This window comes from Streptomyces sp. NPDC001348, assembly GCF_053597535.1.
In genome coordinates, this window is record NZ_JBSFIK010000027.1 from 1 (window position 1) to 57,671 (window position 57,671).

The 57,671-nt window shown below is 71.3% G+C and carries 48 protein-coding genes, 1 tRNA gene and 1 rRNA gene (1 of these 50 running past the window's edge); 28 read left to right on the top strand and 22 right to left on the bottom strand.

Features of this window, described 5'->3' with window-relative positions:
- The 3 genes from rrf to ACWC21_RS25880 form a co-directional block, all read left to right on the top strand.
- Window positions 1–93: ribosomal RNA gene (gene rrf, locus ACWC21_RS25870) — 5S ribosomal RNA — on the top strand; the annotation flags it as partial.
- A gap of 114 nt (window positions 94–207) precedes the next feature.
- Window positions 208–870, top strand: a complete 663-nt coding sequence (locus tag ACWC21_RS25875; protein ID WP_450885304.1) for a DegT/DnrJ/EryC1/StrS family aminotransferase — start codon at window positions 208–210, stop codon at window positions 868–870.
- Window positions 871–966: 96 nt separating this feature from the next.
- Window positions 967–1,042 (top strand) — tRNA-Thr (locus ACWC21_RS25880).
- Window positions 1,043–1,096: 54 nt separating this feature from the next.
- On the opposite strand, the gene ACWC21_RS25885 is transcribed toward ACWC21_RS25880, so the two are convergent.
- Window positions 1,097–3,853 carry a SpoIIE family protein phosphatase gene (locus ACWC21_RS25885; protein ID WP_450885212.1) on the bottom strand — a complete coding sequence of 919 codons (2,757 nt, stop codon included), beginning with the start codon at window positions 3,851–3,853 and terminating at the stop codon, window positions 1,097–1,099.
- Window positions 3,854–4,232: 379 nt separating this feature from the next.
- Between ACWC21_RS25885 and ACWC21_RS25890 the strand changes: the two genes are divergently transcribed.
- From ACWC21_RS25890 to ACWC21_RS25935, 10 genes are all read left to right on the top strand, one after another.
- The gene (locus ACWC21_RS25890; protein WP_450885213.1) at window positions 4,233–9,692 is read left to right on the top strand and encodes a HAMP domain-containing protein; all 5,460 of its coding nucleotides are present in this window, start codon (window positions 4,233–4,235) and stop codon (window positions 9,690–9,692) included.
- A 305-nt stretch (window positions 9,693–9,997) separates the two neighbouring features.
- Window positions 9,998–10,684 (top strand): response regulator, encoded by a 687-nt coding sequence (locus ACWC21_RS25895; protein ID WP_450885214.1) that lies wholly within the window; start codon window positions 9,998–10,000, stop codon window positions 10,682–10,684.
- 122 nt (window positions 10,685–10,806) lie between these two features.
- Complete coding sequence (locus tag ACWC21_RS25900) at window positions 10,807–13,584, top strand: DNA translocase FtsK (RefSeq protein ID WP_450885215.1); 2,778 nt, start codon at window positions 10,807–10,809, stop codon at window positions 13,582–13,584.
- Between the two features lie 294 nt (window positions 13,585–13,878).
- Window positions 13,879–14,721 carry a helix-turn-helix domain-containing protein gene (locus ACWC21_RS25905; RefSeq protein WP_450885216.1) on the top strand — a complete coding sequence of 281 codons (843 nt, stop codon included), beginning with the start codon at window positions 13,879–13,881 and terminating at the stop codon, window positions 14,719–14,721.
- Between the two features lie 105 nt (window positions 14,722–14,826).
- Window positions 14,827–16,299 carry a 30S ribosomal protein S12 methylthiotransferase RimO gene (gene rimO, locus ACWC21_RS25910; protein WP_450885217.1) on the top strand — a complete coding sequence of 491 codons (1,473 nt, stop codon included), beginning with the start codon at window positions 14,827–14,829 and terminating at the stop codon, window positions 16,297–16,299.
- Window positions 16,296–17,069 (top strand): CDP-diacylglycerol--glycerol-3-phosphate 3-phosphatidyltransferase, encoded by a 774-nt coding sequence (gene pgsA, locus ACWC21_RS25915; protein ID WP_450885218.1) that lies wholly within the window; start codon window positions 16,296–16,298, stop codon window positions 17,067–17,069. Before rimO ends, pgsA begins: the two co-directional genes overlap by 4 nt.
- Window positions 17,066–17,611 (top strand): CinA family protein, encoded by a 546-nt coding sequence (locus ACWC21_RS25920; protein ID WP_450885219.1) that lies wholly within the window; start codon window positions 17,066–17,068, stop codon window positions 17,609–17,611. The genes pgsA and ACWC21_RS25920 overlap by 4 nt, the downstream gene beginning before the upstream one ends.
- 109 nt (window positions 17,612–17,720) lie before the next feature.
- On the top strand, window positions 17,721–18,095 hold the full coding sequence (locus ACWC21_RS25925) for a helix-turn-helix domain-containing protein (RefSeq protein WP_030178264.1): 375 nt from the start codon (window positions 17,721–17,723) through the stop codon (window positions 18,093–18,095).
- A 163-nt stretch (window positions 18,096–18,258) separates the two neighbouring features.
- Entirely contained in the window at window positions 18,259–18,729 is a 471-nt protein-coding gene (locus tag ACWC21_RS25930) for a Dps family protein (RefSeq protein ID WP_450885220.1), read from the top strand.
- A 24-nt stretch (window positions 18,730–18,753) separates the two neighbouring features.
- Complete coding sequence (locus tag ACWC21_RS25935) at window positions 18,754–19,029, top strand: hypothetical protein (protein ID WP_450885221.1); 276 nt, start codon at window positions 18,754–18,756, stop codon at window positions 19,027–19,029.
- On the opposite strand, the gene ACWC21_RS25940 is transcribed toward ACWC21_RS25935, so the two are convergent.
- The 4 genes from ACWC21_RS25940 to ACWC21_RS25955 form a co-directional block, all read right to left on the bottom strand.
- Window positions 18,977–19,741, bottom strand: coding sequence for an SDR family NAD(P)-dependent oxidoreductase (locus ACWC21_RS25940; RefSeq protein ID WP_450885222.1), 765 nt, complete (start codon window positions 19,739–19,741; stop codon window positions 18,977–18,979). The genes ACWC21_RS25935 and ACWC21_RS25940 overlap by 53 nt on opposite strands.
- A 32-nt stretch (window positions 19,742–19,773) precedes the next feature.
- Window positions 19,774–20,619: a DNA-formamidopyrimidine glycosylase family protein gene (locus ACWC21_RS25945; protein WP_450885223.1), complete on the bottom strand. Its 846-nt coding sequence runs from the start codon at window positions 20,617–20,619 to the stop codon at window positions 19,774–19,776.
- A 57-nt stretch (window positions 20,620–20,676) separates the two neighbouring features.
- Window positions 20,677–25,644, bottom strand: coding sequence for an ATP-dependent helicase (locus ACWC21_RS25950; protein ID WP_450885224.1), 4,968 nt, complete (start codon window positions 25,642–25,644; stop codon window positions 20,677–20,679).
- An 89-nt stretch (window positions 25,645–25,733) separates the two neighbouring features.
- Window positions 25,734–26,678 (bottom strand): hypothetical protein, encoded by a 945-nt coding sequence (locus tag ACWC21_RS25955; protein WP_450885225.1) that lies wholly within the window; start codon window positions 26,676–26,678, stop codon window positions 25,734–25,736.
- A 79-nt stretch (window positions 26,679–26,757) separates the two neighbouring features.
- Here ACWC21_RS25955 and ACWC21_RS25960 point away from each other — a divergent pair, with 79 nt between their 5' ends.
- Window positions 26,758–26,952, top strand: coding sequence for a DUF3046 domain-containing protein (locus tag ACWC21_RS25960; protein ID WP_450885226.1), 195 nt, complete (start codon window positions 26,758–26,760; stop codon window positions 26,950–26,952).
- 61 nt (window positions 26,953–27,013) lie between these two features.
- Window positions 27,014–28,333, top strand: a complete 1,320-nt coding sequence (locus ACWC21_RS25965) for an AI-2E family transporter (protein ID WP_450885227.1) — start codon at window positions 27,014–27,016, stop codon at window positions 28,331–28,333.
- On the opposite strand, the gene ACWC21_RS25970 is transcribed toward ACWC21_RS25965, so the two are convergent.
- Window positions 28,323–29,066, bottom strand: a complete 744-nt coding sequence (locus ACWC21_RS25970) for a hypothetical protein (protein WP_450885228.1) — start codon at window positions 29,064–29,066, stop codon at window positions 28,323–28,325. The two genes, ACWC21_RS25965 and ACWC21_RS25970, sit on opposite strands and share 11 nt — an antisense overlap.
- A gap of 94 nt (window positions 29,067–29,160) precedes the next feature.
- Window positions 29,161–29,361, bottom strand: coding sequence for a type II toxin-antitoxin system VapB family antitoxin (locus ACWC21_RS25975; RefSeq protein WP_450885229.1), 201 nt, complete (start codon window positions 29,359–29,361; stop codon window positions 29,161–29,163).
- A gap of 252 nt (window positions 29,362–29,613) precedes the next feature.
- Between ACWC21_RS25975 and recA the strand changes: the two genes are divergently transcribed.
- Both recA and recX read left to right on the top strand, forming a co-directional pair.
- Window positions 29,614–30,741, top strand: coding sequence for a recombinase RecA (gene recA, locus ACWC21_RS25980; RefSeq protein ID WP_450885230.1), 1,128 nt, complete (start codon window positions 29,614–29,616; stop codon window positions 30,739–30,741).
- A gap of 3 nt (window positions 30,742–30,744) precedes the next feature.
- Complete coding sequence (gene recX / locus ACWC21_RS25985; protein ID WP_450885231.1) at window positions 30,745–31,509, top strand: recombination regulator RecX; 765 nt, start codon at window positions 30,745–30,747, stop codon at window positions 31,507–31,509.
- Window positions 31,510–31,875: 366 nt separating this feature from the next.
- Here recX and ACWC21_RS25990 read toward each other — a convergent pair whose 3' ends face one another.
- The 8 genes from ACWC21_RS25990 to ACWC21_RS26025 all read right to left on the bottom strand — a co-directional run bounded on the left by ACWC21_RS25990 (window position 31,876) and on the right by ACWC21_RS26025 (window position 38,279).
- The gene (locus ACWC21_RS25990; protein ID WP_450885232.1) at window positions 31,876–32,286 is read right to left on the bottom strand and encodes a rhodanese-like domain-containing protein; all 411 of its coding nucleotides are present in this window, start codon (window positions 32,284–32,286) and stop codon (window positions 31,876–31,878) included.
- On the bottom strand, window positions 32,283–32,816 hold the full coding sequence (locus ACWC21_RS25995) for a cysteine dioxygenase (RefSeq protein WP_450885233.1): 534 nt from the start codon (window positions 32,814–32,816) through the stop codon (window positions 32,283–32,285). Before ACWC21_RS25995 ends, ACWC21_RS25990 begins: the two co-directional genes overlap by 4 nt.
- A 64-nt stretch (window positions 32,817–32,880) precedes the next feature.
- The gene (locus tag ACWC21_RS26000; RefSeq protein WP_311605579.1) at window positions 32,881–32,967 is read right to left on the bottom strand and encodes a putative leader peptide; all 87 of its coding nucleotides are present in this window, start codon (window positions 32,965–32,967) and stop codon (window positions 32,881–32,883) included.
- A 79-nt stretch (window positions 32,968–33,046) separates the two neighbouring features.
- Window positions 33,047–34,753, bottom strand: coding sequence for an FAD-dependent monooxygenase (locus tag ACWC21_RS26005; protein ID WP_450885234.1), 1,707 nt, complete (start codon window positions 34,751–34,753; stop codon window positions 33,047–33,049).
- Window positions 34,754–34,931: 178 nt separating this feature from the next.
- Complete coding sequence (locus ACWC21_RS26010; RefSeq protein ID WP_450885235.1) at window positions 34,932–35,843, bottom strand: amino acid ABC transporter permease; 912 nt, start codon at window positions 35,841–35,843, stop codon at window positions 34,932–34,934.
- Window positions 35,840–36,508 (bottom strand): amino acid ABC transporter permease, encoded by a 669-nt coding sequence (locus tag ACWC21_RS26015; RefSeq protein WP_450885236.1) that lies wholly within the window; start codon window positions 36,506–36,508, stop codon window positions 35,840–35,842. The genes ACWC21_RS26010 and ACWC21_RS26015 overlap by 4 nt, the downstream gene beginning before the upstream one ends.
- 73 nt (window positions 36,509–36,581) lie before the next feature.
- Window positions 36,582–37,424, bottom strand: coding sequence for a glutamate ABC transporter substrate-binding protein (locus tag ACWC21_RS26020; RefSeq protein ID WP_450885237.1), 843 nt, complete (start codon window positions 37,422–37,424; stop codon window positions 36,582–36,584).
- Between the two features lie 78 nt (window positions 37,425–37,502).
- Complete coding sequence (locus tag ACWC21_RS26025; protein ID WP_450885238.1) at window positions 37,503–38,279, bottom strand: amino acid ABC transporter ATP-binding protein; 777 nt, start codon at window positions 38,277–38,279, stop codon at window positions 37,503–37,505.
- Window positions 38,280–38,563: 284 nt separating this feature from the next.
- On the opposite strand from ACWC21_RS26025, the gene ACWC21_RS26030 reads away from it, so the two are divergent.
- A complete protein-coding gene (locus ACWC21_RS26030; RefSeq protein ID WP_450885239.1) occupies window positions 38,564–39,250 on the top strand; it encodes a response regulator transcription factor in 687 nt (228 codons plus the stop codon).
- A gap of 10 nt (window positions 39,251–39,260) precedes the next feature.
- Window positions 39,261–40,667: an ATP-binding protein gene (locus ACWC21_RS26035; protein ID WP_450885240.1), complete on the top strand. Its 1,407-nt coding sequence runs from the start codon at window positions 39,261–39,263 to the stop codon at window positions 40,665–40,667.
- A gap of 10 nt (window positions 40,668–40,677) precedes the next feature.
- On the opposite strand, the gene ACWC21_RS26040 is transcribed toward ACWC21_RS26035, so the two are convergent.
- Complete coding sequence (locus ACWC21_RS26040; protein WP_450885241.1) at window positions 40,678–41,676, bottom strand: TAXI family TRAP transporter solute-binding subunit; 999 nt, start codon at window positions 41,674–41,676, stop codon at window positions 40,678–40,680.
- 87 nt (window positions 41,677–41,763) lie between these two features.
- Between ACWC21_RS26040 and ACWC21_RS26045 the strand changes: the two genes are divergently transcribed.
- The gene (locus ACWC21_RS26045) at window positions 41,764–42,168 is read left to right on the top strand and encodes a pyrophosphohydrolase domain-containing protein (protein WP_450885242.1); all 405 of its coding nucleotides are present in this window, start codon (window positions 41,764–41,766) and stop codon (window positions 42,166–42,168) included.
- A 183-nt stretch (window positions 42,169–42,351) separates the two neighbouring features.
- Here ACWC21_RS26045 and ACWC21_RS26050 read toward each other — a convergent pair whose 3' ends face one another.
- The 4 genes from ACWC21_RS26050 to ACWC21_RS26065 are packed head-to-tail and all read right to left on the bottom strand — an operon-like array spanning window position 42,352 to window position 46,259.
- Window positions 42,352–43,254: a hypothetical protein gene (locus tag ACWC21_RS26050; protein WP_450885243.1), complete on the bottom strand. Its 903-nt coding sequence runs from the start codon at window positions 43,252–43,254 to the stop codon at window positions 42,352–42,354.
- A complete protein-coding gene (locus ACWC21_RS26055; RefSeq protein ID WP_450885244.1) occupies window positions 43,247–44,461 on the bottom strand; it encodes a TRAFAC clade GTPase domain-containing protein in 1,215 nt (404 codons plus the stop codon). The genes ACWC21_RS26050 and ACWC21_RS26055 overlap by 8 nt, the downstream gene beginning before the upstream one ends.
- A 43-nt stretch (window positions 44,462–44,504) precedes the next feature.
- On the bottom strand, window positions 44,505–45,971 hold the full coding sequence (locus tag ACWC21_RS26060) for a hypothetical protein (protein WP_450885245.1): 1,467 nt from the start codon (window positions 45,969–45,971) through the stop codon (window positions 44,505–44,507).
- Window positions 45,972–46,007: 36 nt separating this feature from the next.
- Window positions 46,008–46,259, bottom strand: coding sequence for a hypothetical protein (locus ACWC21_RS26065; protein WP_450885246.1), 252 nt, complete (start codon window positions 46,257–46,259; stop codon window positions 46,008–46,010).
- A gap of 568 nt (window positions 46,260–46,827) precedes the next feature.
- Here ACWC21_RS26065 and miaB point away from each other — a divergent pair.
- Window positions 46,828–48,354, top strand: coding sequence for a tRNA (N6-isopentenyl adenosine(37)-C2)-methylthiotransferase MiaB (gene miaB, locus ACWC21_RS26070; RefSeq protein ID WP_450885247.1), 1,527 nt, complete (start codon window positions 46,828–46,830; stop codon window positions 48,352–48,354).
- 28 nt (window positions 48,355–48,382) lie between these two features.
- A complete protein-coding gene (locus ACWC21_RS26075) occupies window positions 48,383–49,096 on the top strand; it encodes a class III extradiol dioxygenase subunit B-like domain-containing protein (protein WP_450885248.1) in 714 nt (237 codons plus the stop codon).
- A 146-nt stretch (window positions 49,097–49,242) separates the two neighbouring features.
- Here the strand turns inward: ACWC21_RS26075 and ACWC21_RS26080 are convergent, their stop codons facing one another.
- Both ACWC21_RS26080 and ACWC21_RS26085 read right to left on the bottom strand, forming a co-directional pair.
- The gene (locus tag ACWC21_RS26080) at window positions 49,243–49,536 is read right to left on the bottom strand and encodes an antitoxin (RefSeq protein ID WP_450885249.1); all 294 of its coding nucleotides are present in this window, start codon (window positions 49,534–49,536) and stop codon (window positions 49,243–49,245) included.
- A 26-nt stretch (window positions 49,537–49,562) separates the two neighbouring features.
- The gene (locus ACWC21_RS26085) at window positions 49,563–49,721 is read right to left on the bottom strand and encodes a gliding motility protein (RefSeq protein WP_450885250.1); all 159 of its coding nucleotides are present in this window, start codon (window positions 49,719–49,721) and stop codon (window positions 49,563–49,565) included.
- Window positions 49,722–50,022: 301 nt separating this feature from the next.
- On the opposite strand from ACWC21_RS26085, the gene miaA reads away from it, so the two are divergent.
- The 6 genes from miaA to hflX form a co-directional block, all read left to right on the top strand.
- On the top strand, window positions 50,023–50,961 hold the full coding sequence (gene miaA / locus ACWC21_RS26090) for a tRNA (adenosine(37)-N6)-dimethylallyltransferase MiaA (protein WP_450885251.1): 939 nt from the start codon (window positions 50,023–50,025) through the stop codon (window positions 50,959–50,961).
- Window positions 50,962–51,069: 108 nt separating this feature from the next.
- Window positions 51,070–51,573: a hypothetical protein gene (locus ACWC21_RS26095; protein WP_450885305.1), complete on the top strand. Its 504-nt coding sequence runs from the start codon at window positions 51,070–51,072 to the stop codon at window positions 51,571–51,573.
- 140 nt (window positions 51,574–51,713) lie between these two features.
- On the top strand, window positions 51,714–52,583 hold the full coding sequence (gene dapF, locus ACWC21_RS26100; RefSeq protein ID WP_450885252.1) for a diaminopimelate epimerase: 870 nt from the start codon (window positions 51,714–51,716) through the stop codon (window positions 52,581–52,583).
- 283 nt (window positions 52,584–52,866) lie between these two features.
- Window positions 52,867–55,068 carry a RelA/SpoT family protein gene (locus tag ACWC21_RS26105; protein WP_450885253.1) on the top strand — a complete coding sequence of 734 codons (2,202 nt, stop codon included), beginning with the start codon at window positions 52,867–52,869 and terminating at the stop codon, window positions 55,066–55,068.
- A gap of 84 nt (window positions 55,069–55,152) precedes the next feature.
- Window positions 55,153–56,646, top strand: a complete 1,494-nt coding sequence (locus ACWC21_RS26110) for a M1 family metallopeptidase (RefSeq protein ID WP_450885254.1) — start codon at window positions 55,153–55,155, stop codon at window positions 56,644–56,646.
- A gap of 260 nt (window positions 56,647–56,906) precedes the next feature.
- Window positions 56,907–57,671, top strand: the 5' portion of a protein-coding gene (gene hflX / locus ACWC21_RS26115; protein WP_450885255.1) for a GTPase HflX. Its footprint extends 729 nt past the window's final position; 765 of the gene's 1,494 nt are visible here — the first part of the coding sequence; it begins with the start codon at window positions 56,907–56,909; its stop codon lies beyond the right edge, outside the window.

Consider the following 57,671-nt stretch of genomic DNA (forward strand, 5'->3'; position numbering starts at 1 on the left):
ACGCCCGGTTACATTCCGAACCCGGAAGCTAAGCCTCACAGCGCCGATGGTACTGCAGGGGGGACCCTGTGGGAGAGTAGGACACCGCCGAACAAATTTTGAAAGGGTTGGTCCCTGAACTTCGGTTCGGGGACCAACCCTTTTTTGGTGTGCGTCACTTGAAGTTAACGTTCCGCAACCAGCATCCATGTCATGGGTACTGCTGCAATGCTCAGGGCCGCCGGCGTCGGAGTCGGTGACGAGGTCGTCGTGCCGGCCTTCGGGAACGTCGAGGTCGCCGAAGCCGTGACCCTGGCCGGCGCGCTTCCGGTGTTCGCCGACATAGATCCGGCGACATACTGCCTCGACCCCTCGGCCGTCGAGGCGTCCACAACTCCCCGCACCGCGGCGATCGTTGTCGTCCATCGCTTCGGACGACGGGCGGACATCGCAAGGTTGCACACGATCGGTCAGCAGCACGGGCTGCTGGTACTGGAGCAGGCCGAGTCCGAGGCTCCGTACGACGAAGTGGCCCAGCGCCGGGAACGGGCCGCCTACCTCGACGCCAAGCTCAGGGGCGTACGCACGCCCGACGGTGGTGACGGGCACACCTACCAGCAGTACGTGGTCCGCGTCCCCGGCAACGGCCGGCCGGACCGGGACGCCTTCGCCCGTGCCATACGCGCCAAGGGCGTTGACTGCCGACTGCCCGTGAAGACGCCCGTGCACCGGCTGCCGGAATTCCGGCGGTGCGTGGCGCTGCCGGAGACCGAGCGGGCCGCCGACGAGACGCTGGCGCTGCCCGTGGACGCCTCGTTGACCAAGCGGGACATGCAGCGGATCGTGTCCGCCTGCAACGCTCTCGGCGGACTGCTTCAGCCTGCCTTCTGAGCAGGACGTGAGCAGGCGATGAGCGAGTTTGGGAACTCGGGTCCGCCCGGGGTATGATCTATTCCGTCGCCGCGAGGGAAACCTCAAAAGCGACAGGCCCCTATAGCTCAGTCGGCAGAGCGTCTCCATGGTAAGGAGAAGGTCAACGGTTCGATTCCGTTTGGGGGCTCCACCAAAACCATTCGAAAAGACCCCCCGCCCTCTCGGGCGGGGGGTCTTTTCACGTCTACTCCGGGTGAACCTCCGGCACCCGCATCGCCAGGATCGCCATGTCGTCCGACGGGGCGTCGGACGCGAAGCGCTCCACCGCGCGCATGATCCGTGCGGCCACCGCTCCCGCCGTGAGGCCCGTGCACGTGGTGAGGACCTCGGCGAGGCCGTCGTCCCCCAGCATGCGGGTGCCCTCACGGCGTTCCGTCACGCCGTCCGTCACGCACAGCAACACATCACCCGGATCCAGAGTGAACGTCTGCTCGTACAGCTCCAGGTCCTCGATGACGCCGAGGAGCGGCTGGGGCTCGGCCGCCGCCTCCACCGTGCCGTCCTGGCGCAGGCGCAACGGCAGCGGATGGCCGGCGCACACCACCTTCAGCTCCGCGCTGCCGTCCTCCCGCGGCCGCAACTCGCCGTACAGCAGCGTCAGGAAGCGGCTGCGGTCGCCCTCGTCGAGGATCGCCGAGTTCAGGCGTTCCAGAACCGCAGGGCCGCTCAGCCCCTCCCGGGCCAGCAGACGCAGTGCGTGCCGGGCCAGGCCCGTGACCGCCGCCGCGTTCGGGCCCGTACCGCAGACGTCGCCGATGGCGAAGCCGTACGTCTCGTCGTCGATCGGGAAGACGTCGTAGAAGTCACCGCCGACCTCGTTGCCCTCGCCGGCCGCGCGGTAGATGACCTCGACCTCGACACCTTCGATGTGCGGCTGCCCGGGCGGCAGGAGGCTGCGCTGGAGGGCCTGGCTGATGGCCGTGCGCTCCGAGTACAGACGGGCGTTGTCCAGCGCCAGGGCGGCACGGCGGGACAGGTCCTCGGCGAGTTCCAGGATCTCCTGGCGGAAGTGCTCGTCGGTGGGTTTGCCCAGCGTCAGCATGCCGATGACGCGGTTGCGGGCGACCAGCGGCAGGACGACCGTCTCGCCGCCGACCGCGGCGGCCGTGGCGAGCGTCGGGCCGATGCCCGAGGACATGCGGTACGCGGGACCGCCGGTCAGGCCGAGGCTGCGCATGGAGCTGCGCAGCGCCGCCTGGTGGGCCACCTCGCCGGGGGCCGACCAGACACGGGCGCCCGGCGTCGGTACCGGGTCGGGGGGAGAGATCTTCGACAGCAGGGACTTGATGCCGTCGATGAGTTCCTCGTCCTCGTGCAGCACGTACGACAGATACGGTTCCGAGGCCTGGTCGGCGATGGTGTACACGGCACACCAGGTGGCCAGGGTGGGCACCGTCATCTGCGCCATCAGTGCCAGTGTCTGGTCGCGGTCGAGAGTGCCGGCGAGCAGGTCGGAGGCCTCCACCAGGAAGCTCAGGGAACCGCGGCGCAGCCGCTCCAGCTCGCCCAGGCGGGCCGACTCGACGGCCAGGGCGATCCGGTCGGCGGCGAACTGCAGGCGCAGGGCCTCCTCGTTGGAGTATCTGCTCGGAGCCTCCGCCGCGACGCCCAGGGAGCCGGTGAGACGGCCCTCGACCTTCAGCGGGACGGTGACGACCGAACGCATGCCCGTGTGGTTCAGCAGGGGCACGGCGCCGGGGACCGCGGTGAGATCGTCGTGGACGGCCGGCATGCGGGCCGAGCCGTAGCGGCCGGGGCCCGCCTCCACGGGGACGCGGGCGAAGCGCTGGCGGGCGGAGGGCAGGCCGGTGGAGGCACGGACCTCCAGCTCAGTCTCGTCGTCGGTGGCGAGCAGCAGGAAGGCCGCGTCGCCGTCGAGCATGTCGCGGGCGCGTTCCACGGTGCGCTGCAGGAGGCCGTCCAGGTCGTCCGGCGCGGGGGAGCCGATGAACACCTCGAAGGGGTCGGTGCTCTGGCCGTCGGCGGTCGGGGCGGCATCGGAGGACGGGAGGCGCAGCGGCGTCTGCAGGACGGCGCGCTCGTGGTCCCGTACCAGCAGGCAGACCGTGGAGGGTTCGCCGCCGGTGTCGCGGACCCGGAGATGGGAGGCGTACACCGGGGTGACCCGGCCGTCGGCGCAGCGGATGCCGTAACTGCCCTCCCAGCGGGAGAGCCGGAGGGCCTCGGCGATGCCGGTGCCGGTGCCCGGGGTGTGCGGCCAGGCGGCGAAGTCCGTCAGCGGCCTGCCGGTGACCTGGTCGGCGGGGTGCCCGAAGAGCTCCTCGGCGTCCTCGTTCCAGGCCGCGATGGAGCCCTTGCGGTCGATCTGGACGACCGCCACGCGGACCCGGCCGTCGGCCAGCGGCAGCAGGTCCGCGGGCAGGGGAGGGCCGGCGGCACGGGTGCCGACCGGGCGTTCGGGCAGGTCCAGCTGGAACCAGACGTTCTTGTGCGTGGGCGTGTACTCCACGCCCCAGCGGGCGGCCAGGGCCGCGCACAGCTGGAGTCCGCGGCCGCCCTCCCGGTCCGGATTGCCCATGGTGGCGGCCGGTCCCTGGAGGGGTACCTCGCGCTCCGGATACCGGTCTGCGACCTCGATGCGCACCCCGTCCTCGGTGCGCAGGCACAGCACGTCCGCGGCGGTCCCCGCGTGCACCACCGCGTTGGTCACCAGTTCACTGGTGAGCACGACCGCGTCGTCGACGATGTCGGCGAAGCCCCACCCCTGGAGGGTGTCGCGGACGAAGGACCGGGCGGTCGCGACCGATCGGCCGACGGGCTCGAAACTGGCGGCCGCGCGCGCGGTGATCACAGAACTCCTCGACCGGTTGTCGACGTGCAGGGGTCCGGCAGCGTCCGGCTCGCGCCGCTGATGCGGCATCCGCGTGCCCGTCGGCCGGGGGTCCGGGGGATGTCCCCCGGGGATCAGTCCGGTGGTCATGGTCTGCGGCCGCCCCTCCGATGCCCGCTCGTGCTCGTGCCACCGCCCAGGCCGGACGGACCGGCGCGGCTGGACAGCCGCATGCAAGGTTACTTACCTTCGCGGTCCGTGCGGATGCCGGTCGGCGGTGATTACGCCCCCAGAGTGTGCGGACGATGTGCGAAGCTGCCGAACTGTTATGGCCTGGTTCGGCCGGGGTGAAACACTGGGCAAGCTTCTGGTGAAGGTCCGGTCAGTCTGAGTGCGTTCCGTGCACGGAGGGCAGCAGCCCCTGGTGCGGGCGGATCTCGTCTGGCAGAAATACGCATCAGTAACCGGCATGCGGTACAGAAGCAACCCGAGCACAGCAGTAACGGTCGATCCCTGCGGGAGGGACACAGTGGAGTCTGGCGCAGCGACGCGGAGCACGAACACGCGCGCGAAAGGCGGACCGTCCCAGGGCAGGCGGCGGAGCGGCACCACCCAGGTGGACACCGCCGCCCTGGACCGGCTGCTGGTGGCTCTGGTGGCCATGCGGGACGGGAATTTCCGCAAGCGGCTCACGGTGTCCGGGGACGGCGTGATGTCCGAGATCGCGGCCGTGTTCAACGAGGTGGCCGACCGGAACATGCACCTGACGGGGGAGCTGTCCCGGGTGCGGCGCGTGGTGGGCCGTGAGGGGAAGCTCACCGAGCGGCTGGAGACGGGGGCCTGCGAAGGTTCCTGGGCGGTCGCCATCGACGCTTCGAACGCGCTGGTGGACGACCTCGTACGGCCCGTCTCCGAGGTGAGCCGGGTGCTGACCGCGGTGGCCGAGGGCGATCTGTCGCCGCGGATGGAACTCAGGACGCAGGCGCCGGAGGGCACCGGGCATCCCCTGCGGGGCGAGTTCCTGAAGGTCGGGCGGACGGTCAACAACCTGGTCGACCAGCTGTCGACGTTCACCGACGAGGTCACCCGGGTCGCCAGTGAGGTCGGTACCGAGGGCAAGCTGGGCGGGCAGGCCCGGGTGCGCGGTATGTCGGGTTCGTGGAAGGACCTGACGGAGTCCGTCAACACGATGGCGAACCGGCTCACCGCCCAGGTGCGCGACATCGCGCTGGTGACCACGGCGGTCGCGCGCGGTGACCTGTCCCGCAAGGTCACGGTGCATGTGGCCGGCGAGATGCTGGAGCTGAAGAACACCGTCAACACGATGGTGGAGCAGCTGTCCTCCTTCTCCTCCGAGGTGACCAGGGTCGCCCGTGAGGTGGGTACCGAGGGCATCCTGGGCGGTCAGGCACAGGTGCCCGGGGTCGCCGGCGTGTGGAAGGAACTCACCGACTCCGTCAACACCATGGCGGGCAACCTCACCGCCCAGGTGCGGGGGATCTCCCAGGTCACCACGGCCGTGGCCAACGGTGACCTGTCGCAGAAGGTGACCGTTCCGGCGCGCGGCGAGGTCGCACAGCTGGCCGAGACGATCAACCAGATGACCGAGACGCTGCGGATCTTCGCCGACGAGGTCACCCGCGTGGCGAACGAGGTCGGGGCCGAGGGGCAGCTCGGCGGGCAGGCGAACGTGCCGGGCGCGGCGGGCACCTGGAAGGACCTCACGGACTCCGTCAACACCGTGTTCCGGAATCTCACCACGCAGGTGAGGGACATCGCCGCCGTGACGACGGCCGTGGCCAACGGCGACCTGTCGCAGAAGGTCACCGTCGACGTGGCCGGCGAAATGCTGGAACTGAAGAACACCGTCAACGGGATGGTCGACCAGCTTTCGGCCTTCGGTGCCGAGGTCACGCGGGTGGCCCGGGAGATCGGCGTCGAGGGTGAACTGGGCGGCCAGGCGCAGGTGCCGGGCGCGGCGGGTACGTGGAAGGACCTGACGGACTCCGTCAACACGGCGTTCCGCAACCTCACCGGTCAGGTCCGCAACATCGCCCAGGTGACGACGGCGGTGGCCAACGGAGACCTGTCGCAGAAGGTCACCGTGGACGTCTCCGGCGAGATGCTCAAGCTGAAGAACACCGTGAACACGATGGTGGACCAGCTCTCCAGCTTCGCCGACCAGGTGACGCGGATGGCGCGGGACGTGGGTACGGAGGGCCGTCTGGGCGGTCAGGCCCGGGTGGACGGCGTCTCGGGCACATGGAAGGAGCTCACCGACTCCGTCAACTCGATGGCCGGGAACCTCACCTCGCAGGTGCGCAATATCGCCCAGGTGACGACCGCGGTGGCCCGGGGCGACCTGTCGCAGAAGATCGACGTCGACGCGCGCGGGGAGATCCTGGAGCTGAAGAACACCATCAACACGATGGTGGACCAGCTCTCCGCCTTCGCCGACCAGGTCACCAAGGTGGCGCGCGAGGTGGGTACCGACGGGCGTCTCGGCGGCCAGGCGCAGGTGCCCGGTGTGGCGGGCGTGTGGCGTGACCTGACGGACTCGGTGAACGGCATGGCCGGCAACCTCACGGCCCAGGTGCGCAACATCGCGCAGGTCGCGACCGCGGTGGCCCGGGGCGACCTGTCGCAGAAGATCACCGTGGACGCGCGCGGGGAGATCCTGGAGCTGAAGAACACGCTGAACACGATGGTGGACCAGCTGTCGTCGTTCGCCCAGGAGGTCACGCGCGTCGCCCGTGAGGTGGGCACCGAGGGCATGCTCGGAGGCCAGGCCGAGGTGCAGGGGGTCGCGGGCACCTGGAAGGACCTCACGCAGTCCGTGAACTTCATGGCGAACAACCTGACCATCCAGGTCCGCAACATCGCCGAGGTCACGACGGCGGTCGCCAAGGGCGACCTGTCGAAGAAGATCACGGTTGACGCCAAGGGGGAGATCCTCGAGCTGGTCACGACCGTCAACACCATGGTCGACCAGCTGTCCAGCTTCGCCGAGCAGGTGACCCGGGTGGCCCGTGAGGTGGGCACCGAGGGCATCCTCGGCGGTCAGGCGCACGTGCCGGGCGTCACGGGCATCTGGAAGGACCTCAGCGACAACGTCAACCTGATGGCCAACAACCTGACCATGCAGGTGCGGAACATCTCCCAGGTGTCGGCGGCGGTCGCCAACGGCGATCTGACCCGGCAGGTCACGATCGAGGCGCGCGGCGAGGTGGCGCAGCTCGCCGACACCATCAACACGATGGTCAAGACGCTGAGCTCGTTCGCCGACCAGGTCACCAAGGTGGCCCGCGAGGTGGGCACGGACGGCATCCTCGGCGGTCAGGCGCGGGTGCCGGGTGTGGCCGGCACATGGAAGGACCTGACCGAGTCGGTGAACGGGATGGCGTCGAACCTGACCGGCCAGGTCCGCAACATCGCCATGGTCACCACCGCCATCGCCAAGGGTGATCTGACGAAGAAGATCGACATCGACGCCCGCGGCGAGATCCTGGAGCTGAAGACGACGATCAACACGATGGTCGACCAGCTGTCCAGCTTCGCCGAGGAGGTCACCCGGGTGGCCCGCGAGGTGGGTACGGAGGGCCAGCTCGGCGGTCAGGCACGCGTGCGTGACGTCGACGGCACCTGGCGGGACCTGACGGAGTCCGTGAACGAGATGGCCGGGAACCTGACCCGGCAGGTGCGCGCCATCGCGCGCGTGGCGACGGCGGTGACCCGGGGCGACCTGAACCTGAAGATCGACGTCGACGCCTCCGGCGAGATCCAGGAGCTGCAGGACTACATCAACAAGATGATCGCCAACCTGCGCGACACCACGATCGCGAACAAGGAGCAGGACTGGCTCAAGGGCAACCTGGCCCGTATCTCCGCGCTGATGCAGGGCCGCCGGGACCTCGAGGACGTGGCCTCGCTGATCATGAGCGAGCTGACGCCGGTGGTCTCCGCGCAGCACGGGGCGTTCTTCCTGGCGATGCCGCTGGTCGACGGCAAGGACATGAGTGCCGAGAGCGAAGAGGCGTACGAGCTGCGGATGCTCGGGTCGTACGGCTATTCGATGGGCTCCATGCCGACGTCGTTCCGGCCGGGCGAGGCGCTCATCGGTACGGCGGCGGAGGAGAAGCGCACGATCCTCGTGGAGAACGCGCCCAGCGGCTACCTGAAGATCTCCTCCGGGCTCGGCGAGGCGCCGCCCGCGCAGGTGATCGTGCTTCCGGTGCTCTTCGAGGGCAAGGTGCTCGGCATCATCGAGCTGGCGTCCTTCACGCCGTTCACGCAGATCCAGAAGGACTTCCTCAACCAGATCGCCGAGATGATCGCGACCAGCGTCAACACCATCTCCGTCAACACCAAGACGGAGGTGCTGCTGAGGCAGTCGCAGGAGCTGACCGAGCAACTCCGGCTGCGGTCGGAGGAGCTGGAACAGCGTCAGAAGGCGCTGCAGGCCTCCAACGCCGAACTCGAGGAGAAGGCCGAACTGCTGGCCCAGCAGAACCGCGACATCGAGGTGAAGAACACCGAGATCGAGGAGGCGCGGCAGGTCCTGGAGGAGCGTGCCGAGCAGCTCGCGGTGTCCATGCGCTACAAGAGCGAGTTCCTGGCCAACATGTCGCACGAGCTGCGTACGCCGCTGAACTCGCTGCTGATCCTGGCCAAGCTGCTCGCCGACAACGCCGAGGGCAATCTCTCCCCGAAGCAGGTGGAGTTCGCCGAGACCATCCACGGGGCCGGTTCCGACCTGCTGCAGCTGATCAACGACATCCTCGACCTGTCGAAGGTGGAGGCGGGCAAGATGGACGTCTCCCCGACGCGCATCGCCCTGGTGCAGCTGGTGGACTACGTGGAGGCCACCTTCCGGCCGCTGACCGCCGAGAAGGGCCTCGACCTGTCCGTGCGGGTCTCGCCGGAGCTGCCCGCCACCCTGCACACCGACGAGCAGCGGCTGCTCCAGGTGCTGCGGAACCTGCTGTCCAACGCGGTGAAGTTCACCGACTCCGGCTCGGTCGAGCTGGTGATCCGGCCGGCCGGCACGGACGTACCGCTGGGCATCCGGGAGCAGCTGCTGGAGGCCGGGTCGCTGACCGACCCGGCCGGGCCGCTGATCGCGTTCTCGGTGACCGACACCGGCATCGGCATCGCGGCCAGCAAGATGCGGGTGATCTTCGAGGCGTTCAAGCAGGCGGACGGCACGACCAGCCGCAAGTACGGTGGCACGGGCCTCGGGCTGTCGATCTCGCGGGAGATCGCGCAGCTGCTCGGCGGTGAGATCCACGCACAGAGCGAACCGGGACGCGGCTCGACGTTCACGCTGTATCTGCCGCTGCACCCCAGCGAACTGCCGCCGCAGGGCTACCAGCAGTCCCTGCCCGCGCTGGAGGCCGGCGACCTGGTCGCCTCCCAGGCACACTCCCTGGAGCTGTCCGCGGTGGAGATCGAGACGCCGGCCGAGGTGAAGTCGTACCAGGAGACCCAGAACGGCGCCGCCGCGCTCTTCCGGCGCCGGCGCCGGGGCACCCCGGCGACCGAGCAGCACACCGAGCACTGGCCGGTCGCCGAACAGCAGGAGGCGCCGCAGGCGGGGGCCAGGCCGGTACGGTTCGGCGGGGAGAAGGTCCTGATCGTCGACGACGACATCCGGAACGTCTTCGCGCTCACCAGCGTCCTGGAGCAGCACGGCCTGTCCGTGCTGTACGCCGAGAACGGCCGCGAGGGCATCGAGGTCCTGGAGCAGCACGACGACGTGGCCGTGGTGCTGATGGACATCATGATGCCCGAGATGGACGGGTACGCGACCACCACGGCGATCCGGCGGATGCCCCAGTTCGCCGGGCTGCCGATCGTGGCGCTGACCGCGAAGGCGATGAAGGGCGACCGGGAGAAGGCGATCGAGTCGGGCGCGTCCGACTACGTGACGAAGCCGGTCGACCCCGATCACCTGCTGGCGGTGATGGAGCAGTGGATGCGCGCGGAATGAGCGGGGGCCGTCCCCGGACGGCCGGGACGGCCCGGTTCGGGTGAAAGTCGGGTGAAGGTGCCGGGAACCTTCGCCGTAGATCGGCGGTTGTTGCCGCAGGGTGGCCACAGGGGTGTGGAAGTGCGGGAATCGGGGAACCTTCTGGTCTCCCGCCGCGTTTCCGCTACGTGCACAGTGACATCGCGGTGACAGGGTGTGGCGACAGGCGGGGTGCGGCTACCATGACCGGCACAAGGACGGGCGGCGAAAGGGAGTCGTCCCCTGGGGCGGCGCCCGGTGTACCGCCGGGGCGAGGAGGGCGGGCCATGGTGCAGAAGGCCAAGATCCTCCTGGTCGATGACCGGCCGGAGAATCTGCTGGCGCTGGAGGCCATCCTCTCTGCGCTCGATCAGACGCTGGTGCGGGCATCGTCCGGGGAGGAAGCGCTCAAGGCACTGCTCACGGACGATTTCGCGGTCATTCTGCTGGACGTCCAGATGCCAGGAATGGACGGTTTCGAAACCGCGGCGCACATCAAACGGCGAGAACGGACCCGGGACATCCCGATCATCTTCCTCACCGCCATCAACCACGGCCCGCACCACACCTTCCGGGGTTACGCGGCCGGCGCGGTGGACTACATCTCCAAGCCGTTCGACCCCTGGGTGCTGCGCGCGAAGGTCTCCGTTTTCGTCGAGCTGTACATGAAGAACTGCCAGCTGCGGGAACAGGCGGCGCTGCTGCGGCTCCAGTTGGAGGGCGGCAACGGCAAGGGCGCCGTCGGCGGCGGCAAGGAGTCGGCCGGACTCCTCGCCGAACTGTCCGCCCGGCTGGCGGCCGTCGAGGAGCAGGCCGAGGCCCTGTCCAAGCAACTCGACGACGAGTCGGCGGACGCGGCCGCGGTGGCCACCGCGGCCCATCTCGAACGGAAACTGACGGGGTTGCGCCGGGCCCTCGACGCCCTGGAGCCGGGCACGGGCGGCGGAAGTGCCTCCATGCCGTCGCAGAACTGACGCCGCGGCGGCCGCGCTCAACGGTGAGCGAGCGTCAGCTCCAGGTTGACCCAAGGGCGACACGAACGGGTGAAGCTGTGGGCACACGTGTCCGCTGTCGTCTCCCCCGGTAATCTCACACCATGGCCTCACGTCCCTCCGCAGCCAAGAAGCAGCCCGCCAGGAAGGCGGCTGCTCCGGCGAAGGCACCGGCGAAGAAGGCCGCCGCGAAGAAAGCCCCGGCGAAGAAGGCGCCCGCCAGGAAGGCCGCGGCGAAGAAGGCCGTGCCCGCTCCGAAGCCGGCCCCCAGTCCCACCGGGGGCGTCTACCGGCTGGTGCGCGCCCTCTGGCTCGGCCTGGCGCACGCCGTCGGCGCCGTCTTCCGCGGCATAGGGCAGGGCGCCAGGAACCTCGACCCGGCCCACCGCAAGGACGGCGTCGCGCTGCTGCTGCTCGCCCTCGCGCTGATCGTCGCCGCCGGCACCTGGGCCGATCTGCGCGGCCCGGTCGGGGACCTCGTGGAGATCCTGGTGACCGGCGCCTTCGGCCGCCTCGACCTGCTGGTGCCGATACTGCTGGCGGTCATCGCCGTGCGGTTCATCCGGCACCCGGAGCAGCCGGAGGCCAACGGACGGATCGTCATCGGCCTGTCCGCGCTCGTCATCGGCGTGCTGGGCCAGGTCCACATCGCCTGCGGCTCGCCCGCGCGCAGCGCCGGCATGCAGGCCATAAGGGACGCCGGGGGGCTCATCGGCTGGGGCGCGGCGACGCCGCTGACGTACGCCATGACCGATGTCCTGGCCGTTCCCCTGCTCGTGCTGCTCACGGTCTTCGGGCTGCTCGTCGTCACCGCCACCCCGGTCAACGCCATCCCCCAGCGGCTGCGCGCGCTCGGCGTACGCCTGGGTCTGCTGTCCGATCCGGCCGGCGGCGAGTTCGACGAGTTCGGCGAGTTCACCGACGACGACGAGCGCTACGACGACCAGTGGCGCGAGGCGTTGCCCGCGCGCCCCCGCGGGCGCCGGAGCGCTCCTCAGGCGTACGACCCCGACAGCGCCGAGCAGGAGGCCATCGCCAAGCGCCGGAGCCGCCCCAGGCGCTCGGCCGTGCCGCAGCCCGCCATGGACCGGCAGCCGGACGCCGTGGACATCGCGGCCGCCGCCGCGGCCGACCTCGACGGCGCCGTCCTGCACGGCATGCCGCCCTCCAGGATCGTCGCCGACCTCACCCAGGGCGTCAGCGTGGGCGACCGTGAGGACACGACGCCCACACCCGTACCGTCCCCCACGCCGCCCCCGGAACCGGCCACCAAGCCCGTCCGGGCCCCCGCCGCACGCACCGAGCAGGGCAAGCGCACCGACGGCGCGGTCCCCGACCTCACCAAAGCGGCCCCCGAACCGCCCCGCGACCTGCCGGCGCGCGCCGAGCAGCTCCAGCTCTCCGGCGACATCACCTACGCGCTGCCCTCCCTGGACCTGCTCACCCGCGGTGGCCCCGGCAAGGCGCGCAGCGCCGCCAACGACGCGATCGTCGCCTCACTCACCACCGTCTTCACCGAGTTCAAGGTCGACGCGGCCGTCACCGGCTTCACCCGCGGCCCGACGGTCACCCGCTACGAGGTCGAGCTCGGCCCCGCCGTGAAGGTCGAGCGGATCACCGCACTGACCAAGAACATCGCGTACGCCGTCGCCAGCCCCGACGTGCGGATCATCAGCCCCATCCCCGGCAAGTCCGCGGTCGGCATCGAGATCCCCAACACCGACCGCGAGATGGTCAACCTCGGCGACGTGCTGCGCCTGGCGGAGTCCGCGGAGGACGACGACCCGATGCTGGTCGCCTTCGGCAAGGACGTCGAGGGCGGCTATGTGATGCACTCGCTGGCGAAGATGCCGCACATGCTGGTCGCCGGCGCCACCGGCTCCGGCAAGTCGTCCTGCATCAACTGCCTGATCACCTCGATCATGATGCGTGCGACCCCGGAGGACGTCCGCATGATCCTCGTCGACCCCAAGCGCGTCGAGCTGACCGCCTACGAGGGCATCCCGCACCTGATCACCCCGATCATCACCAACCCCAAGCGGGCCGCCGAGGCGCTGCAGTGGGTCGTACGCGAGATGGACCTGCGCTACGACGACCTGGCGGCGTACGGCTACCGGCACATCGACGACTTCAACCGCGCCGTGCGGGAGGGGAAGGCCAAGCCGCCGGAGGGCAGCGAGCGGGAGCTCCAGCCGTACCCGTACCTGCTGGTGATCGTCGACGAGCTGGCCGACCTGATGATGGTCGCGCCGCGTGACGTCGAGGACGCGATCGTGCGGATCACACAGCTCGCGCGCGCCGCCGGCATCCATCTCGTACTCGCCACACAGCGCCCGTCCGTGGACGTCGTCACCGGCCTCATCAAGGCGAACGTGCCTTCGCGGCTCGCCTTCGCCACCTCCTCGCTCGCCGACTCCCGGGTCATCCTCGACCAGCCGGGTGCCGAGAAGCTGATCGGCAAGGGTGACGGCCTCTTCCTCCCCATGGGGGCGAACAAGCCGACCCGCATGCAGGGCGCCTTCGTCACCGAGGAAGAGATCGCGGGCATCGTCCAGCACTGCAAGGACCAGATGGCGCCCGTCTTCCGGGACGACGTCACGGTGGGCACCAAACAGAAGAAGGAGATCGACGAGGACATCGGCGACGACCTCGACCTGTTGTGCCAGGCGGCCGAACTGGTCGTCTCCACGCAGTTCGGCTCGACCTCCATGCTCCAGCGCAAGCTGCGCGTCGGCTTCGCCAAGGCCGGCCGGCTGATGGACCTCATGGAGTCCAGGAACATCGTCGGGCCGAGCGAGGGTTCCAAGGCGCGTGACGTTCTGGTGAAACCCGATGAGCTGGACGGTGTGCTCGCGGTGATACGCGGCGAGTCTGAGGGGTAGGGATTCTTCCTACAAAGGAACGCGGGCCGTCCGGTGGCAGGAAGTGACCGGACGGTGGCACCGCCGTGATCCAGCCGTTAGGGACCGGCGGGCAACCGTTTCCCTTGGTCGCACGTCAAGTTGAGCGAGAGGGACAGGTGGGGGCTCCAGACTGGGGTCCGCGTCTGGCCCGCCATCGGTATGTCGGGCCATACCGATGGCGTAAAAGGCCCCACCGCCCGGTTGCCCCACCCTTTCTGACCCGCCCTAGACTGAACTCCAGCACAGGTGGCTAAACGCTCGAAAGGCGCCCCCGTGTCCATCGGCAACTCCCCTGAAGACGAGCGTCCGTTCTCCGACGTCTCCGAGGAAGCCCACACCTCCGTCGGCCGCGCACTGCGGCAGGCGCGTATCGCCGCCGGGCTCACCGTCGACGACGTCAGCAGCGCCACCAGGGTCCGCGTCGCCATCGTGCACGCCATCGAGGCGGACGACTTCGCCCCCTGCGGCGGCGACGTGTACGCCCGCGGGCACATCCGTACCCTGGCCAGGGCCGTCCGCCTCGATCCCGCCCCGCTGCTGGCCCGGTTCGACGCCGAGCACGGCGGACGCCCCGCCCCGACCCCGGCCGCCCCGCTGTTCGAGGCGGAACGTATCCGCCCGGAGCGGCGCGGACCGAACTGGACCGCGGCCATGGTCGCCGCGATCGTCGTGGTGATCGGCTTCGTCGCGTTCACGGCGGTCAGGGGCAGCGACTCCGGCAACGACGCCAAGGCCCAGGTCGCCGACGGGGCCACACCCGCCGCCAGCAAGGCCGAGTCGCCCACGCCCAAGAAGGACACGCACACCGGACAGAAGGCCGAGCCGTCCGACAGCGCGATCGCGGCCGCCCCCCAGGACAAGGTGACCGTCCAGGTCAGCGCCGTGGACGGACGCAGCTGGATCTCCGCCAAGGACCACAACGGCCGCATGCTCTTCGACGGACTCCTGAAGAAGGGCGAGTCCAAGACCTTCCAGGACAGCTCCAAGGTCAACCTCATCCTGGGTGACGCCGGCGCCATCCAGCTCTACGTCAACGGCAAGAAGATCGAGGACGACTTCCAGCCCGGCGCGGTGGAGCGGCTGACGTACACCAAGGGCGACCCCGAGGTCGGCTAGCCGGCAGGGCGCGAGCGGCCCGACAGGAGTCTCCGTACGGGGTTGGCCAAGATCGGCCAACCCCGTCGACGTGGGGTGTCAGCGGGACGAAGTAGTCTTGAGCCCATGCCTGAACGCCGTACCGTCGCACTAGTCACTCTCGGCTGCGCCCGTAACGAGGTGGACTCGGAGGAGCTCGCAGGCCGTTTGGAGGCGGACGGCTGGCAGCTCGTCGAGGACGCCGCGGACGCCGACGTCGCCGTGGTCAACACCTGTGGCTTCGTCGAGGCCGCCAAGAAGGACTCCGTCGACGCCCTCCTGGAGGCCAACGACCTCAAGGACCACGGCAGAACCCAGGCCGTCGTGGCGGTGGGCTGCATGGCCGAGCGGTACGGCAAGGAGCTCGCCGAGGCGCTCCCCGAGGCCGACGGCGTGCTCGGCTTCGACGACTACGCGGACATCTCCGGCCGCCTGCAGACCATCCTTTCCGGTGGCATCCACGCCGCCCACACCCCGCGCGACCGTCGCAAGCTGCTGCCGATCAGTCCGGCCGAGCGGCAGTCGGCGACCGACGTGGCCCTGCCCGGGCACGGCGCCCCCGCCGACCTGCCGGAGGGCCTGGCCCCGCAGTCGGGGCCCCGCGCGCCCCTGCGCCGCCGTCTGGACGGCTCCCCGGTCGCCTCGGTGAAGCTCGCCTCCGGCTGCGACCGGCGCTGCTCCTTCTGCGCCATCCCCTCCTTCCGCGGCTCCTTCGTCTCCCGGCGCCCGAGCGACGTGCTGAACGAGACACGGTGGCTGGCCGAGCAGGGCGTCAAGGAGATCATGCTGGTCTCCGAGAACAACACCTCCTACGGCAAGGACCTGGGCGACATCCGCCTGCTGGAGTCCCTCCTGCCCGAGCTGGCGGACGTCGACGGCATCGAGCGGGTGCGCGTCAGCTACCTGCAGCCGGCCGAGATGCGCCCGGGCCTGATCGACGTGCTGACCTCCACACCCAAGGTCGCCCCCTACTTCGACCTGTCCTTCCAGCACTCCGCGCCCGCCGTGCTGCGCAGGATGCGGCGCTTCGGTGACACGGACCGCTTCCTGGAACTGCTCGACACCATCCGCGGCAAGGCCCCCGAGGCCGGGGTGCGCTCGAACTTCATCGTGGGCTTCCCCGGCGAGTCGGAGGCGGACCTGGCCGAGCTGGAGCGCTTCCTGAACGGCGCGCGGCTGGACGCCATCGGCGTCTTCGGGTACTCCGACGAGGAGGGCACGGAGGCGGCGACCTACGAGCACAAGCTCGACGAGGACGTCGTCGCCGAGCGGCTGGCGCACATCTCCCGGCTGGCCGAGGAACTCGTCTCGCAGCGGGCCGAGGAGCGCTTCGGCGAGACGGTGCGGGTCCTCGTGGAAGCCGTGGACGAGGAGGAGGGCGTGTACGGGCGTGCGGCGCACCAGGCCCCGGAGACGGACGGCCAGGTGCTGCTCACCAGCGGCGCGGGCCTGAGGGTCGGCCGTATGGTCGAGGCGAAGGTGGTCGGCACCGAAGGTGTCGACCTGGTGGCCGAGCCGCTCGACGGCTCGCTCGCGTGTACCGAGGAGGCGGGGAGATGACCGGAGTCCCGGCGTCCGCCGCGGGCGGCTCCTCCGGCGCGCAGGGCGCCGCGGGCCCCGCCGGTACTCCCGGTGCGGCGGCCGGCCCGGGCTCCGGTACGGCCGCTTCCGGGACCGCCGGTGGTGCGCAGGGCGGCACCAAGTCGGCCCGGGGCGGGAAGCTGGCGGCCGCGGCCGTCAACCAGGCCAGCGTCTGGAACGTCGCCAATCTGCTGACGATGCTCCGGCTGGTTCTGGTGCCCGGCTTCGTCGCCCTGATGCTGGCCGACGGGGGGTACGACCCGGCGTGGCGCTCGCTGGCCTGGGCGGCCTTCGCCATCGCCATGATCACCGACCTGTTCGACGGCCACCTGGCGCGTACCTACAACCTCGTCACCGACTTCGGGAAGATCGCCGACCCGATCGCCGACAAGGCGATCATGGGGGCGGCGCTGGTCTGTCTCTCGGCCCTGGGCGATCTGCCGTGGTGGGTGACGGCCGTCATCCTCGGCCGGGAACTCGGGATCACGCTGCTGCGATTTCTGGTCATTCGCTACGGCGTCATCCCGGCGAGCCGGGGCGGCAAGCTGAAGACCCTCACTCAGGGCGTGGCCGTGGGCATGTACGTGCTGGCGCTGACGGGGTGGCTGGCGACCCTGAGGTTCTGGGTGATGGCCGTGGCGGTCGTTCTGACCGTTGTGACCGGTCTCGACTATGTGAGACAGGCCATCGTGCTGCGTCGGCGGGGAATCGCCGAGCGCCGGGCGGCGTTGGAGGAGTCGGAAGCGTGAGTTCCCTGGCCGCTGAAGTGGTGCGACTACTGACGGTGAAGGGCGAGACGGTCGCCGTCGCCGAGTCGCTGACCGGTGGCCTGGTCGCGGCGGAGATCACGGCCGTTCCCGGGGCGTCCAAGGTGTTCCGTGGTTCGGTCACCGCCTACGCCACCGACCTGAAGCACGGGCTCCTGGGTGTCGACGCCACACTGCTGGCCCAGCAAGGGGCGGTGGACGCGCAGGTCGCGGCGCAGATGGCGGCCGGAGTCCGGAAGGCGCTGGGCGCCGACTGGGGACTGGCGACGACCGGAGTCGCCGGCCCCGACCCGCAGGACGGACAGCCCGTAGGGACTGTCTTCGTGGCCGTGGAGGGGCCGTTCGGCACCGGTTCCGGTTCTGCCGGTGGCGGAAAAGTCGTGGCTCTGAGGTTGAACGGCAACCGTGCGGAAATTCGTATGGAGAGTGTACGGAGCGTACTCGCACTGCTCCTGGAGCGGCTTGCGAGCGAACACAGTGGGAATGAGCGGGCACAGGATACGGAACGGAACGGGGGGTTTTGATGTTTGCAGCCCTGAGTGAACACGACATCGCTCCCCGCACGGCCGCGGCGCGAGGCGGTACGGTGGGGCGAGAAGGATGCGGCTACGCGGTCCGAGGAGGGAGCCACCGATGATTCTGCTCCGTCGCCTGCTGGGTGACGTGCTGCGTCGGCAGCGCCAGCGCCAGGGCCGTACTCTGCGCGAAGTCTCCTCGTCCGCCCGAGTCTCGCTCGGCTATCTCTCCGAGGTGGAGCGGGGGCAGAAGGAGGCTTCCTCCGAACTGCTCTCCGCCATCTGCGACGCGCTGGACGTACGGATGTCCGAGCTCATGCGGGAAGTGAGCGACGAGCTCGCGCTCGCCGAGCTGGCCCAGTCTGCTGCGGCCACCGAGCCCGTACCCACGCCGGTTCGCCCGATGCTGGGTTCCGTGTCGGTGACCGGTGTGCCACCGGAACGGGTGACGATCAAGGCGCCCGCCGAGGCGGTGGACGTCGTCGCCGCCTGACGCGACACGTGCGAGGCCCCGGCCGGGGCCGTCTCCGGGGAGACCCGGAGGGTCCCGGCCGGGGTCTTCGCGCGCCTGACTCCGTCCTGACTCCGTTTGCAGGTACCCGCCGGCGCCGTCATCGTGGAGGGACGTGACGGGGCCGAGGCATCGGAGGGTGCGCATGTCCGTCGTGAAGAGCCCGCTGTCCGACGCGGACCTGAAGACCGTGGCGGAGGCGTTGCAGGGCGCACTCGTGGACCTGGTGGACCTGGCGCTGGTGGCCAAGCAGATCCACTGGAACATCGTCGGTCCCAGGTTCCGTTCCGTCCATCTCCAGCTCGACGAGGTCGTCGACTCCGCGCGGATCCACTCCGACACCGTGGCGGAACGGGCGTCGACACTGGGCGTCCCGCCCGACGGGCGGGCGGCGACCGTGGCCGCAGGCAGCGGCATCGGCGCGGCCCCCTCCGGCTGGGTCAAGGACGCGGACGCGGTGCGGACGCTCGTGGACGCGCTCGGCGCGGTGATCACGCGCATGCGGGGCCGGGTGGCGGCGACCGGCGACCCGGATCCGGTGTCCCAGGACATCTTCATCGCCATCACCGCGGACCTCGAGAAACACCACTGGATGTTCCAGGCCGAGAACGCGTGAGCGGCCACGCCCACGGAGGCGGCCATGGTGGGGTCGGCAGTACGCCGGGGGGTCGTCCTGGGGCTCGGGGCGGTGTGGTGGTGGGCCGTGGTGCGGCTCGCCCTGGGAGACGGGGACGTGATCGAGGGGGCGGTCGCCGCCGGGGGCTGGGGACTGAGTCTGCTGCCCGTGCACTGCGTGCCGAAGGGGCGGGCGGCCGACGCCCTGGGGGCCGGCCGGTGGGCGGCCGCCTGGCGGGCGGGACACCTCACCAGGGCATCGCGACCCCGCCGTTCGGACGCAGGATCTGGCCCGTCGTGAACGACGAGGCGTCCGACGCCAGGTACAGCACGGAGTGGGCGACGTCATCGGCCTCGCCGACCCGGCCCAGCGGGGACATCCGGGCCATCAGGGCTTCCGGGTGCCTCGGCGCCGGGTCGTCGTGGTGGTCGGTCATGGGCGTGCGGATCCAGCCCGGGGCGACCGCGTTGACACGGATGCCGTGCCGGCCGATCTCGCTCGCCAGAGTCCTGGTCAGCTGGACCACGGCCGCCTTCGCCGCGCCGTAGCAGAGCAGCCCCGGCCCGCCGGTGTCGATCGCGCCCGAGGCCATGGTGATGATGCTGCCCCGGATGCGCCGGGCGAGCATCAGCCGTGCCGCCTCCTGGCAGGCGTACAGCACACCCTTGAAATTGACGTCCAGCACCCGGTCGAGGTCCTCGTCCCGCGTCTCGAGGACCGGGCTGCTGTGCATGACGCCGGCGATGGCCGCCATCACGTCCAGCCGGTCGCAGCAGCGCACCGCCTCGCCGAGCCGGGCACGGTCGGTGACGTCGACGAGGTGGGTGCGGGCGGTTCCGCCATGGTCCTTGATCAGGTCCGCCGTCTCGTGCAGGCCCCGCGCGTCCCGGTCGGCGCAGTGCACCGTCGCGCCTGCCTCGGCGAGCAGGACGGCCGAGGCCCGGCCGATGCCGCTGGCGGCGCCGGTGACGAATGCGGTGCGTCCGGTGAGGTCGTACGCCTTGACGGGCATGCGTCGACGGTACGAGCGTTGCTGACGGGCCGTCAATTGGCTGTGCGTCGATAGCGGTCCCGCCACTTCTGCGGCCCTCCCGCTGCCGGAGCCGGACCCCGCTGGCAGGTGGGGCACCAGTAGGTGGGGCGTTCCTGGGAACCGTCGCCCTGGTCGGCGACGCGGACCGACGTGTGGCAACGCAGGCAGGGGCGGGGGGCCCGGCCGTACACGAACAGGTCGGGCCGGTGGAGGCCCGTGGTCTGCCGGACCGGGCGGTCGCGGTTCGTTTCGAGGAGCTTCTTGGCGAGGGCGGGCAGCTGGGCGGCGCGGTCCGCCGGGAGCGCCCCGACCGGCAGCCACGGGGTCACGCCGAGCAGAAAGCAGAGCTCGGACTTGTAGACGTTGCCGATGCCGGCGAGATTGCGCTGATCGAGCAGGGCCTCGCCGAGCGGCCGGGCGGGGTCCGTGAGCAGGTTGGCCAGGGCACGTTCGCCGTCCCAGTCCGGGCCGAGCAGATCGGGGCCGAGGTGGCCGACGACGCGCTCCTCCTCCGAGGTGCGCAGCAGCTCCAGGACCGGGAGGCGGTAGCCGACCGCCGCGTGGTCGGCGGTGGCCAGGACGGCCCGGATCTGGTGCGCGGGGCCACCCCGCCAGCGCTCGTCCGTGCCGTACACCTTCCAGGCGCCCTCCATACGCAGATGCGTGTGGAGCGTCAGCCCGCCCTCGATCCGGGTGAGCAGGTGCTTGCCGCGCGGGACGGTGTTCAGGACGGTCCGGCCGACGAGATCGACCGTGGCGTACTTCGGCACCCGGAAGTCGCTGCGGGTCAGCACCTTGCCCGCCAGCGCGCCGTGCAGCCGCTTCGCGGCCTGCCAGACCGTGTCACCTTCGGGCATGCGTCAAGGGTGCCACGGCGGGGTGACGTGCGCCGGACCGGGCGGTCGCCCAGCGGATCACGCCCTGAGCCGCAGGCCGCGCGGGGTGGCGATGAATCCGGCTGCCTCCAGGAGAGCGCCCGTGGGAGAGGTGAGGGCCGAAGCGCCGTTGACGCGCTCCACCGTGACCGTGCCGAGGGTGCCCGCGCGGGCGGCCGCCGCCAGGGCGCCCGCGGCCGCGCGCAGACGGGGGTCGTCGGCCGCCTCCGTGTCCGGTGCGCACGGCCAGGCCAGCAGTGTCTTGCCGCCGCGCTCCATGTACAGCGTCAGCTCACCGTCGACGAGCACCACCAGGGAGCCCGCCTTGCGGCCCGGTTTGTGCCCCGCCCCGGCCGGCGGCTCGGGCCAGCCCAGGGCCGCGCCGTAGGCGTTCGCCGGGTCGGCGGCGGCCAGGACGACCGCGCGGGAGTCGGGGGCCGGAGCGGTACGGGTACGGGGCGCGCCGTAGCCGGAGCCGTACGGGGAGGCGGGAGGGGCGGTGGGCCCGCCGCGAGGACCGCCGTGGCCGGGCGAGGAGAGGTCGGAGGCGGCGTCGCGTGGGGAGACGTAGTCGCCCGGTGCGGTGCGGTGATCGGTCGGCCAGTCGAAGTTGGCGGTGAAGTCGGCCGTGAAGTCGGCGGTGTCGTGCTCGCCCCCGCCCCGGCCGAAGGGGTCGGGGACCGTGCGCCCGTCGGACCCGACCGACGGCTGGACCGTCCCGGCTCCGCCGAATCCCGTGCCGGGCAGGCCTTCGCCCCGCTCGCGCGCGTTGGACACCGCTCGCAGGCGGTCCACCGCTCCGTCCATCGCGAACTGCGCGGCGCCGAGTCCCTCCACCACGTAGCCGCGCCGGGCCTGACCGCTCTCCTCGAAGGCGGACAGGATCCGGTACACGGCCGAGAAACCGCCCTCGACGCCCTCCGCGGCGACCGCGCCCCGGGTGACCACGCCGTGCCGGTCGAGGAGGGCGCGGGCCAGGGCGTGGGCGCGCACCGTCTGGTCCGGCTCCCGCTGGGAGAGCAGGGACCAGCGGCCCGCGACGGTCGGCGGCCCGCTGCGGGAGGCGGGGCGGGCGGCGGCCGTCAGCGAGCCATAGCGCCCGCGTGGGACGGCGCGCTTGGCCCGGTGAGCGGTGGCGCCCGCGGTACGGCCGGAGCCCAGCAGCGAGCGCAGCGGGGCGAGGGTGTCGTTGGTGAGCCGCCCGGACCAGGCCAGGTCCCAGACGGCGTCGGCCAGTTGCGGGTCGGTGGCCTCGGGGTGGGTGGTGGCCCGGACCTGGTCGGCGATCTGGCGGAAGAACAGGCCGTATCCCCCCGAGAGGGCGTCCAGGACGGACTGGTGAAGGGCCGTCAGTTCCAACGGGTGGGGCGGCGGCAGCAGCAGCGGGGCCGCGTCGGCCAGGTACAGGGACACCCAGCCGTCCTTGCCGGGCAGCGCGCCCGCGCCCGCCCACACCACCTCGCCGGCCGCGGTCAGCTCGTCGAGCAGCGACGGGGTGTAGTTCGCCACGCGGGACGGCAGGACCAGTTTCTCCAGGGCGGAGGCCGGGACGGAGGCGCCCTGCAACTGCTCGACCGCGCGCACCAGTCCGTCGACGCCCCGCAGACCATGGCCCTTGCCGATGTGCTGCCACTGCGGCAGGAACTGCGCCAGCGCGGCCGGCGGGACCGGCTCCAGCTCGTGCCGCAGGGCCGCCAGGGACCGGCGGCGCAGACGGCGCAGCACGGCGGCGTCGCACCACTCCTGGCCGATGCCCGCGGGATGGAACTCGCCCTGGACGACACGGCCGGTCCCGGCCAGACGCTGCAGCGCGCCCTCCGTGACCGCCACGCCCAGGCCGAAGCGGGCCGCCGCCGTGGCCGACGTGAACGGGCCGTGGGTGCGGGCATGGCGGGCCAGCAGATCACCGAGCGGGTCCTTGACCGGTTCGGTGAAGGCCTCGGGGACGCCGACCGGCAGCGCCGTGCCGAGGGCGTCGCGCAGGCGGCCCGCGTCCTCGATCGCCGCCCAGTGGTCGGCGCCGGCGATACGGACCCGGATCGCCCGGCGGGCGCCGGCCAGTTCCCGTGCCCAGTGCGGCTCGGCGCCCCGCTCGGCCAACTCGGCGTCGGTGAGCGGCCCGAGCACCCTCAGTACGTCCGCGACGCCTTCCACGTCCTTGACGCGGCGGTCCTCGGTGAGCCACCGCAGCTCCCGCTCCAGCTCGGCCAGCACCTCCGCGTCGAGCAGCTCGCGCAGCTCGGCCTGGCCGAGCAGCTCGGCCAGCAGCCGCGAGTCCAGCGACAGCGCGGCGGCGCGGCGCTCGGCGAGGGGGGAGTCGCCCTCGTACAGGAACTGGGCGACGTACCCGAAGAGAAGGGAGCGGGCGAAGGGCGACGGCTCCGGTGTGGTGATCTCGACCAGGCGGACCTTGCGGGACTCGATGTCACCCATCAGCTCGACGAGCCCGGGAACGTCGAAGACGTCCTGGAGGCACTCGCGGACCGCCTCCAGGACGATCGGGAAGGAGCCGAACTCACTGGCGACCTGCAGCAGCTGGGCGGCACGCTGACGCTGCTGCCACAGCGGTGTGCGCTTGCCCGGGTTGCGGCGGGGCAGCAGCAGCGCGCGGGCGGCGCACTCGCGGAACCGGGACGCGAACAGTGCCGAGCCGCCGACCTGGTCGGTGACGATCTGGTCGACCTCTCCCTTGTCGAAGGCCACGTCCGCCGCGCCCACGGGGGCCTGCTCGGCGTCGTACTCCGTGCCCGGGGCACCGGCTTTCGCCGGGGCCTGGTCGAGCAGCTCCAGACCCATGAGGTCGGCATCCGGCAGGCGCAGCACGATCCCGTCGTCGGCGTGCATGACCTGGGCGTCCATGCCGTACCGCTCGGACAGGCGGGCGCCGAGCGCCAGTGCCCAGGGTGCGTGCACCTGGGCGCCGAAGGGGGAGTGCACCACCACACGCCAGTCGCCGAGCTCGTCGCGGAAGCGCTCCACGACGATCGTGCGGTCGTCCGGGACGTGGCCGCAGGCCTCGCGCTGCTCGTCCAGGTACGACAGGACGTTGTCCGCCGCCCATGCGTCGAGGCCGGCCGAGAGGAGCCGGAGCCGGGCGTCGTCCTTCGGCAGCGAGCCGACCTCGCGCAGGAACGCGCCCACCGCGCGGCCCAGTTCCAGCGGACGGCCCAGCTGGTCGCCCTTCCAGAAGGGAAGCCTGCCGGGCACGCCCGGCGCGGGGGAGACCAGGACGCGGTCGCGTGTGATGTCCTCGATGCGCCAGGAGCTGGTGCCGAGCGTGAAGACGTCGCCGACCCGGGACTCGTAGACCATCTCCTCGTCGAGTTCACCGACCCGGCCGCCGCCCTTCCTGGGATCGGAACCGGCGAGGAAGACGCCGAAGAGCCCGCGGTCGGGGATCGTGCCCCCGGAGGTGACGGCGAGGCGCTGGGCGCCCGGCCGGCCGGTGACCGTGCCCGTCACCCGGTCCCACACCACGCGCGGGCGCAGTTCGGCGAACGCGTCGGAGGGGTAGCGGCCCGCGAGCATGTCCAGCACGGCCGTGAACGCCGACTCGGGGAGCGACGCGAACGGGGCGGCGCGGCGGACCATGGCCAGCAGGTCGTCGAACTGCCAGCTGTCCAGCGCCGTCATCGCCACCAGCTGCTGCGCGAGGACGTCCAAGGGGTTGGCGGGCACCCTCAGGGACTCGATGGACCCGGAGCGCATCCGCTCGGTCACCACGGCGGCCTGGACCAGGTCGCCACGGTACTTGGGGAAGACCACGCCGGTGGAGACCGCGCCCACCTGGTGTCCCGCGCGGCCGACGCGCTGGAGGCCGGAGGCCACCGAGGGCGGGGACTCGACCTGGACGACGAGATCGACGGCGCCCATGTCGATGCCCAGCTCCAGACTGGAGGTGGCGACCACGGCCGGGAGCCGGCCGGCCTTGAGGTCCTCCTCGACCAGGGCACGCTGTTCCTTGGACACCGAGCCGTGGTGGGCGCGGGCGATGACCGGGGGCGCGCCGTGGGCCGCGCCGGAGCCGCCCATGAGCTCGGCCGGCGAGTGGTGTTCGTCCAGTGGCTCGCCGGTCGCCCGTTCGTACGCGATCTCGTTGAGCCGGTTGCACAGGCGCTCCGCGAGCCGGCGGGAGTTGGCGAACACGATCGTGGAGCGGTGGGCCTGGACCAGGTCGGTGATCCGCTCCTCGACGTGCGGCCAGATGGACGGCCGCTCCGCGCCCTCGCTCCCGTCGGCGACCGGCGAGCCGCCGAGCTCGCCCAGGTCCTCGACCGGGACGACGACGGAGAGATCGAACTCCTTGCCGGACTCCGGCTGGACGATCTCCACCTTGCGGCGGGGCGAGAGATAGCGGGCCACCTCGTCCACCGGGCGGACCGTCGCGGACAGGCCGATACGGCGGGCCGGCCTCGGCAGCAACTCGTCGAGGCGCTCCAGGGAGAGCGCGAGATGAGCCCCGCGCTTGGTGCCCGCGACCGCGTGCACCTCGTCGAGGATCACCGTCTCCACGCCGGTCAGCGCGTCCCGCGTGGCCGACGTCAGCATCAGGAACAGGGACTCCGGGGTGGTGATCAGGATGTCCGGCGGACGCGTGGAAAGGGCACGGCGTTCGGCGGCCGGGGTGTCGCCGGAGCGGATGCCGACCTTGACCTCGGGCTCGGGCAGGCCGAGGCGCACCGATTCCTGGCGGATGCCGGTCAGGGGGCTGCGCAGATTGCGCTCCACGTCGACCGCGAGGGCCTTCAGCGGAGAGACGTACAGCACGCGGCAGCGTTTTCTCGGGTCGGCCGGGGGAGGCGTCGAGGCCAGCTGGTCCAGGGCGGCGAGGAACGCGGCCAGTGTCTTGCCGGAGCCCGTCGGCGCGACCACCAGTACGTCCGATCCTTGTCCGATGGCCTGCCACGCCCCCGCCTGGGCCGCGGTGGGCGCGGAGAAGGCCCCCGTGAACCAGCCGCGGGTCGCGGGGGAGAAGCCGTCGAGGGCCCGGTGTGCGGAGCTGACCATGCGTCCATCCTGCACCCCGCCGCTGACAATCGCCCTGACCTGGGAAGATGCCGGGCATGCGCCCGCCCCCGGGTGCCCGGGGCGCCGGATCAGCCGATGTAACGGCCGTAAGCCCTCAGCGTCCGCAGGGCGTCGATCGTCACCATCGGCCGGGCCTCCAGGACGGTGCCCGGAGCCCACTGGCGCCACCGGACGGGCCAGCCGCCGTCGTCCTGCTGGGCGGCCGCGAGGAAGTCCAGGGACCGGGCCATCTCGTCGTCGGTGAACCACGCGCGCGCGAGGGAGTGCGGGGTCCGGGCGAAGTCGTGCGGGAAGTGGTGCTCGCCCGGGGCGTAGCCGGGGGCGACCGGGTACGCCTCGAGGTGCTCCGGGTCGAGCGCGGCGAGCCGCTGCTCGCGCACCAGGCGGCCGAGGCGGTCGGCGGCCTCCTCCGCCCGCGGACGGTCGGGCGCCGAGTCCAGGAAGGCCACGGCCGCCTCGATCTCGTAGGGGTGGGACTTCTCCAGGGACTCCACGGCCTGCCAGCAGAAGTCGGTGGCCCGGAACAGCCAGGCGTGCCACACCGCATTGCCGTGCAGCAGGCCCACCACCGGCCCGGTGGCGAGCAGCGCGCTGGGCGGGTCGTCGACGACGGGGATGAACGGGGCCGCCGGATAACCGCGCTGGCCGGGATGGACGGCGGGCAGGGCGCCGTCCGCGGTGGAGACGGAGGTCAGGTAGCGGCACACGCGCTCCACCCGCTGCCCGCCGCATCGCCCGATGGCGTCCAGGACGCGCAGGGCGTGGCCGGTGTGCAGGGGCTGGCTGACCGGTCCGCGCAGGTCGGGTTCCAGTGCGTGGCCGTACCCGCCGTCCTCGTTGCGGTACGCGTCCAGAGCCGTCTCCACCGGATCGGCGCCGCCGTTCAGGAAGTGGTACGCGAAGAGGTGCTGCTCGAGCACGCGCGCGGTGAGCCAGACGAAGTGTTCGGCGCGGAACAGCGGGGAGCGCGCCGACGGCGTGGGAGGGAGTGGGGAAGCTCCTGTTTCGGGCATGCGTCAGACCGTAGGGCGGAAAGCGGTCTCGGTGAGCGGTCCCGGTCGGGGCCCACCCCCGGGGCGGGATACTGGAGTCATGCGGTTGACGGTCTTCTGGCAGCGGATGGCGGAACACTTCGGCGCGGGGTACGCCGACACCTTCGCGCGCGACCACGTGATGGCGGAGCTCGGCGGGCGCACCGTGCACCAGGCGCTGGACGCGGGCTGGGACGCGAAGGACGTGTGGCGCGTGGTCTGCTCCGTCATGAACGTTCCGGGGGAGAAGCGCTGATCCTGTCACGAAGATCGCAGGGGAGTGCCGGGTTGTCGGCGGCGTGGGCGAGACTTGCACCGTGGCACCCACTGACGACACAGGGCGGACCGCCCAGCAGGCACCCCCGTCCGGAATGACGCCCCCCGCCCCGAGGTCCCCGGCCGAGGGCGTGGCCGGGGCGGGCGCCCGCATGCCGCGCTGGCTGCCGCGCGCCATGGTGCTCGCGCTGGCCCTGATCGCGGCCTTCCAGCTGGGCAGCTGGGCCTTCCACCAGCTGACCGGCCTGCTGATCAACATCCTCATCGCGTTCTTCCTGGCCCTCGCCATAGAACCCGCGGTGAGCCGGATGGCCGCCCGCGGTATGCGCCGCGGGCTCGCCACCTTCCTGGTCTTCCTCGGTCTGATGATCCTGACCGCGGGGTTCGTCACCCTGCTCGGCTCGATGCTCGCGGGCCAGATCATCAAGATGGTCGAGGGATTCCCGCAGTACCTCGACTCGGTCATCCACTGGGTCAACCAGACGTTCCACGCCAAGCTCAGGCGGGTCGACGTCCAGGAGGGCCTGCTGCACTCCGACTGGCTGCGCAAGTACGCGCAGAACAGCGCCGCCGGAGTGCTCGACGTGTCCGCCCAGGTGCTCGGCGGCCTGTTCCAGCTGCTGACGATCACCCTGTTCTCGTTCTACTTCGCCGCCGACGGTCCGCGGCTGCGCCGGGCGATCTGCTCCGTGCTGCCGCCCGCCCGCCAGACCGAGGTGCTGCGCGCCTGGGAGATAGCTGTGGACAAGACCGGCGGCTATCTGTACTCGCGCGGCCTGATGGCGCTCATCTCGGGGATCGCGCACTACATCCTGCTCGAGGCCCTCGGCGTGCCGTACGCGCCCGTGCTGGGCGTCTGGGTGGGGCTGGTCTCCCAGTTCATCCCCACCATCGGTACCTATCTGGCGGGCGCGCTGCCCATGCTGATCGCGTTCACCGTCGATCCCTGGTACGCGGTCTGGGTGCTGGTGTTCGTCGTGATCTACCAGCAGTTCGAGAACTACATGCTGCAGCCGAAGCTGACCTCGAAGACCGTCGACATCCATCCGGCGGTCGCCTTCGGTTCGGTCATCGCGGGCACCGCGCTGCTCGGCGCCGTCGGCGCGCTGATCGCCATCCCCGCCGTCGCCACGCTCCAGGCCTTCCTGGGCGCGTACGTGAAGCGGTACGCGGTCACGGACGATCCCCGGGTCCACGGGCACCGCAGACGGGGATCGGGCGGGCCGGGCATGCTCGCTCGAGCACGGCGGCTGTGGTCGGGGCAGCCGGGGACAGGGCAGTCGGAGACGAGGGAGCAGGGGGCGAGGGAGCCGGAGACGGAGGACGCCGCGGACGGGGGCGGCTCGTCGCTCAGTACGTGAGAACCGCCCACACTCCCGCGCCGGCCACCGCCGCCGCGTAGCAGCCCACCGCCGTCATGACGAGCCGCCGCCGGACCCGCTCGCTCCAGGAAGTGCGGGACAGCAGCCAGGCCAGCGCGGGCAGCACCAGGACGGCGTGCAGGCTCACTCCGTGCAGCGGCTTGAGCGGGGCCGTCGAGTGGTAGGCCGCCTCCTGGTGGCCGGTCCGGGTGAGCACCACACCGCGCGCGATCATCGCGGCGCCCGAGGCCAGTGCCACGAGCAGGATCGCGAACCCCGACCGCACCGCGAGCGCCATGCCGGCGGGGCCGGCCGGAGGGTGCCGGAAGGACGCTACGGCGAAGACGGTGAGCAACACCACCAGGACGGCGCCGCCGACGGCGAGCGTCATCGACACCGCCGTGTCGAAGGGCGTCTCCGTGTTCAGGTGCGAGGGCACCCGGCGCCACGCCTGAAGGGTGATGCCGCCGACCTCCACCACGCAGTCGGCGGCGAACACGGCGAGCAGGACGGTACGCAGCCGTGGATCGACGCGCAGGTACGACGTGACCCAGGTGACCGTGGTCAGCGTCACCCCGAAGGACAGCCCGAAGGTGACGGGCTTGCGCCAGGAGACCGGTCCGTCCCAGGGGCCGCCGTCGACCGCGAACACCAGCAGGTGCGCGAGACCGGAGAGGACCAGGAGCACACCGGTCGCGTGCCAGAGGCGCTCGGCCGGACGGGGTTTCTTCATGGCCCAAGACTCCCGGGGGCACCGCTCACGGTCGTCGTCCGGACGGAGGCACCCCTCGTACGCCCGGCGGAGCAGGTGGCGGGCCGCCGCGTGGTCAGCCCTGCGGATCCCGCGGCTTCGCCTCGGCCTCGCGCAGCCCCTGGTCCCTGAGTTCGGTACGCGCCTCCGTCCGACGGCCACGGGCGATGTAGTCGCGAACGACCAGTTCGACGGCGTCCTGCGGCGACCCGACGCCTGCCAGAACCATCACTTCCACGACCAGTTCGGCATCGAGACTGATGCTGACCTTGGCCACGGCTTTCCCCTTCCTGTCGCGTTGGACAGACAGTAGAGGTCCGCGCGGCCGCGTGGAGCGCTTGACACAAAAATCGAACATCCATTCTCATGGAAGCTCAGGCGAGGCTCTGCGTGGGGGATTTCAGCATGTTTCGGGTTGAGATGTCCCGCAGTTATCCACAGGCCGGACCGGCGTCGGGGCGCATTGTCAGTGGCAGGCGTTAGCGTCTTTGACGTGAAGCGATCGACTCAAGCAAACCGGGTGGAACCCATGGCAGGAACCGACCGCGAGAAGGCGCTCGACGCCGCGCTCGCACAGATTGAACGGCAATTCGGCAAGGGCGCGGTCATGCGCATGGGCGAGCGGTCGAAGGAGCCCATCGAGGTCATCCCGACCGGGTCGACCGCGCTCGACGTCGCCCTTGGCGTCGGTGGCCTGCCGCGCGGCCGTGTGGTGGAGATCTACGGTCCGGAGTCCTCCGGCAAGACCACCCTGACCCTGCACGCGGTGGCGAACGCGCAGAAGGCCGGCGGCCAGGTCGCCTTCGTGGACGCGGAGCACGCCCTCGACCCCGAGTACGCGAAGAAGCTCGGCGTGGACATCGACAACCTGATCCTCTCCCAGCCGGACAACGGCGAGCAGGCCCTGGAGATCGTGGACATGCTGGTCCGCTCCGGCGCCCTCGACCTCATCGTCATCGACTCGGTCGCCGCGCTCGTCCCGCGCGCGGAGATCGAGGGTGAGATGGGTGACAGCCACGTCGGCCTGCAGGCCCGACTGATGAGCCAGGCCCTGCGGAAGATCACCAGCGCGCTCAACCAGTCCAAGACCACGGCGATCTTCATCAACCAGCTCCGCGAGAAGATCGGCGTGATGTTCGGCTCCCCGGAGACCACGACCGGTGGCCGGGCGCTGAAGTTCTACGCCTCGGTGCGCATCGACATCCGCCGTATCGAGACCCTGAAGGACGGCACGGAGGCGGTCGGCAACCGCACCCGCTGCAAGGTCGTGAAGAACAAGGTCGCGCCGCCCTTCAAGCAGGCGGAGTTCGACATCCTCTACGGCCAGGGCATCAGCCGCGAGGGCGGCCTGATCGACATGGGAGTGGAGCACGGCTTCGTACGCAAGGCAGGTGCCTGGTACACCTACGAGGGGGACCAGCTCGGCCAGGGCAAGGAGAACGCGCGCAACTTCCTGAAGGACAACCCCGACCTGGCCAACGAGATCGAGAGGAAGATCAAGGAGAAGCTGGGCGTGGGCGTGCGGCCGGCGGAACCCGCCGCCGAGCCGGGCACGGACGCCGCGGCCGGTGCCGCCACGGACGACGCCGCCAAGACGGTGCCCGCCCCGGCGGCCACCAAGGCCACCAAGCCCAAGGCCGCCGCCGCCAAGAGCTGACCCGTGACACGACGAACCGACTGGGCCGAGTACGAGTACGCCACCCCTGGTGCCCCACGGGGGAGGGGCACCAGGGGCGACGCGGGCGCCGCCCCGGACGGTGACGGCGGTTACGCGGACGACCCGGCCCACGAGGACGACGGCTCGCCCGGTACCGGGTCCCGTGGTGCTCGTGGGCCCCGCCGGCGTGGCTTCGGGGAGCCGTCCGCGCCCGGGCAGGACGAAGACGCCCCTTCCTCGTCGAGGGCCGAGCGGGGGGAGTCTTCAGGGGACCCGGTCGAGCGGGCACGGGCGATCTGCCTGCGCCTGCTCACCGGGACCCCGCGCACCCGCAAGCAACTCGCGGACGCCCTGCGCAAGCGGGAGATCCCCGAGGAGGCGGCGGAGGAGGTGCTGTCGCGGTTCGAGGAGGTCGGGCTGATCGACGACGGGGCGTTCGCGGGCGCCTGGGTGGAGTCCCGGCACCACGGCCGAGGGCTGGCACGGCGCGCGCTCGCCCGGGAACTGAGGACCAAGGGCGTCGACTCGGCACTGATCGACGACGCGGTGGCACAACTCGACTCCGAGCAGGAGGAGGCGACGGCCCGCGAACTCGTCGCACGCAAGCTGCGTGCCACCCGCGGCCTCGACCGGGACAAGCGCATCCGCCGTCTCGCCGGCATGCTCGCCCGCAAGGGATACCCCGAGGGCATGTCCCTCCGAGTGGTCCGGCAGGCGTTGGAGGAGGAGGGCGAGGACACGGAGTTCCTCGAGGGCGAGGGCTACTGAGCCGCGTCCGGCGGGCGGCGGCGGACACCCGAGCGGTACCTCCTCGGACAGCGCGGACCGTCGCCTTCCTCGTCGGCGACGGCCCGGCGTCCCGGCACGCGGGGTGGGGTTAGCCCCCTTCGAAGACGCCGGAGCACCGCAGTGTGTGAACACCGGTGCGTCGACCGTGTACGCATGATGCTGCGCTACCGGGATTCATTCGCAGTGCTCTGGCATTCATGCCGGGGTGAAGCGAATCCCGGGGTTGCGACGCCGAGCGTCACGGTGGCGTTCCGGCGGAGCCGGACCCTGCTTCGTGACGGTGACGGGTCGCTCAGGGTTCCGGCGGTGACGGTGGCGACGGCGAAGGAGTAGGCCGCCCTGACGTCACCCGGCGGGGGACACCACCGGCAGCCCCGCCGCCCGCCACGCCTGGAACCCGCCGACCAGGTCGGTGGCCCGGTGCAGCCCCAGCCGGTGGAGGGAGGCGGCGGCCAGACTGGACGCGTAGCCCTCGTTGCAGATCACCACGATGTTCAGGTCGTGCCCGGTCGCCTCGGGGACGCGGTGACTGCCCCGGGGGTCGAGGCGCCACTCGAGTTCGTTGCGCTCGATGACCAGGGCGTCGGGAATGAGGCCGTCCCGGTCGCGAAGGGCGGCGTACCGGATGTCGACCAGCAGCGCCGCGCCCGACTGCGCCGCCTCGTACGCCTCTCGCGCCTCGATGCGCCGGTAGCCGGCGCGTACCTGCTCCAGCACCTCGTCGATGCCGGGCGGTCGCTCACCCGCACTGCTCACTGCCAGTCCTCGGGACGTTCCACCTGCTCCAGTCGCAGCAGCTGTCCGGTACGACTGTAGCGTCGGATCTGTGGCAGCGGCGGGTAGTAGGCGTGCACGGAGATCGCGTGTCGCTCGGTGGACTCGTTGAGCACCTCGTGGACGTGGTGGCGGCCGAAGGCACGGCCCTGACCGGCCGGCAACCGCCGCTCACGGTCCACGCCGTCGGTGAGCTCCAGGGTCTTCCAGCCGTCGCTGGGCAGCCGGGCGGCGAGTGAGTTCTCCTTCAGCTCGCCCGACGCGGTGAGGAACGCGCCGACCGAGTCGGCGTGGTCGTGCCAGCCGGTGCCGGTGCCCGGTGGCCAGCCGATCAGCCAGGCCTCGCTGCCGCCGGGGCCCTCGAGCCGCACCCAGGTGCGGCCCTCGGGATCGAGCGGAAGGGAGGCGATGAGCTCGGCATCGGCGGCCGTACGCCGTGCGAAGTCGAGGAGGTCCGCCTGCGTGGGTGCCGTAACGGCCGCGGACACGGGGGAGGAGACAGACACGTGCACCGTCCTGAGAAGCGTTCGCCGAAGGGGCGCACGACGGCGCCCGGAAAGAAAAGGGGATGCGAATTCAGCAGGACGGACGACACACGCAGCCCGCATAGCGGACGAGGTCCATATGGACCCTCCGCCACAGGCGCACATCGGTGTCGGTCATGGCTCGGAGTACACCATCGGTGGCACCCGCCGGTCAACTCACAGTCACTATGTGGACCGGAGTGTGACCGTAAGTGTGCTCAACGCGCGCCGGAGCCCGCCCTGGCCTGCGCTTCCGCGCCGGTGTCCGCATCCGCTTCCGCTTCCGGGTGCGCCGGGCCGCCCACCGCCGTCTCCGCCGCCGAGTACAGATCCGCCGGCCGGACACCGCTCAGCGCGGACACCAGGTGGCCGTCGGGGCGCACGAGCAGCACGCTGTGCGCGGGGGCGCCCGGGTAGTCCTCGGCGACCAGCAGTTCGGCGGGGTGCGGCAGCGCGGTCACCGCGGCCGCGAGACGGGGCATGACGCCGGCGGTCACCCAGTGCTTGCGGTCCCAGACCCCGGTGCCGGGAGCGATCAGCACGACCAGCAGTACACCGCGGCCGAGCCGGTCCCTCAGCCGTACGAAGGTGCCGTCCTCCGCCGTCACCCGCACGTCGCTCACCTGTTCGCCAGGTGCGGTTTCGACGGCGATCTCTCCCTCCAGGTATCCGGGCGCGAGCGGCGAGTCGGCGTACGCTCCCGGCGCACCGAGCGCTCCGCGCCCCAGGTGACCGTCCGTGAGCAGCACGTCGTGCCCCCGGGCCGTGCCGGGGACGTACGCGCGCAGCCCACCGCCGCCGCGCAGCACCGGCAGCGCCTGGTCGGCGGCGCGCAGCCGGGCGGCGATCACGGCCCGCCGCTCCGTCTGGTAGCTGTCGAGCAGCGGCTCGTGCGGGCCGTGGTGCCAGACCCGTCCCAGCTTCCAGGCGAGGTTGTCGGCGTCCCGGAGGCCTTCGTCCAGCCCGTGGGTGCCCAGCGCGCCGAGCAGGTGCGCCGCGTCCCCGGCGAGGAAGACCCGGCCGACGCGCCACCGGCGGGCCAGCCGGTGGTGCACCGTGTGGACTCCGGTGTCGAGGAGTTCGTACGGCGGTGTGGTGCCGTCCGTCCAGCCCGCGAGGGTCTCGCGGACTCGGGTCACCAGCAGCTCGGGCGTGACCAGGTCCTTGCCCGGCGGCAGCAGCCAGTCCAGCCGCCACACCCCGTCCGGGAGCGGGCGGGCGGTCACCTCCCCGGCCGACGGCCCGGACGTCCGCCACGGCGGCATCCGGTGGAGCACCGCCCGGCCGGGCCACGGAAGTTCCGTGCGCAGGGCGGCCACGGCGTGCCGCTCCACCGCCGTACGGCCCGGGAAGCGGATGTCCTGGAGCTTGCGCACGGTCGAGCGCGGGCCGTCGCAGCCGACCAGGTAACTGCCGCGCCACCAGGTGCCCTGCGGACCCCGGGTGCGCGCGGTCACGCCCGAACGCTCCTGCTCGATCGAGTCGAGGCGGCTGTCCACGGCGAGCTGCACGAGCGGCTCGCGCGCGAGGGCGGCGCGCAGTGCGCCGGTCAGCTCGTGCTGGGCGATGTGCAGCGGGGCGGGGCCGGCGACCTCGTCACGGGCTGCCCCCTCCCCGTCGGACCCGGCGTCCTCCGCCTCGCCGGCCTGCTCGACCGGGTGGTCGAAGACGACCTCACGCATCACCTGCTTGCGCCGCAACGACCGCCATCCGGCCCAACGGATCCCCCGCTCGCCGAGGGGGACGCCGGTCAGCCGCTCCATCAGCGCGGCGGTGTCCTCACGCAGCACGACCGTGCGCGCGAGGCGTGGTTCGTCCTTGCCCGGGCCCTCGTCGAGGACCACGCTCGGCACCTGCTGGCGGGCCAGTGCCAGGGCGAGCGTGAGCCCGACGGGCCCCGCTCCGACGACGATCACCGGATCCACGACGCGGCGCCCCCTGCCCGTGGCTGTGCCCTGACGGGCGTAGGTGAACAGGAAGGTGGAGCGGGGTGCACGATCACACAACGTATGCAACCCATTGGCGGTGTTTGCGTCAAGCGACGGAGGCAGTGGCGATCATGCCACTGCCTCCGTCGGGGGAGTCGTGTCGCCCGATGGGGCGTCAGAGTGCGCCGGTGCCAATGCCTCCCGCACCCCCGGCGCCCGTCCCCGCGGTGCCCCCCACCGACGCGTCGTTCGGCGCCAGCACCGCACCCGTGGACTTCTTGCCGCGCCGGAGCCGGCCCTCCAGCCAGGTCGCGAAGCTCGTGAGCGAGAAGTTGATCGCCAGGAAGATCAAGGCCACCACGATGAGGGACGGGATGGTGTTGCCGTAGTAGCCGATCATCGTGTTGGCCGAGGCGAGCAGCTCGGGGAAGGTGAGGACCGCGCCGCCCAGAGCCGTGTCCTTGACGATCACCACGAGCTGGCTGACGATCACCGGGAGCATGGCGGTGACCGCCTGCGGCAGCAGGACGAGCCGCATCACCTGGTTCTTGCGCAGCCCGATCGCCATCGCGGCCTCGGACTGCCCCTTCGGCAGCGAGAGGATGCCGGCCCGTACGACCTCCGCGAGGACCGACGCGTTGTACAGCACCAGGCCCGTGACGACCGCGTACAGTGGACGGTCGTCCGTACTGATGTCGGTGTAGTCGGCGTACAGGGCGTTACCGAAGATCATCAGGACCAGTACGGGGATGGCCCGGAAGAACTCGACCACGACCGAAGCCGGTACGCGGATCCACACGTGGTCCGAGAGCCGGGCGATGCCGAAGACGGCGCCCAGCGGCAGCGCGATGACCATGGCCAGCGCCGCGGCCTTCAGCGTGTCCTGCAGACCCGGCCAGAGGTACGTGGAATAGGCCTCGCCGTGGAAGAACGGCTTCCACAGTGCCCACTCCAGCTGTCCCTTGTCGGAAAGGGAGCTGACGACCCACCACACGACGGCGGCGAACGCGACCAGGAAGCCCGCCGTGTACAGAATGTTGCGCCGCTTGGCGCCGGGACCCGGGGCGTCGTACAGGACCGAGCTCATCGCTTCACCGCCACCTTCTTGCCCACCCAGCCGAGGATCAGACCGGTCGGCAGTGTCAGGCAGCAGAAACCGAGGGCGATGACGGCGGAGATCGCCATCAGCTGCGCCTCTTTGTCGAGCATTTCCTTCATCACGTACGCCGCCTCCGCCACGCCGATCGCGGCGGCCACCGTCGTGTTCTTCGTCAGCGCGATCAGGACGTTGGTCAGCGGACCGACCGCGGCCCGGAACGCCTGCGGCAGGACGACCAGTCCCAGTACCTGGGTGAAGCTCAGGCCGATGGCTCGGGCCGCCTCGGCCTGCCCGACCGGGACGGTGTTGATGCCCGAGCGGAGCGCTTCGCACACGAAGGCAGCGGTGTAGGCGGTCAGACCGAGCACGGCCAGGCGGAAGTTGACGATCTTGGGGTCGTCTCCGCCACCGAGCGTGACGTTCAGCGCCTGATTGAGACCGAGCGAGGTGAACAGGATGATCACCGTGAGCGGGATGTTCCGCACGATGTTCACATAGGCGGTCCCGAAGCCGCGCATCAGCGGTACCGGGCTGACCCGCATGGCGACCAGTAGCGTGCCCCAGATCAGGGAGCCCACGGCGGACAGCAACGCCAGCTGCACCGTCGTCCAGAAGGCTCCCAGCACGTCGTAACTGTCAAGAAAGTCGAACACGATCTCCCGCGCTTCCGCGTGTAGGGACGCCCCCGGTGCGCCGCCGCCGGACGGCGCACCGGCGGGCACTGCCTCAGCTCTTGATGTCGCCGATCTTCGGGGCGGGCTCGTTCTTGTAGTTGGCGGGACCGAAGTTCTTGTCCACGGCCTTCTGCCACTCACCGCTGGAGACCATCTCCTCCAGCGCCTTGTTGATCTTGGCCTTGAGGGCGCTGCCCTTCTTGACGCCGATGCCGTAGTTCTCGTTCGTCATCTTCAGGCCGCCGAGCTTGAACTTGCCCTTGAACTGCGACTGGGAGGCGTAACCGGCGAGGATCGAGTCATCGGTGGTCAGGGCGTCGATGGCCTTGCTCTGCAGACCGGTCAGGCAGGCGGAGTAGGTCGGGTACTCCTGGAGCTTCGCCTTGGGCGCGAGCTTGTCGTGGACGTTCTGCGCCGACGTGGAACCGGTCACCGAACACAGCTTCTTCTTGTTCAGGTCGGAAGGCGACTTGATGCTGTTGTCGTCCGCACGGACCAGCACGTCCTGGTGGGCCAGCAGGTACGGGCCGGCGAAGTCGACCAGCTTCTGGCGCTCCGGCGTGATCGAGTACGAGGCGGCGATGAAGTCGACGTCACCGCGCTGCAGCATGGTCTCGCGGTCGGCGCTCTTCGACTCCTTCCACTCGATCTTGTCCGCGCTGTAGCCGAGCTTCTTGGCAACGTACGTGGCCACGTCGACATCGAAGCCCGAGTAACCCTGCGGCGTCTTCTGGCCGATGCCGGGCTGGTCGTACTTGATGCCGATCGTGATCGTCTTGCCGCCGCCGGAGGAACCGCCACCCTCCTTGTCCTTCTTGTTCTCGCCACATGCCGTGGCGGACACGGCGAGAGCGAGCACGACGGCCGAGGCGGCGGTGACCTTGCGGAGCTTCATGGTGAACTTCCTTCGAATCGTGAGGAGCTGCGGGCCCTCGGCCCGGGTGACGCGGTTCTCGGGGCGCGAAGGGCGCCGTCAGTGGTGCAGGATCTTCGACAGGAAGTCCTTGGCACGGTCGCTGCGCGGAGCGCTGAAGAACTGCTCGGGCGCAGCCTCTTCGACGATGCGGCCGTCCGCCATGAAGACCACTCGGTTTGCAGCCGATCGTGCGAAGCCCATCTCGTGGGTGACGACGATCATCGTCATGCCGTCCCGGGCGAGCTGCTGCATGACCTCGAGGACCTCGTTGATCATCTCCGGGTCGAGGGCGGAGGTCGGCTCGTCGAACAGCATGACCTTCGGGTCCATCGCCAGGGCCCGGGCGATCGCGACGCGCTGCTGCTGGCCGCCGGAGAGCTGCGCCGGGTACTTGTCGGCCTGGGTGCCCACACCGACCCGGTCGAGCAGGGCGCGGGCCTTCTCCTCGGCCTGCTTCTTCTCCGCCTTGCGGACCTTGACCTGGCCCAGCATCACGTTCTCGAGCACCGTCTTGTGCGCGAAGAGGTTGAAGGACTGGAAGACCATCCCGACGTCCGCACGCAGCCGGGCGAGCTCCTTGCCCTCCTGGGGCAGGGGCTTGCCGTCGATCGCGATGGTGCCCGAGTCGATGGTCTCGAGCCGGTTGATGGTGCGGCAGAGGGTGGACTTGCCGGACCCCGAGGGCCCGATGACCACGACGACCTCGCCGCGGGTGATCGTGAGATCGATGTCCTGGAGCACGTGCAACGCGCCGAAGTGCTTGTTGACGCTCTTCAGGACGACCAGTTCGCCGGTCGCGGCCGTGTCCTGCTCGGCCACCGATACTTCGGTCATCGCTTTCAGGCTCCGTCCTCCTCGGTTTCGCAGGACAGTAGTGACGCCTGGTGACCTGCGTCATTACATCTGAGGGGAATCTGAGCATCACGATCCGATAGCAATCGGACACGTGTCGTAGCAGCTCCACGGGTGTGCGTATCGGCCGGGTAACGGAAGTCGCGGGCAACCGGAACCCTCTTGACGCCGTTGTCGTCCATCAGCGTGACTGCCTTGGTGCACGCGCGTGTGCGCGCGAATTCTGCAGACCTGGACAACGACCATGCGAACCGGAGGGGGCCGGGATGAGACTGCTGCTCGTCGAGGACGACAACCACGTGGCTGCCGCGCTCTCCGCGGTCCTCAAGCGACACGGTTTCGACGTCACCCACGCGCGCAACGGCGAGGAGGCCCTGCAGGCCTTCGTCCCCGAATGCGCCGGCTTCGACGTCGTCCTGCTCGACCTGGGCCTTCCCGACCAGGACGGATACGAGGTCTGCAGCAAGATCCGCAAGCGCACCAGCACACCGGTGATCATGGTGACCGCGCGTTCCGACGTGCGCTCCCGCATCCACGGGCTGAACCTCGGTGCCGACGACTACGTGGTGAAGCCCTACGACACGGGGGAACTGCTCGCCCGGATCCACGCCGTCAGCCGGCGCACCGTCCACGAGGACGCCGAACCGGGCGGCGACAGCACGCTGCGCCTGGGTTTGGTCCACATCGAACTGCCCACCCGCCAGGTCAGCGTGGACGGTTCGGTGGTCCAGCTGACCCGCAAGGAGTTCGACCTTCTCGCCCTGCTCGCCCAGCGCCCCGGAGTGGTCTTCCGGCGGGAGCAGATCATCAGCGAGGTCTGGCAGACCAGTTGGGAAGGCACGGGACGCACTCTCGAAGTGCACGTGGCCTCCCTGCGCGCCAAGCTGCGCATGCCCGCCCTGATCGAGACCGTACGCGGCGTCGGCTACCGCCTCGTCGCACCGGCCGCCTAGCGGGGACGGGTTGCGCACCAGGCTGCTGCCGCTGCTCATCGTCCTGATGGCGGCCGTACTGCTCGCACTCGGGTTCCCGCTCGCCCTCAGCGTGGCCGCGGCCCAGCAGCAGCGCGTGGTCGTCGACCGGATCGACGACACGGCCCGCTTCGCGGCGCTCGCCCAGTACGTCACCGACGGACCCAGCACCTCCCTGCGCACCAGCGTCGACGAGCGCGGGGAGGCCCTGCGCCGGGAACTCGTGAGCTACTACGGCGTCTACGGTATTCGCGCGGGCGTCTTCTACCGCGACGGCTCGGCCATGGCCAACGCGCCCGACGACTGGGTCCTGCCGGACCGGGGCGAGACACGGGAAGCCTTCCAGGAGGCCCTGCTCAGCCGGCGCAGCCACGACCCGAAGCAGGTGTGGCCCTGGCAGCGCACCCGCCTCGTCGTCGCCTCGCCGGTGATCCGGGACGGTGACGTCGTGGCCGTGGTGGTCACCGACTCGCCCACCGGGGCGATGCGCTCACGGACCCTGCACGGCTGGCTGGTCATCGGCGCCGGCGAGGCCGCCGCGATGCTGCTGGCCGTCGGCGCCGCGCTGCGACTGACCGGCTGGGTGCTCCGGCCCGTACGGATCCTCGACGCCACCACCCACGACATCGCCACCGGACGCCTGAAGTCCCGGGTGGCGGTGGGCGGCGGCCCGCCGGAACTCAGGCGGCTCGCCCGGTCGTTCAACGAGATGGCCGACAACGTCGAGGACGTGCTGGAGCAGCAGCGCGCCTTCGTCGCCGACGCCTCGCACCAGTTGCGCAACCCGCTCGCGGCGCTGCTGCTGCGCATCGAACTGCTCGCCCTCGAACTGCCCGAGGACAACGAGGAGATCGCCTCGGTGCGGACCGAGGGCAAGCGCCTCGCGCAGGTCCTCGACGACCTGCTCGACCTGGCGCTGGCCGAGCACGTCGAGGCGGACATCCGGCTGACGGACATCGGCCGGCTGGCCGCCGAGCGGGTGGCGGCCTGGGCACCGGCCGCCGAGGCCAAGGGCGTCCGGCTGTCCGGCGACTGCCCGCCCACCACCGGCTGGGCCGATCCGATCACGCTGTCCAGCGCACTGGACGCGGTGATCGACAACGCGGTGAAGTTCACCCCCGAGGGAGGCACGGTCGAGGTGACCGTCTCCTCCGCCGGGGACATCTCGGCCGTACAGGTCGAAGACACCGGACCCGGTCTCACCGACGAGGAACTCGCCCGGGTCGGCGACCGCTTCTGGCGCAGCGGCCGTCACCAGAACGTCAAGGGCTCCGGCCTCGGCCTGTCCATCAGCCGCGCCCTGCTCATGGCGGCCGGCGGCTCGATCGCGTACGCCCACCACGAGCCGCAGGGGCTCCGGGTCACGGTGACGGTGCCCAGGACCAGGGGCGACTCCTGAGCACCGGCGGCTATGGCTTCATCGACCGGTAGTAGCGCCGCGCGCCCTCATGCAGGTCCAGGGGGTCGGTGTAGATCGCCGTCCGCAGATCGACGAGCTGGGCCGAATGGACGTGGTTCCCTATGCGGTCCCGGCTCCTGATCACGACACGGGTGATCCACTCGGTGAGCCGGGGATCCACGTCCCGGCGGGTCATCAGGACGTTGGACACCGCGATGGTCGGCACGGTGGAAGTCTGCCCGAGGGAGCGATAGGCGGACTCGGGCATGTTGGTCGTCCGGTAGTAGCGGGCGGCCTCCCCCTGGGCGTGCAGCCTGGTGACCACCTTGCCCTCGATCGGAATGAACCGGAAGGGGAACTTCTTGGACAGCGTGACCAGTCCGTCGGTGGGCAGCCCGCCCGACCAGAAGAACGCGTCGATCCTGCCCTTGCGCAACCCGTCGGGCCCGGTGTCGATGCCGTCGGACATCGGGGTGATGTCCTTGACCGGGTCGATGTCCGCCGCCTTGAGGACCCGGGTCGCGATCAGCCGGACACCTGACTTCGGCCGTCCGACGGCGACCCGCTTGTGCCGCAGGTCCGCGACGGTCCTGATGTCCGAGTCGCGCGGCACGATCAGCTGCACGTAGTCGTCGTAGAGCCGGGCCACGCCGCGCAGCGTGCGGGCGCTGCCGGGGTGGTGCAGCTCGTACGTCTCCACCGCGTCGGCCGCCGCGATGGTGAAATCAGCGGTCCCCGCGGCGACGCGCTGCACGTTCTGCTGTGAACCGTCGCTCTCCTTCAGCTCCACCTTCAGCCCCGGCATGTCCTTTCCGAACTCGGTGCGCAGCTGCTCGCCGTAATCCTGGTAGACGCCCCGGGGCGTGCCGGTGCTGAAGACGATCGTCCCGCTCGGCGGGTCCTCACCCAGAGGCAGCAGCCACCACAACAGCAGCCCGACGACCACGAAGCCGGCCGCCGCGCCCTGCAGGGCCCGGCGCCTGCCGATATGGGGGAACACCTTGGACATGCGCGCGATCCTGCCAGCCCGTCCACCGTCCTGACCAGGGCGGGGCGGGCGGCGGGGACTGCAGCCGACGGTCGTTAGAGTCGCCGTATGAGCTCATCGCCCGCCGACCTCGTCCGTCAGTTCCACCTCGCCTTCGGCCTCGACGCCCGCGCCACGCCGACGGAGGTGTCCCCGGAACTGGCCGCGCACCGCGGGGAACTGCTCGCCGAGGAGGCCGCGGAGGTCGCCGAGGTGGCGGTCACCGGGCCGCTCGACCGGCTCGCCCACGAACTGGCCGACGTGGTCTACGTGGCGTACGGGACGGCGCTGGTGCACGGCATCGACCTCGACGAGGTGATCGCCGAGATCCATCGCGCCAACATGAGCAAACTGGGCCCCGGCGGCCAGGTGGCCCGCCGTGCCGACGGCAAGGTCCTCAAGGGCGAGCACTACCGGGCGCCGGACGTGACGGGCGTGCTGCGCCGCCAGGGCTGGCCCGCCGACGGCGCCTGACGGGGCCTGGGACAGGGCCTGGCCGCGATCCGGCGGTCGTGATTCATCACCGGGGACCGAGCGTGACGCCGAGCATGCCGTGGCCGGTCACCGCGAAGGCGGTCATGCCGTCACCTCCTTCCGGTCGGCCGCCGGACCGACCGGGCGCCGGCTCCGGTCGACGGCAGCCCTTGCTCGTCGTCCCTACCGTCGGTGGCGCAGGCCGAGCCACTCCGCCAGTGTCCGCAGAAGAGCGACGAGAAGGGCCACCACCTTCGCCTCACGGCGTCGCGCGACCGGGACGTGACTTCGTGGCTTGAGCGAGCCGGTACTCATCGCCTGGCCCGCCACGGTCTTACTCGGCGTCGGCCGCCGGTCGTCCGGTGGAAGGTTGTCGACGACGGCGTCCGCACCGACGTCCGACGGGACGTACCGCATGTGCGTCCAGCCGCAGGTGACCACGGCGGCGGCCGAGCCGGTACGGACGCGGTCCCACAGGTCGTGGCCCGCCGTCGGCGGCCAGAGCCGCACCGTTCCCGAGTGCACGGTTCGCGGTGTTCCCCGCCGGGGTGGTCCGGGCGCGGGGGCAGTCCCGGATCCGGGGCCGTCCCACGGAGGAGGTGCTCCTTCCGAGCGGCGCGAGGAGGCCGCCCGGGTGTCCCACACCTCCGCGAGCCACGTCTCGTACACGGGCGCGGCCCACCGCCCTGCCTGGCGACGCACCGTGGGGAGGTCGGGGACCCACGGCAGGCGGCCTTCCCCGGCAGGTGGCGCGAACCAGCCGACGAACGTGTAGAGCGCGCGTCCGCCCGAGGACGGGTCTCCGGGCAGGGACACGGAGTGCATGGTGGCGCTGATGTCCCTGGCCATGCACGCCATGCCCACGAGACGGCCCTGCCCGCACTGCGCCAGCAGGAAACGAGGGGCGTCCTCCAGACCGTCGCCGCCGGCGACCACCGCGGCGACGGCGTCCGCCAGCCACCTGCGGTCCGGGCACGTCTCGGGAGTCACCCGCCACCACGTGTCCGAGACGGACGTCCGGCCGTACACCACGGGAGCCCAACTCCGCTCCCCGGTCGCGCCGTCGGCCGTCAGCGGCTCAGGCACGCGTGTCGCCGCCCTCGTCCGCGGGGACGCGTGGAAGGCCGGACTCGGCGCCGTTCGTGACGCGTTCCTCGATCCACCTCCCGAGATCCTTGCGTTCGCCGTCCAGGAAGACAGGAACCTCGTCGATCTCCTCGGCGACCCAGCGGAACTGCTGCTCGACGCGCCGGCTGTCGGCCTCCAGACGCCGGATGCCCGCCTCGGCCTCGGCCAGCTCCTCCTCCCGCCTGCGGCGGCGGAAGCGGTAGGAAATCGCGCCCACGGCGCCCCCGGCGATGGTGCCGAACACGGGGGTTCCCAGCACGGTTCCCGCGGCGGCCCCGCCGACCATCGACGTGATGACCCCACTGGTGCCCTTCAGGTCCCGCTCGGCCGTCTCCTGCCGCTCACGCCCCTTGGCCTCGATGCTCGCGAGGCGTTCGTGGTACTCGCGGTAGATGAAGACCGACAGCGAGAACAGCATGGGGATGTGCACCCGCTGCGGCGAAACGGCGGTCGGGTCCACCTGATGGCCCGTGGCCTCGGGGAACACGCCGATACGCACCGGACAGACCATGGTGAGCATCCCTGGTCCGAAACACACGGGCAGCAGAGCCCGGACGTCCGTCACGACCCGTTCCTGCTCGTCGCCGCCCCCGGCGGCGGCCTTGATGCGATCGGACTTGGTGACCAGGACGACGAAGCTCGGGAAGTGCCTTCCCTGCTCACGCCGCCGGGCGCAGACGTGCTGAACGAGGTAGGACAGGCGCCGGATGCCGAGCCCGTCCATGACGTCCAGACGGTTCGCCGGTGTCAACGCCTCCCGCAGCCAGAACCCGTCGAGGACGAGGTAGATGCTGTCGCTGTCGACGAGCTCACCGAGCAGCGACTGCGTGTCGGGGTGGTCGTCCTTGTCCTCGAGCAGGCCGGACATCGCCGCGCCCCGGTAGTCGGTCCAGGTGAAGCGCAGCAGGTCGTCGGCACCGTTGCGCAGGGTCATGGGGTAGCTGTGCGGCCGGGCGTCCGTCGGCTTGGGCATCTTGCCCTCCTTGCGGAGGATCTCCCAGCCCAGTCCGAGCCTCGCGTCCGTGTCGGGCGTGTCGGCCGTCAGGTAGTAGCCCTGGTGACCGAACTGCCCGGACGACATGACGTGATACATGCCGTGCAGGAAGGTGGTCTTGCCCGACGCGTCCTTGCCGATGGCGGTGATGGAGACGTTTGGCGCATCCATGTGCGTTCCCCCCAGTGGTCTGCGCTTCGTGCTGCCCGACGGCTCAGCCGAGAGGTGAGGCGTCGGGACGGTATTCCAGGCCCCGCTCCATGCCCGTCCGGGCCGGTGAGCGGGCGGGTGTGCGGCGTGCCGGAACGGTGAACCCGGCGTAGGCGGAGCCGGGCGGGACCAGCGTGCTCAGCTCCGCCAGGCGGTGCAGATGACGGTCGTGGACCAGCGGCCCGCCGACCGCGGCCTCCAGGAGCTCCGTGAACGGAACGTCCCCGCGCGCCTCGTCGTGGCCGGCCAGCAGGGACAGCGCGAGCAGGAGGTCGTCGTCCGCCGTCCCCGCCCGCCCCGACTGGTCGTGGGCCCCGGCCGTGCGCCAGACCCTCGCGACCCGGCCGAGAAGATGATGAGCGGGATCACGCACGGCGTCCAGGGGGATGCGCTCGTCCGGGAGCCAAGCAGCCCCGGCCATTCCCGCGGCGCGGGCCACACGGTCCGACTGTTCGTCGTACGCCGGGGTGTTCATCAGGTGGTACGCGTCGACAGCCGCCATGACGCTGATGGTGATCAGGCGTGCCGCCAGTTCGTGGTTGAGCTCGAGCAGTCCGCCGGCGTCGTCCGGTGACGGCAGGGTGAAGACGCCGCGTCCGCCGGCCCCGGCCTCCAGCTGTGCGATGTCCTCGGCCGTCCACTCCTCGGCCCTCGGGTAGCGCAACGCTCCCACCTGGCGCACCTCGCTCAGCGGGGTGAGGGCGTCCGGGACGAGGTGGCAGCCACCGATCCCGACGCTCAGGAACTCGCGATCCACGCCGAGCTCGACGACGACCGCGGGCAGGCCGGCCAGATCGCCCCGGTAGAGATCGGCGTCCGGCCACCGCAGCGGCCTCTGGGCCGGGCAGATCTTCGCGGCATGCGTCTCGTCCTGGTACTTGGCCAGGTCCGCCCGGACCCGCTCGCTCAGACCCGCCCAGGGCGTGGGCCGGCCGGGGGCGGCGTCCACGGGCGACAACAGGACGAGGAGCGGCCGGTGACACGGGTCGGGGTACGTCGCCAGGAAGCTCTCGCGGAGATGCCCCGGACCGTGGTCGAACGGGTAGTGCGCGTCGCGCTCCGCGATCCTGCGCAGCTTGATCTGCCTCTCGTGCGCATCGTCCGCCTGTTCGATCTTCAGGCGCCGTTCGGCCGCCGCGACCTGCTCCCGGTGCAGCCGCTCGGCACGCGCCTGTTCCTCCCGGAAGGCCCGTTCCACTCGGGCCAGTTCGTCCTGGCGGTTGCGTTGCCCGGTCTGCCGGGCCAGGGATACCAGGCCGCTGCCCGCGGCGTTCAGCCCGGCCAGGGCGATCTGCCGCCGGAAGGCCAGGGACGCCTGTTCCGCCGCGAAGGTCTGCTGTTCGAACTGCCGGTCGAGCGCCACGTCGGCCGAGTTCTGCGCTGCCACGTACTGCGCCCCGAACCGCACGGCTCCCTGCAGGAGCTGCGAACCGGCCTGGGTCAGCACCGCTGCCAGAACCTGCGTCACCATCAGGGCCACCCCTCCCCGGCCGTGTTCACGTACGGCTCATTGCTGGTCGGTGCTCTCCTCGTACGCCCATCCGGCGTACGCCGTGGCCCGGTCGTCGTACTCCCGCGCGTGCTGGGACGCCGACGCGGCGGCGTCCGCACGGCCGGCCGCCTCCTCCGGGTCACCGGCACCTGCCTCGAACTCGGCCCGGCTCCCGGCGTCCCCCGCCCGTACTTCTTCGTACCGGCCCCAGTCCGCGGCGTGCGCGCTCCGGCCGGCGTACTCCTCGGACCGGTCCCCGTCGTTCATGGCCCGTCCCCCTCACCGCTGCCGTCGCGGGGCTACAGCCTCGCGGCAACAGCACCGGTACGACAGGGGAGTCGGGCGGCGTGCGGAGGCGCCGAAGGGGCGTGCGACCTGCGCCTGCGCCGGGGAAGGGCGCTCGGGCGCCACCGGCCGGACGCTCGGCCGACGGTCCCGGGCTGTGCATCAATGGACGTCGGCCTGATCCTTCCCCGGCGACCAGGACGTGTTCAACGGCACGCAGCGGGACCTGCGGACTTCGCCGCCGACGGCACCTGCACACCGCCACCACCGGCCACCGCATGGCCGGTGGTCCAGCACGCGCCGGGTCACCCTCGCCGGACCACCTCGGCCACCGGGCGCGGCCAACGCGAACAACGACGTGATCGCCGCGGTCCTGGCCGGGACCGACGTACGCACCCGTGATCCGGCCGCGCCGCCACCACCGCCGAGCGCACCGACAGGCTGCCCCGGGCTGCTCCGGCCCGCGGCCCTGCTTGCCGGCGCCCCCTGCGGCCCTGCCCGGTACCGGAGCGCGGGCCGGGGCGCTCCGGGGACCGCCTACCCTTGACGCATGACCAGCAGCAGCGACCGGAGCCCGGCAGTGGATGTTCAATCGCCTAAGACATACGAGGTCCGTACCTACGGGTGCCAGATGAACGTCCACGACTCCGAACGGTTGTCCGGACTGCTCGAAGAGGCCGGGTACGTGCGCGCCCCCGAGGGGTCCGACGGGGACGCGGACGTCGTCGTCTTCAACACCTGCGCGGTCCGGGAGAACGCCGACAACCGGCTCTACGGCAACCTGGGCCGGCTCGCGCCGCGGAAGGCGAGCCGGCCCGGGATGCAGATCGCGGTCGGCGGCTGTCTGGCGCAGAAGGACCGGGACACCATCGTGAAGAAGGCGCCCTGGGTGGACGTCGTCTTCGGCACGCACAACATCGGCAAGCTGCCGGTCCTGCTGGAACGCGCGCGCGTGCAGGAGGAGGCGCAGGTCGAGATCGCCGAGTCGCTGGAGGCGTTCCCGTCCACGCTGCCCACGCGGCGCGAGAGCGCGTACGCGGCCTGGGTGTCGATCTCCGTCGGCTGCAACAACACCTGCACCTTCTGCATCGTCCCGGCGCTGCGCGGCAAGGAGAAGGACCGCCGTCCCGGCGACATCCTGGCCGAGGTCGAAGCCCTGGTCGCGGAGGGTGTCTCCGAGATCACGCTGCTCGGGCAGAACGTCAACGCCTACGGCTCCGACATCGGCGACCGCGAGGCCTTCAGCAAGCTGCTGCGGGCCTGCGGCACGATCGAGGGCCTGGAGCGCGTGCGCTTCACCTCCCCGCACCCGCGTGACTTCACCGACGACGTCATCGCCGCCATGGCCGAGACGCCGAACGTCATGCCGCAGCTGCACATGCCGCTGCAGTCGGGCTCCGACACGGTCCTGAAGGCGATGCGCCGCTCCTACCGCCAGGAGCGCTACCTGGGCATCATCGAGAAGGTCCGCGCCGCCATCCCGCACGCCGCGATCACCACCGACATCATCGTGGGCTTCCCCGGCGAGACCGAGGAGGACTTCGAGCAGACCCTGCACGTGGTGCGCGAGGCCCGCTTCGCCCAGGCCTTCACCTTCCAGTACTCCAAGCGCCCCGGCACCCCGGCCGCGACCATGGACGGCCAGATCCCGAAGGAGGTCGTGCAGGCGCGCTACGAGCGTCTCGTCGCCCTCCAGGAGGAGATCTCCTGGGCGGACAACAAGAAGCAGGTCGGACGCACCCTGGAGCTCATGGTCGCCGAGGGCGAGGGCCGCAAGGACGGCGCCACCCACCGCCTCTCCGGCAGGGCCCCCGACAACCGGCTGGTCCACTTCACCAAGCCGGAGCAGGAGGTGCGCCCCGGCGACGTGGTCACGGTCGAGGTGACGTACGCCGCCCCGCACCACCTCCTCGCCGAGGGGCCCGTCCTCGCCGTGCGCCCCACACGCGCCGGAGACGCCTGGGAGAAGCGCAACGCCGCCGAGGCCGCGGGGCCGGCCGGGGTGATGCTGGGGCTGCCGAAGATCGGCGTGCCGGCACCGCTGCCCGCCGCGACCGGCGGCTGCGGCTGCGACTGACGGCCCGGCCGACGTTACGCTGCCGGGCATGCTTGTCGCCGCAGCCGTTTGTCCCTGTCCGCCGCTGCTCGTGCCCGAGGTCGCCGCGGGTGCCGCGCCCGAGCTGGACGCGGCGCGCGCCGCGTGTGCGGAGGCGCTCGGTGTACTCGCCGCCGCCCGCCCCGATCTGCTGATGGTCGTCGGGCCCGCCGAGCTGGGCGGGCGCGGACCGCATCCGCAGGGAACCCCCGGTTCGTTCCGCGGCTTCGGCGTGGACCTCGAGGTGCGGCTGGGACCCGGCGAGGGGGTGGTGCCGGACCGCACGCTGCCGCCGTCGCTCGCCGTCGCCGCCTGGTTGCTGGAGCGCGTGGGTTGGGCGGAGGCGCCGGTCGAGGGGCTCGGCGTGGGTGAACCCCTCACGCCCGAGCGGTGCTTCGAGGCCGGCCGGGAGGTCGGCGCGCGGGCCGCGCGCGTGGGACTGCTGGTGATGGGCGACGCCAGCGCCTGCCGCACGCTCAAGGCGCCGGGTTACCTCGACGAGCGTGCCGCGCCCTTCGACGCCGAGGTCACACGGGCGTTGGGGGCTGCGGACGTGGCGGCGCTGAAGGCGCTGGACCCCGAGCCGGCGCACGAGCTCAAGGTCTCGGGCCGGGCCCCGTGGCAGGTACTGGCGGGTGCGGCCGAGGACGCGGCGCTGAAGGGGAGGCTGTTGTACGAGGACGCGCCGTACGGCGTGGGGTACGTCGTCGCGGCCTGGTCCTAACGGGCCGGCTCGTCCGGCCCGCCCCCGTCCGGCCCGCCGCGAACGGCGGACGCCCGGCCCGGCCCCGCCCGCCGCGCGGCGCGAACGGCGGACGGCCGGGAGCCGTCCCGCTCCGCGGCCGTCCGCCGTCGATGGGTCGTTGCCGGTCAGGAAGCCGGCGGCGGCACATCCTGACCTGTGCCGGTCCCGGTGTCGCCCGCCTCGGTGCCGCCCATGTGGGCGAGCCGGTCCATGGCGTGCTTGGCCTTCCCGGTGCCGGCGTGGATCCTGTCGCTGTACTTGCCCTTGGTCCGCTCGTCGACGGCCTTCGCGGCCTTGTCGATCCCGTGCTCGATCCGGTGCTCGATCCGGTCGATCGTGTCCCCGTGCTGGTGCGCGAAGTGCGTGACCTTGTCCCGGGCCGGAGCGAGCCTGACCTTCAGAGTGTGCAGAAGACCCATTGGTCCACCTTCCCTCGCGGAGGCGGTCACGTGCGGGCGCCGTCACCGGCCTCGTTGTCGGCGGCCTCGTCGGCGGACTGCTGCTTGGGGATCTCGGTGGCCCCGGCGGCGCCCGCCGGACCGGCCTCACCGCCTTCGGGGGCCCCGGCCTCCGTCGCCACCGTTCCGCTATCGGCCTCCGTCACCGCCGTCACCACCGGTTCCTCCGCCCCGGACCCGCCGGACTCCGTATCCGTCCGCGGCTCGGCGGCCGACGCGTCCTCCGTCGCCTTCGACCTCCGCAAAAGTCGCGCAAAAACACCCATATCCACTCCATACGTTACTAGTGCGGGAGAATCCCGCGCAGCCCGGTGCGCCCGTTTGCGCGACCCGGCTCACCGCCTCCGGACGCAGGCGGCAGGTACCTCGCAACGGGCAACGACCCCGGACCCGGGTCGTCACGTAACTCGTTCGAGGCGCGGTGGTGACGTTTGCGAGACTGGTGCGGTGAGCAGTGCACCCCCCACCCCCCGCGTCATCGCCGTCGTCGGTCCCACCGCGGCCGGAAAGTCCGATCTGGGCGTCTTCCTGGCCCGGGAGCTCGGCGGCGAGGTCGTCAACGCCGACTCCATGCAGCTCTACCGAGGGATGGACATCGGTACCGCCAAGCTGACGCCCGAGGAGCGTGGCGGCGTTCCGCACCATCTGCTGGACATCTGGGACGTCACCGTCACGGCCTCCGTCGCCGAGTACCAGAAGCTGGCCCGCGCGCGTATCGACGCACTGCTCGCCGAGGACCGCTGGCCCATCCTGGTCGGCGGTTCGGGTCTGTACGTGCGGGGAGCCGTCGACAACCTGGAGTTCCCCGGCACCGACCCCGAGGTCCGCGCCCGCCTGGAGGACGAGCTCGCGCTGCGCGGCTCAGGCGCGCTGCACGCCCGGCTGACCGCCGCCGATCCCGAGGCCGCGCGCGCGATCCTGCCCAGCAACGGCCGCCGTATCGTCCGGGCCCTGGAGGTCATCGAGATCACCGGCCGACCCTTCACCGCCAACCTCCCCGGCCACGACTCCGTCTACGACACCCTGCAGATCGGCGTCGACGTGACCCGGCCCGAGCTCGACGAGCGCATCGCACGCCGGGTCGACCGGATGTGGGAGGAGGGGCTCGTGGACGAAGTGCGCGCACTCCAGGCGCAGGGCCTGCGCGAGGGGCGTACGGCGTCGCGCGCGCTCGGCTACCAGCAGGTCCTCGCGGCGCTCGCCGGCGGGTGCACCGAGGAGGAGGCCAGGGCCGAGACCGTACGCGCCACCAAACGCTTCGCGCGCCGCCAGGATTCGTGGTTCAGACGCGATCCCCGGGTGCACTGGTTGAGTGGGGCCGCGGCGGACCGCGCGGAGCTCCCGCAGCTGGCCCTGGCATTGGTCGAACGACCGGTTACAGCCTGATCACGTCATGGCATCGGGATGCGCCGCCGGTCATCGCGGCCTCAGGTGCCGTGCCATCATCGAGCTTCGATCGACCAAGTGGAGTCCTAGTTGGGAGGGCGCGTGGCGATGGAGGCCGGCCCTCGCGACACCGCACGAAGCACCGAGTACGTGACCGTCGACGGCGGCGAACCGGAACTGGGCGAGAACCTGCTCAGCCCCGACGGTCCGGACGACACACCGGACGGTGTGACTGCCGACGGCCCCGAGCCCGAGGAGATGTACGCGAGCGGCCCTGAGGTGGAGGTCGAGCTGCGCCCGCAGCGGAGGCTGCGCATCTGGCAGCTCGCGCCCATCGTGGCGCTGGCCTCGGGGGGCTCTCTGATGTTCGCCTTCCCGCTGGCCTTCGACTTCGGAGACAGTGGTGCCGTCATCGCCATGCTCGGCCTGCTGATCTGCTGCTGCGCCGCGGGCTGGGGCATGATGGCCGCCCGCCGCGTCGGCTACACCTGGCCGGGCCTGCCGCCCCGGGGTTCCGGCCGTCGGCCCGACTGGCGGGTCGTGCTCGGATACGTACTGCTGGTGGCCGTGGTGGCGGTTCTCGCCGTGTGGCGGGTGGCAAGGCTTCGCTGAGGCGCCCCGGAAGGGGCGCGGGCCTGCGTCGACGTGCGGCTCCGCCGCGTGGGCGCGATCAGCCGCACACACCCCGCACCGTTCCTCCCGGCGCACCGCTCCACGGGCCCACCGGCGGAGCGCTCCCGTACGATCGAGGAATGAGCACGCGGATCGCCTTCCTCAAGGGTCACGGCACCGAGAACGACTTCGTGATCGTCCCGGACCCCGAGAACGCCATCGACCTGACCCCGGCCGCCGTCGCCGCCCTGTGCGACCGCCGCGCCGGCATCGGCGGTGACGGCGTGCTGCACGTCGTGCGGTCCGCCGCCCACCCGGAGGCCGGGGGCATGGCGGCCGAGGCCGAGTGGTTCATGGACTACCGCAACGGCGACGGCTCCATCGCGGAGATGTGCGGCAACGGGGTGCGTGTGTTCGCGCGCTACCTGCAGCACGCCGGGCATGTGGCCGAAGGGGACATCGCGGTCGCCACCCGAGGGGGCGTGAAGGCCGTCCACATCGCGAAGGACGGAGACGTCACCGTCGGCATGGGCAGCGCGCGCCTCCCCGAGGGGGACGTCACGGTGAGCGTCGGCGAGCGCAGCTGGCCCGCGCGCAACGTGAACATGGGCAACCCGCACGCCGTCGCCTTCGTCGACGACCTCGCGCACGCAGGGGACCTGCTCGCCCCGCCGCCCTTCAGCCCGGCCGCCGCCTACCCGGAAGGGGTCAACGTCGAGTTCGTGGTCGACCGCGGCCCCCACCACGTCGCGATGCGGGTGCACGAGCGGGGTTCGGGCGAGACCCGCTCCTGCGGTACGGGCGCGTGCGCCGTCGCCGTGGCGGCCGCGCGCCGGGACGGCGCCGATCCGGCCGTCACCGGTTCCCCGGCGACATACACCGTCGACGTGCCCGGCGGGCGACTGGTGATCACCGAGCGGCCCGACGGCGAGATCGAGATGACCGGCCCCGCCGTGATCGTCGCCGAGGGCGAGATCGACGCCGAGTGGCTGGAAAACGCGGTCCGTTGACCACGTGAACCGTTGTCTCGCACCGGCCTCGGCGCCCGGATCGGCGAACTCCGGCGACCGGACCGGTGCAAAACCAAGGCCCACCCCGGAACCCGTGGCGCAAAACCGTAAACCTTTCTTCCCTCGCTCGAATGGGTGATCCGTTTCACGCTCGGCGAGAGGCGGTCAGTCGGGCGTGGTGGGCTCGGTAGCATCAAGCACCGGCACGGACGGGGGAACGTCGCCATCCCTGAGCCGTGTATGCCCTGAGGCCCGTCCGCCGGTCAACGAGCCGGAGGTGCCCATGAGTACGGAGGCCACGAACCCTGCGACCCCTGGCCCTGTAGCCCCTACAGCGGCCCGCAGGAAGGCCCGCCCCCGGATCGACCTGCGCCGGCTCGGCCGGGCCGCGCTGCTCGGACCCGGCGCCCGCGACAAGCTGCCCGACGCGATCGGCCACGTCGCCGAGGCGCACCGCGCCCACCATCCCGACGCCGACCTCGAACCACTGCGCCGCGCCTACGTCCTGGCCGAGTCCTCGCACCGCGGCCAGATGCGCAAGAGCGGCGAGCCGTACATCACGCACCCGCTGGCGGTGACCCTGATCCTGGCCGAACTGGGCGCCGAGACGACGACACTGACGGCCTCTCTGCTCCACGACACCGTCGAGGACACCGACGTGACCCTCGATCAGGTGCGGGAGCAGTTCGGCGAGGAGGTCCGGTACCTCGTCGACGGGGTCACGAAGCTGGAGAAGGTCGAGTACGGGGCGGCGGCCGAGTCCGAGACCTTCCGCAAGATGCTGGTCGCCACCGGCAACGACGTGCGCGTGATGTCGATCAAACTGGCCGACCGGCTGCACAACATGCGCACCCTCGGCGTCATGCGGCCCGAGAAGCAGGCCCGCATCGCCAAGGTCACCATGGACGTCCTGATCCCGCTCGCCGAACGGCTGGGCGTGCAGGCCCTCAAGACCGAGATGGAGGACCTCGTCTTCGCGATCCTCCACCCCGAGGAGTACGAACACACGCGCGAGCTGATCGTCGGCAACGCACGCCGTCCGGACGACCCCCTCACGGAGGTCTCCGAAGAGGCCCGCGCGGTCCTGCGCGAAGCCGGAATCCAGGCGGAAGTCCTCATCCGCCCCAGGCACTTCGTCTCCGTCCACCGCGTCGCACGCAAACGCGGGCAGTTGCGGGGCGCCGACTTCGGGCGCCTGCTCGTCCTGGTCAACGAGGACGCGGACTGCTACGCCGTCCTCGGCGAGCTGCACACCTGCATGACCCCAGTGGTCTCGGAGTTCAAGGACTTCATCGCCGTACCGAAGTTCAACCTGTACCAGTCGCTGCACACCGCCGTCGCACGCGCCGACGGGCAGGTCGTCGAAATCCTCATCCGCACCCACCAGATGCACAAGGTCGCCGAGGCCGGGGTCATCGCGCTCGGCAACCCGTACGCGCCGCCCGCGGAGGAGCAGGCCGCGGGGGACGGCGAGCGGGTCGACCCCACCCGCCCCGGATGGCTGTCCCGCCTCCTCGACTGGCAGCGGGCGGCGCCCGACCCCGACACCTTCTGGTCCACCCTGCGCGAGGACCTCGCCCAGGACCGCGAGATCACCGTCTTCCGGCCCGACGGCGGCACACTGGGCCTGCCCGAGGGCGCCACCTGCGTGGACGCCGCGTACGCGCAGTACGGCGAGGACGCGCACGCCTGTATCGGCGCACGCGTCAACGGCCGTCTGGCGACCCTCAGCACCGTCCTGAAGGACGGCGACACCGTCCAGCTCCTCATGGGCCAGGACCCCGCCTCCGAGCCCTCCCGGGAGTGGCTCGACCACGCCCACACCCCGGCCGCCCGCATCGCCATCCAGCGATGGCTGGCGGCCCACCCCGACACCGGTGACGCGACGGCGGGGGAGACGGGGGAGGAGAGCTGGAGCGGTGCGGAGGCACCCGGCGTGGACGGCGTCCAGGGGCAGCCGGAAGCGGTGGCCGGCGGCAGCCCCCGCTCGGCGAACGGCCCCCTCGCCGAGGCCCCTCCCGCCCGCCCCGGAGCGGTCAACGCCGTCGTCGACCGGCCGGGGGCTGCCGTGCGGCTCGCCGGTTGCTGCACACCCGTACCGCCCGACGAGGTCACCGGCTTCGCGGTACGCGGCGGGGCGGTGACCGTGCACCGCGTGGAGTGCGCCGGAGTGGCGCGTATGAAGAGCACGGGGCGCGCCGAGGTGGGCGTGCGCTGGGGCGACGCCACCGCATGCCGGGTGACGCTGGTCGCCGAATCGTTCGGCCGCCCCCACCTGCTGGCCGACCTCACCGAGGCGATCGCCCTCGAGGGCGCCGAGATCGTCTCCGCCACCGTCGCCCCGCCGACCCAGCAGCGCGTCCGCCACACCTACACCCTCCAGCTCCCCGACGCGGCCCACCTCCCGGCCCTCATGCGGGCGATGCGGAACGTGCCGGGCGTCTACGACGTCGGCCGGGCGCAGCACCAGGGCCCCGATGCCTGAGGAACCCGGCCGCGGGGGCCCCATTCGGGTGGGCCGGTCGCGCGCCGTCACGGCGGCACGGGCGCGTACTGGTAGCCGTGGTCCATGCTGCCCACGCCCCGCACACCGGATCGGCGATCCGGCGTTCACCGTGCCCGCCCCCGCAGGCGAACCACCGCCCTCCTCGGCTCCGCCGTCTGCGTCAGTCTTCTCGCCGCGAGCGCCCCGGCCGCCCCGCTGGGCGTCGGCGACCGGCTCTTCCCGTACCTGGGCAACCCCGGGTACGACGTGGTGTCGTACGACCTGTCCTTCACCTATCCCGGCGGCAACGACAAACCCCTGCAGGCCGTCACCACGATCGACGCCCTGACGACCGCCCCGCTGGACCGGGTCAACCTCGACTTCGCGCACGGCACCGTCGAGTCCGTCCAGGTCGACGGCCGGCCCGCCGCCTTCGCCGGCGTCGGCGAGGACCTGGTGGTGACGCCCGAGAAGCCGCTGGCCGAGCGCAGCTGGACCCGGATCACCGTGCGGCACACCAGCGACCCCAGCACCGTCCAGGGCCGGGACGGCGGCTGGCTGCGGACCGCCGACGGGCTCGCCATGGCCAACCAGGCCGACGCCGCGCACCTGGTGTTCCCGTGCAACGACCACCCCTCCGACAAGGCGATGTTCACCATCCGGATCACCGCGCCCAACGACTACACGGCCGTCGCCAACGGTGTGCCGGCCGGCGTGGACCGGGTCGGCGGGTCCACCACCTGGACGTACCGGACCCAGCACCCCATGGCCACCGAGCTGGCACAGGTGTCCATCGGGCGTTCCGCGGTGCTGCACCGCACCGGGCCGCACGGTCTGCCGGTGCGCGACGTGGTGCCCGCCGCGGACCGCAAGGCGCTCGAGCCCTGGCTCGCGAAGACCCCGGACCAGATCGCCTGGCTGGAGAGCAAGGTCGGGCCCTACCCCTTCGAGACGTACGGTCTCCTCATGGCCCAGGCCGCCACCGGCTTCGAACTCGAGACGCAGACGCTCTCCCTCTTCGAGAAGAGCCTGTTCACCGGCTCCGCCTACCCCAGGTGGTACATCGAGTCGATCATGGTGCACGAGCTGTCGCACCAGTGGTTCGGTGACAGCGTGAGCCCTCGCACCTGGTCCGACGTGTGGCTCAACGAGGGGCACGCCACCTGGTACGAGGCCCTGTACGCGCAGGAGAAGGCGCACCAGTCCATGGCCGCCCGCATGAAGACCGCCTACCGCTCCTCGGACCGCTGGCGGGCGGCCGGCGGCCCACCGGCGCTGCCCAAGCCGCCGGCACCGGGCCAGAAGATCGGCATCTTCCGGCCCAACGTGTACGACGGTGCCGCGCTGGTCCTCTACGCCCTGCGCCAGGAGATCGGCAGCGCCGCGTTCGAACGTCTGGAGCGGACCTGGGTGCGCCGGCACCACGACGGCACGGCGACCACCGCCGAATTCACCCGTCTGGCCTCGGACATCGCCGGCCGCGACCTGACCGGCTTCTTCCAGGCCTGGCTGTACGGGGAGAAGACACCCCCCATGCCGGGCCACCCGGACTGGAAACCGGCGACGCCCAGGCGATAGCGGCGGGGCCGCGCCCCCTGCGCGGTGACGGCGGGGCCCGGGCGCCGTACCCGGGCGGCGCGGTTCGGCCAGGCCCCCCGGCCTGGTACCGGGGAATAAGGCGGTGACGAGACAGGGCCTGCCGTGGGACCATCTTCGGGTCGGCGCGGCACGGGGCACGGGAATTTCCCGGGGTACTCGTGCGTTGTGAACATCGGCGGACGAAGACCGCCACGGCCACCGGCGCCGCCAACCGGAATCCTCATCGACGTAAGGATCAAATGACCTCCTCTTCTTCCGCTTCCCAGGACACCAAGCGCTTCGCGCACGCCTACCCCGAAGGTCTTCGGGCCGATGCCCTGATGGAAGAGGACGTCGCCTGGAGCCACGAGATCGACGGAGAGCGGGACGGCGACCAGTTCGACCGCTCCGAGCGCGCGGCCCTGCGCCGTGTGGTGGGCCTGTCCACCGAACTCGAGGACGTCACCGAGGTCGAGTACCGCCAGCTCCGTCTGGAGCGGGTCGTCCTCGTCGGCGTCTGGACCTCGGGGACCGCGCAGGACGCGGAGAACTCCCTCGCGGAGCTCGCCGCCCTCGCGGAGACCGCCGGTGCACTCGTCCTCGACGGCGTGATCCAGCGCCGCAACGAGCCCGACGCGGCGACCTACATCGGTTCCGGCAAGGCCGTGGAGCTGCGCGACATCGTCGTCGAGACGGGCGCCGACACCGTCATCTGCGACGGTGAGCTCAGCCCGGGCCAGCTGATCCACCTCGAGGACGTCGTCAAGGTCAAGGTCATCGACCGTACGGCCCTGATCCTCGACATCTTCGCCCAGCACGCGAAGTCCCGAGAGGGCAAGGCCCAGGTCGCGCTCGCCCAGATGCAGTACATGCTGCCGCGACTGCGCGGCTGGGGTCAGTCCCTGTCCCGCCAGATGGGCGGCGGCAAGGGCGGCGGCCTCGCCACCCGTGGTCCCGGTGAGACCAAGATCGAGACGGACCGGCGCCGGATCCGCGAGAAGATGGCGAAGATGCGCCGGGAGATC

Excerpts from the sequence above, each read along its gene's own strand:
- ACWC21_RS25875 (WP_450885304.1), top strand. The coding sequence starts at position 208 with ATGCTCAGGGCCGCCGGCGTCGGAGTCGGTGACGAGGTCGTCGTGCCG.
- ACWC21_RS25885 (WP_450885212.1), bottom strand. The coding sequence starts at position 3,853 with ATGACCACCGGACTGATCCCCGGGGGACATCCCCCGGACCCCCGGCCG.
- ACWC21_RS25895 (WP_450885214.1), top strand. The coding sequence starts at position 9,998 with ATGGTGCAGAAGGCCAAGATCCTCCTGGTCGATGACCGGCCGGAGAAT.
- ACWC21_RS25900 (WP_450885215.1), top strand. The coding sequence starts at position 10,807 with ATGGCCTCACGTCCCTCCGCAGCCAAGAAGCAGCCCGCCAGGAAGGCG.
- rimO (WP_450885217.1), top strand. The coding sequence starts at position 14,827 with ATGCCTGAACGCCGTACCGTCGCACTAGTCACTCTCGGCTGCGCCCGT.
- pgsA (WP_450885218.1), top strand. The coding sequence starts at position 16,296 with ATGACCGGAGTCCCGGCGTCCGCCGCGGGCGGCTCCTCCGGCGCGCAG.
- ACWC21_RS25925 (WP_030178264.1), top strand. The coding sequence starts at position 17,721 with ATGATTCTGCTCCGTCGCCTGCTGGGTGACGTGCTGCGTCGGCAGCGC.
- ACWC21_RS25930 (WP_450885220.1), top strand. The coding sequence starts at position 18,259 with ATGTCCGTCGTGAAGAGCCCGCTGTCCGACGCGGACCTGAAGACCGTG.
- ACWC21_RS25935 (WP_450885221.1), top strand. The coding sequence starts at position 18,754 with ATGGTGGGGTCGGCAGTACGCCGGGGGGTCGTCCTGGGGCTCGGGGCG.
- ACWC21_RS25940 (WP_450885222.1), bottom strand. The coding sequence starts at position 19,741 with ATGCCCGTCAAGGCGTACGACCTCACCGGACGCACCGCATTCGTCACC.
- ACWC21_RS25945 (WP_450885223.1), bottom strand. The coding sequence starts at position 20,619 with ATGCCCGAAGGTGACACGGTCTGGCAGGCCGCGAAGCGGCTGCACGGC.
- ACWC21_RS25950 (WP_450885224.1), bottom strand. The coding sequence starts at position 25,644 with ATGGTCAGCTCCGCACACCGGGCCCTCGACGGCTTCTCCCCCGCGACC.
- ACWC21_RS25955 (WP_450885225.1), bottom strand. The coding sequence starts at position 26,678 with ATGCCCGAAACAGGAGCTTCCCCACTCCCTCCCACGCCGTCGGCGCGC.
- ACWC21_RS25960 (WP_450885226.1), top strand. The coding sequence starts at position 26,758 with ATGCGGTTGACGGTCTTCTGGCAGCGGATGGCGGAACACTTCGGCGCG.
- ACWC21_RS25970 (WP_450885228.1), bottom strand. The coding sequence starts at position 29,066 with ATGAAGAAACCCCGTCCGGCCGAGCGCCTCTGGCACGCGACCGGTGTG.
- recA (WP_450885230.1), top strand. The coding sequence starts at position 29,614 with ATGGCAGGAACCGACCGCGAGAAGGCGCTCGACGCCGCGCTCGCACAG.
- ACWC21_RS26000 (WP_311605579.1), bottom strand. The coding sequence starts at position 32,967 with ATGACCGACACCGATGTGCGCCTGTGGCGGAGGGTCCATATGGACCTC.
- ACWC21_RS26010 (WP_450885235.1), bottom strand. The coding sequence starts at position 35,843 with ATGAGCTCGGTCCTGTACGACGCCCCGGGTCCCGGCGCCAAGCGGCGC.
- ACWC21_RS26020 (WP_450885237.1), bottom strand. The coding sequence starts at position 37,424 with ATGAAGCTCCGCAAGGTCACCGCCGCCTCGGCCGTCGTGCTCGCTCTC.
- ACWC21_RS26025 (WP_450885238.1), bottom strand. The coding sequence starts at position 38,279 with ATGACCGAAGTATCGGTGGCCGAGCAGGACACGGCCGCGACCGGCGAA.
- ACWC21_RS26030 (WP_450885239.1), top strand. The coding sequence starts at position 38,564 with ATGAGACTGCTGCTCGTCGAGGACGACAACCACGTGGCTGCCGCGCTC.
- ACWC21_RS26040 (WP_450885241.1), bottom strand. The coding sequence starts at position 41,676 with ATGTCCAAGGTGTTCCCCCATATCGGCAGGCGCCGGGCCCTGCAGGGC.
- ACWC21_RS26045 (WP_450885242.1), top strand. The coding sequence starts at position 41,764 with ATGAGCTCATCGCCCGCCGACCTCGTCCGTCAGTTCCACCTCGCCTTC.
- ACWC21_RS26055 (WP_450885244.1), bottom strand. The coding sequence starts at position 44,461 with ATGGATGCGCCAAACGTCTCCATCACCGCCATCGGCAAGGACGCGTCG.
- ACWC21_RS26060 (WP_450885245.1), bottom strand. The coding sequence starts at position 45,971 with ATGGTGACGCAGGTTCTGGCAGCGGTGCTGACCCAGGCCGGTTCGCAG.
- ACWC21_RS26065 (WP_450885246.1), bottom strand. The coding sequence starts at position 46,259 with ATGAACGACGGGGACCGGTCCGAGGAGTACGCCGGCCGGAGCGCGCAC.
- miaB (WP_450885247.1), top strand. The coding sequence starts at position 46,828 with ATGACCAGCAGCAGCGACCGGAGCCCGGCAGTGGATGTTCAATCGCCT.
- ACWC21_RS26075 (WP_450885248.1), top strand. The coding sequence starts at position 48,383 with ATGCTTGTCGCCGCAGCCGTTTGTCCCTGTCCGCCGCTGCTCGTGCCC.
- ACWC21_RS26080 (WP_450885249.1), bottom strand. The coding sequence starts at position 49,536 with ATGGGTCTTCTGCACACTCTGAAGGTCAGGCTCGCTCCGGCCCGGGAC.
- ACWC21_RS26095 (WP_450885305.1), top strand. The coding sequence starts at position 51,070 with ATGGAGGCCGGCCCTCGCGACACCGCACGAAGCACCGAGTACGTGACC.
- dapF (WP_450885252.1), top strand. The coding sequence starts at position 51,714 with ATGAGCACGCGGATCGCCTTCCTCAAGGGTCACGGCACCGAGAACGAC.
- ACWC21_RS26105 (WP_450885253.1), top strand. The coding sequence starts at position 52,867 with ATGAGTACGGAGGCCACGAACCCTGCGACCCCTGGCCCTGTAGCCCCT.
- ACWC21_RS26110 (WP_450885254.1), top strand. The coding sequence starts at position 55,153 with ATGCTGCCCACGCCCCGCACACCGGATCGGCGATCCGGCGTTCACCGT.